The following is a 56516-nucleotide window of genomic DNA, read 5'->3' on the forward strand; positions in this document are numbered from 1 at the left end:
GCCAACACCTCGACGCACGCCGGCAAATGGGAAAAGAACCGCTTCATGGGCGTCGAGATCACCAGCAAGACGCTCGGCCTGATCGGCTGCGGCAACATCGGCTCGATCGTCGCCACCCGGGCCGTCGGCCTGAAGATGCATGTCGTCGCGTTCGATCCGTTCCTGTCCGAACAGCGTGCCGAGGAACTTGGTGTCGAGAAAGTCGAGCTGGAGGAGCTGTTTGCCCGCGCTGACTTCATCACCCTGCACACACCGCTGACCGACAAGACGCGCAACATCATCAACGCCGAGGCCATCGCCAAGATGAAGAATGGTGTGCGCATCATCAACTGCGCGCGCGGCGGACTGATCGTCGAGCAGGACCTGATCGCGGGCTTGAAGAGCGGCAAGGTTGCCGGTGCCGGCATCGACGTCTTCGAAGTCGAGCCGGCCGAGCAAAACGAGCTCTTCAACATGGACAATGTCGTCTGTACGCCGCATCTCGGCGCCTCCACTTCGGAAGCGCAGGAGAATGTCGCACTCCAGGTGGCCGAGCAGATGGCCGACTATCTGGTCAAGGGTGCCGTCACCAACGCCATCAACATGCCTTCGATCACGGCGGAGGAAGCCCCGCGGCTGAAGCCTTTCGTCAAGCTGGCCGAAGTGCTCGGCGCCTTCGTCGGCCAGGTCACCGAGGATCCGATCAAGGAGGTCGAGATCCTGTTCGACGGCTCGACCGCGCAGATGAACACCAAGGCGCTGATCAGCGCAGCCCTCGCCGGCCTGATCCGGCCTCAGGTGGCCGACGTCAACATGGTGTCGGCTCCCATCATGGTGAAGGAGCGCGGCATCATCGTCGCCGAGGTCAAACGCGACAAATCAGGCGTGTTCGACGGGTATATCAAGTTGACCGTCAAGACGGAGCACATGACGCGCTCGATCGCAGGCACTTGTTTCTCGGATGGCAAACCGCGCTTCATTCAGATCAAGGGCATCAACCTCGACGCCGAAGTCGGCCAGCATATGCTGTATACCACCAATGCCGATGCGCCCGGCATCATCGGCCTGCTCGGCACGGTCTGCGGCGAAAGCGGCGTCAACATCGCGAACTTCCAGCTCGGCCGTAACCGCCCTGGCGGTGACGCTATCGCGTTGCTCTACCTCGATGCTCCTTTCCCCGAGGCGGTGCTGGCCAAGCTGCGTGCGCACGAGTCGATCGATTCAGCCAAGCGTCTGCAGTTCGATGTCGGGCCGGCCTGATCAGCGATCGCCTGGTGAATCGGAAAGGCGCGGCTCGGCCGCGCCTTTTTTTCGGAGCCAGGTCAGACTTCCTGTCCGGCTATGGTTCGACGGCTGCCATGCTCAGCCAGCCAGATACCGCCGAAGACCGATGCCAACGCGATCGCGTGGTAGAGGTGGAATTCCTCGCCCAGGATCAGAATGGACAGCAGGGTGCCGAAAATCGGCACAAGGTTGATGAACAATCCGGCGCGGTTGGCACCGATCAATTCGATGCCGCGAATATAGGTGACCTGTGAGATGACCGAGGCGCCGAGTGCCGTATAGAGCGTAATTGCCCACCCTTCCCGATCGGGGAGGATGGCCGAGCCGCTGGCGACTTCCCAGACGAAGAACGGCACCGAGACCAGGAGTGCGGCGATCGACAGGGCTAGCATGAGGCTCTGCCACTGCAGGACAGGTTTGAGCCGCAGCCCAACCGAATAGCCGCTGTAGAGCACGACGGCGATCAGCATGATCGCGTCGCCGAAATTCAGGTTGAGCTTCAGGAGTTGGGCCGGATCGCCATGGCTGGCGGTGAGAATGACGCCGACAATGGTGAGCATGACACCGAGCGCCTGTGGCCAGCCTATCCTGAGACGGAAGAACAGGAAGTTCGCGACGATGATCAGGATCGGCATGCTGGCCTGCTCGATCGAAACATTGATCGCCGTCGTATAGTTCAGCGCCGCATAGAAAATCACGTTGAAGAGCGAGAAGCCGCAAGCGCCGAGAACGACAAGCAGGAACAGGTGCCGCCGGATAGTCGGCCAGTCTTCCGTGAAGGCGCGACCGCCAATCGGCAGCAGGATGACGACGGCCATTACCCAACGGAAGAACACCAGCGTCATCGGCGAGACATGGCCGACCGCAAGTTTTCCAGCCACGGCGTTTCCACCCCACAGCAGCGTGGTGAGAAGAAGCAGAGCGTAGGCTTTGCGATGCATACGGCAGACTCCGCCGGACCGTCTGGGGGGACACGATGACACCGGCCTATGGTGCTGCGGCAGCCAAGTAAATGATGCAGAAGGCCAAAAATCCTGTGCCGATCACATGCCCCCGAGAGTTGGAGACTTTTCGGGGTCAAGATCACACGCCAAAACAAAGAGATGGCTTTCACGGCAAAGAAAGGGTCGCGCAACGAAGGGCTTGAGGCTATATGGGCCTGTCGTGGCGGGCTTTGAGGCCCGCTTTTGGTGTTGAGCAAGGGATAGTGATATGGCCAACGTGGTGGTCGTCGGCTCGCAATGGGGCGACGAAGGCAAAGGCAAGATCGTGGACTGGCTGGCCGACCGTGCCGATGTGGTCGTGCGCTTCCATGGCGGCCATAATGCTGGCCACACACTGGTCATCGATGGTGTCAGCTACAAACTTGCCCTGCTGCCCTCAGGCCTCGTACAGGGCAAACTCTCGGTCATCGGCAACGGCGTCGTGGTCGACCCGCACCACTTCACCGCGGAACTGGAAAAACTGCGCGACCAGGGCGTGACGATCACCCCGGAAATCCTGCGTATCGCCGACAACGCCCCGCTGATCCTGTCGCTGCACCGTGAACTCGATGCTATCCGCGAAGATGCGAATTCCGGTCTCAAGATCGGCACCACCCGCCGCGGCATTGGACCGGCCTATGAGGACAAGGTGGGGCGCCGTTCAATCCGACTGGTCGATCTGGCGGACCCTGAAACGCTGATGCCCAAGATCGAGCGGCTTCTGACCCATCACAACGCGCTCCGGCGCGGCATGGGGTTGAACGAGATCGCGCCTGAGACGATCCATGCCGAACTGACCTCTGTCGCGGACCAGATCCTGCCCTTCATGGATCAGGTCTGGCGTGTGCTCGATGAAAAGCGCCGGACCGGCGCCCGTATCCTGTTCGAGGGCGCGCAGGGCGCGCTGCTGGACAACGACCACGGCACCTATCCCTTCGTTACCTCGTCCAACACCGTAGCTGGGCAGGCCGCAGCCGGTTCGGGCCTCGGTCCAACCGCGATCGGCTATGTCCTGGGCATCACCAAGGCCTATACGACGCGCGTTGGCGAAGGCCCCTTCCCTTGCGAACTGGACGACGAGATCGGTCGTCATCTGGCCAAGGTCGGCCGCGAGGTCGGCGTCAACACCGGTCGCCCCCGCCGCTGCGGCTGGTTCGACGCCGTGCTGGTGCGCCAGACGGTCAAGACTTCCGGCATCACCGGCATCGCGTTGACCAAGCTCGACGTTCTGGATGGACTGAAGGAAATCAAGATCTGCGTCGGCTATGAGCTCGACGGCCAGCAGATCGACTATCTGCCTGCCTCAATGCGGGCACAAGCTGCGGTTAAGCCGATTTACGAAACACTCGAAGGCTGGTCGCAGACGACCGCCGGGGCAAGAAGCTGGGCCGAATTGCCGGCTCAGGCGGTCAAATATGTGCGTTACATTGAGGAACTGATCGGTGCCCCCGTGGCGCTTCTTTCCACAAGTCCGGAACGGGACGACACCATACTTGTGACTGATCCGTTTCAAGATTAATTGTCAAAGGCCTGGCGGGCCTGCTGATTTGCTGAGCCCGCCCTGGAAGCGAACGACAGGTTCGATTGAAGCATGGCAGATTTCGTTGCGGTTCTGAAGAAGACGCTCGACGGGCTCGGCGAGACGACGCCGGACGTGCGCGCCAAAGTCTATGACAAGGCACGCGCCACCATCGAGAGCAAACTGGCAGCCATCAATCCGCCGCCGCCCGCGGCGGTCGCCGAGCGTCAGCGCAAAGCGCTGGAAGATGCCATCGCCTCCGTCGAAAAGGACTACACCAAGAGCGCACAGCCCCCGCTCGACCCGCTGGCGGAACTCGAGAACATCTTCTCCTCGATCGACCGCAACCGCACGCAGCAGACCCATGTGCGGCCAGCGACGAAGACCGAGCCCGCGGCACCTGCACCACAAGCGCAGACTCCTCCCTCTTCCCGCGTCGAAGAGCGCCCCGCCCAGGCACAACCCTCCTGGCAAAAGCCACAGCCGGAAGCGCGCCGGCCGGAACCCCAGCCTGCACCAGCCGCCAAGCCGACCTCCGTGCTGTCCGGTTCGAAACCCACGCTTGAGTCGGGATGGTCAAAGCCGAAAACCGAGACCAAGCCCGCTTTCGATTCCGACAAGGCCACGACGTCTTCTTCCGATCGGCCGCTGGCGCAAGCCTTCGAGGCCGACAAACGGCTACCCGATGTCCACGACACGATTTTCTCGAAGCAGCAGCCTGTCGATGACGATGTCGCCGACGAGCATTTCGACGACATCGACGAGCCGGAGAACAAACGCGGTCTCGGCCGCGTCATCGCCGCCGTTGTCACCCTCGCAGTCCTGGCCGGTGGCGGCTACGGCGTGTGGCTGAACAGGGACGCGTTCAAGGACATGTTCGGCTCGAACAAGACCGAGACCGCTGACAATCAGCCCGCGCAGCCAGCGACACCGGAAAAGCCCGCTGAACCGACACCAGCCCAGCCGAACGCGGCGGCGAATTCCCCTGCTCCGGCGGCGGAAAATGGTGAACCGCAGAAACTCACACAGCGGCTGCTGCCCGACGGCAAAGAGACGGATCCCGGCCGCGCTGGTGGTGCATCAAGCGTCGGCGAAGGTACGTCCATCGTCGCCCTGACCACTCCGCCACCGACAACGCCCGCTGAAGGGCAACCAGCCACGCCTGGAGCCCCGGCACCGACGGACCCTGCTGCAGCGGGCCAGACGACACCGGCGACGCCAGGCGCTACCGCCACGCAGCCAGCCATCCCGGTCGGCCAGAAGGCGATCTACTACGAAGAGCGCACTTCCTCGGCTGAAGGATCGGCTCAGCCCGGCAACATCGTCTGGTCCGTGGTTCAGGAATCGCCAGGCGGCGATGCCCCGCCCGAGCCGGCGATCCGCGCCGAGGTGACGGTGCCGGCCAAGGATGTGCAGTTGCGCATGACCATCCGCCGCAATGCCGACCAGACCCTGCCGGCCAGCCATATCATCGAGATGATTTTCCTCACCCCGCAGGGCTTCGAAGGCGGCGGCATCGACAACGTGCTGCGCATCGCCATGAAAACGTCCGAGCAGGAAGCCGGCAGCCCGCTGATCGGCGTGCCCGCCAAGATCGCCGACGGCTATTTCCTTGTCGCGCTCAACGACACCAAGGCCGACCAGGACGCCAACCTGACCTTGTTGCGCAACCAGGAATGGATCGACATTCCCGTTGTCTACAAATCGGGACGGCGTGCGCTGATCACCATGGAAAAGGGCCTTCCCGGCGACAAGGTCTTTGACGAAGCGCTCAAGGCGTGGCAGGCGAAGACGTCCGGTTAACTGCCGCTGCTATACCAACCACGATGGTTTCAGTCAGGTTCCAGGCAATACACGGGCAGACCGATCGAGGGCTGCCCATTCAGCCTGCGGGACAAGAGCTCCGGTACGGGAAACAAAAGACAATACCCGTGTCGCGTTGGCATCAACCTCACATCGAAAGCTTACTCTGTACCAGGCCGTTCGGGTGCGAAAGGTGGCGTCAGGAGCATCCAGCACATTGCCTGCCTTGAGGAGACGGTATGGGAGCAATTCGGCGAAGTAACCTTCGTCCCGAAGCTGCCGCTGCAATGCGCTCGCGCAAAGTTTGCCAACCCGTTGATCGCGCGTCATTCCGTCCATCGAGGTCTCGGCCAGCGCGGCGCCGGTCGCACTTTGCGAATTGAGCCTACGGACACCCGGAAGATTGGAATATCCCTGCGGCAAGGCAGCAGCCACATCCGTGGAACTTGATCTTCTGGCGCCGGCGCTTGCCGGCTTCGGGGTCTTTGCGGGCCTGGGTCGCGGCGCTGCGGCCGCCATGGGAAGCTCGATTTCGGCGGCGTCACCCGCCACGGGTTCCTGCGTATCGGCACCGGTTGGCTTGGCCTCTTGCTCGTCAGGCTTCGGTGAGCTCGCATTCTTCGCCGGATCCTGTGGAGCTTCGCGGTCGCCTGCCGCGTCTTCCTGTTTCGGGAGATTTGGCGTGGCTTCGGGTTTAGGCTCGCTTTCTTTCATAGCGCCAGGCTGCTTCGGATTGTCATTCTTAGCCGGCGACGCAGAGCTTTCTTGCGCACTGTTTCCGTCTATGGATTTCTGTGGACCAGTATCCTTGGCGCCGTACTGGAAAACGGGTTTCAGCTCCTCGATAGGCGGACGCGTTCTTGGCGAAAGCGGCTTCTCAACCGTCTGATCCAGCGGCTTTTCGATCTCGGCATCCTTTGGCGATGCTGCCGGAACTGGTTTCGGCTTCACCTGTTCGGGCGGCGGCACCATCACGACATTGACCGCCCCATCGTCCGGTTTCTGCTGAGGAAGCCTCGACGAGCCGAAGAGCAGAAGCGCAATGATGAGCGCATGAAAGATCAGCGATGGGGTCAAGCCCCACAGCAGACCGCCATCATGCACCCGTGCCTCACTGTTCATGCTCACCGATTTGGGACGAAATAGCGGCGACATCAAGTATGCGCGCCATCACATGTCGAACCGCGCATTCGCCGTATGACGACGCCGGCGGCGGAATGCCTTTACGTCTCGGGTGACGACAGGAGCGAGGCTGCGGTTCGTAGCCAAGCGTTCATCAAAGATCCGGCAAGAAAGCTGGTCCGACGACGCGCACGGTCCGATCCGATGCAGGCTCTTCCATCAGCGCCATCGGCGCGGGCGCATCGACCTTTGTCGCATCAGCAGTCGATGATCCGACCAGGTCCTGCTCCGGCTTCTCAGTCGGAAGCGGGATCACGGCGTTTTTCATGTTGTGGGGTGTTACCGTCCGCGCGCGCATTTCGTTGACCCGGCTGTAGTAACGGCGCAGATCGCAGCTCCTGAAGGCCGGATCGTCGCGATAGCGAAACGCAGTCGACAATTCCTTGTATGGTTTGCGTTCGGCGACCGAGATCATCTCCTCCGTTTCCAGACTGGGATCGGTCAGGGCGAACACTTCCATGGCCGGATCGTCGCAAATAAAACGGCACTGGTCGGTGGTCTCTTTCAAATCCCCGTCCCTGGCGAATTGCGATTTCGGCGCTGGAAAGAAATAGCCGTCGGAGGGGCGCACGCAATAAAGCATCGAAGTGCTGCCAACCCACGTCGATGCCGAAGACGCGGCCCCTGAAGAAGAGGGGCGCACGGCCTGTCTCTCGCGCCGCTCCGGTGCACAGCCGAGTGCAACATAACGGGCCCGCAGAACCGACGTGTCGCGTCCGCCGCTGCTTGCCGCCATTTGCCTCATGACGTCCGCGCGCATGCGCTCCAGATCGCCACAAGGATCGAAGAAGCCGCCAGAACTCTTGCCCGAACATTGTCGCCGCCGCTCCAGTGCCTGGATGGCCACAAGTTGTCGTCGCAACTGCGCCTGTTGCGGGCTGACGCCACCGCCGCCGCCGCTGCGTATCTGGCGTGCCAGCGATGAGCACTCGTCCGCGAATGCCGCGGAAGTCGCCATTGTCCCGAAAGCGAATATGCCGATCAGCAATGCCGAGAGCGAGCGCACCGAAACGATGCGGCTGCAAAGAAGGAGAAAGCTATCTCCCCCCGTGAAGTAACCCAACCCAGTCCCAAGAATACGCATGCCGCAATGCCTTGATGCAAACTGGTCTTTATTAACGCGGGCGGACGCTACACCAACCATGTGTCATTATGAAAGTACTTCATAATATATCGAACAATGTGGTTACGTCCGGGGTCGGGCTCGGAACCGTCCGTTAAGCATAACCGATAGCCTGGCAGTGAGAGCAAGGCGTCGGAAGCACATGTTCGGCCGGGCTAGATGCCCGAACCGTACAGTTCCTCTTCGCTGCCTTCCCAAGGTGTCGGCATGTCGGCCAGGGCGCTCGCGTTCGCATTGGCGCTTGGCAGCGGCATCCAGCATTTCAATTCGGGGTCGGCATATTCGATCATATGGCCTGGGTAGGAATCGTTCGCACGCCATCCTTCCATGCCGAACTGGTCGGATCGCGCCCAATAGGCGACGTCGACTTCCGCAGGTCCCTGCTCGGATGACCTCACCGTGACCAGGACACGGCTGCCGTCCTTCGGCGCGCTCGACATGTGGCGCCATCCGGTAGGTTCTGCCATGAAAGTCCTCCTCCGTCGGCCAGAGCAATTCCAGCAAAAGTGCGTAGCGGTTTTGCGTCCGGAATTGCGTAAAAACAAAGAGCGGAGCGTTTCCGCGTTTCCGTAGAAAACGGAAACGCTCCAGTGATCACCGTACCAACGGTAGCACGATCCGCCCCGCCAAGATCAATGCCAGATTTGCCGATTGCCGGAATAAGAGTGCAGCAGCCGAAACAGCGCCTCAGCCCTCCAGTTCCTCTCGCAGCATTTCCAGTTCCAGCCACTCTTCCTCAAGAGTGGCAAGCGTCGCTCGTTCCTTGTCAAGCGCTGCAATCGTCTTCTGGAAACCAACCGCATCCCGCTCATAGAAGGCCGGATCGGCGATGTTGTTCTCCAGCCTGGCGATCGATGCCGTCACCGCCTCGATCTTCTTCGGCAGATTTTCCAAGGCGAATTTCTGCTTGAAGGAGAGCTTCCTGGCCGACTCTTTCGGCGCATCCGAACGTGGCTTTTCGGCTTTCGGCTCAGCGGACTGCCCGTTGCGGGCTTTGCGGTCGTCGAGCTTCGTGCCGCCGCGCTGCGCCAGCATGTCGGAGTAGCCTCCGGCATATTCCACCCAACGCCCACCTCCGTCAGGCGCGATCACACTGGTGACCGTGCGATCGAGGAAATCGCGATCGTGGCTGACCAGGATGACCGTGCCGGCAAAACCGGCCACCAGTTCCTGCAGCAGCTCCAGCGTCTCCATGTCGAGATCGTTTGTCGGCTCGTCCAGCACCAGAAGGTTTGCCGGCCGCGCCAGGACACGGGCAAGCAGCAACCGTGCCCGCTCGCCGCCGGAAAGCTCGCGCACCGGCGTGCGTGCCTGCTCCGGCTTGAACAGGAAATCCTTCATGTAGGACACGACATGACGCTGCTCGCCATTGATGACGAGGTTCTCGCCGCGCCCATCCGTCAGGTAGTGGGCCAGCGTTTCATCCGGGTCGGCCGCCTCGCGCTTCTGGTCGAGTGCCGCGATCTCGAGGTTGACGCCCAGCCGCACCGAACCCGCATCCGGCTTCATCTCCCCAGTCAGCATCTTCAGCAGCGTCGTCTTGCCGGCACCGTTGGGACCGACCAGACCGACGCGGTCGCCGCGCTGGATGCGGGTCGAAAAATCCTTCACCACGGTGAGATCGCCGAAGCTCTTCTCGATGTTCTTGGCTTCGATCACCAGCTTGCCGGATTCGGCGGCGTCGCTTGCCACCAGCGTCGCGGTGCCCTCGGCGCCGCGATGACTGCGGAAGCGCTGGCGCATCGTCTGCAATTCGCCAAGCCGGCGCATGTTGCGCTTGCGCCGCGCGGTCACGCCGTAGCGCAGCCAGTGCTCCTCGCGCACGATCTGCCGGCCGAGTTTGTGCTGGTCGCGTTCTTCTTCCTCCAGAACCTGGTCACGCCATTCCTCGAAATGGGCGAAGCCCTTGTCCAGCCGGCGAGTCTGGCCGCGATCGAGCCATACGGTGGCGCGCGAGATGCGCTGCAGGAAACGACGGTCGTGGGAAATGACGATCAAGGCCGAGGAGGTGCGCGCCAGCTCCTCTTCCAGCCATTCGATGACGGCGAGGTCGAGATGGTTCGTTGGCTCGTCGAGCAGCAGAATGTCGGGCTCCGGTGCCATGACGCGGGCCAATGCGGCACGGCGTGCCTCGCCCCCGGAAAGATCGGCGGGGCGCTCTTCGCCAGTAAGACCCAGATGCTTCATCAGATAGGTCGCGCGATACGGGTCGTCGGCCGGCCCCAATCCCGCCTCGACATAGGCCCGCACGCTCGCAAAACCGTCCATGTCAGGGATCTGCGGCAGGTAGCGTACGGTTGCCGTCGGCTGGCGAAACACCTCGCCATCCTGCGGCTCGATCATGCCGGCAGCGATCTTGAGCAATGTCGACTTGCCGGAACCATTGCGGCCGACCAACGCGATCTTGTCGCCGGGAGCCGCTACGAGTTCCGCGCCGTCCAGCAAGGGCGTGCCGCCGAAGGTCAGTTTGATATCGGTCAAATTGAGAAGTGGCGGCGCCATATCAGCTTTCAGGGAGTGGGTAAGGATGGGCGAGCAGAAGCGCACGGCCGCTGCCGAGCGTGATTTCAAGCTTGCCTCTCACGGCATTGGAGATGGTGAGCGACGAACCGAAGGGCATTTCCACTGCATCCAGCGGCCATTTGGCGCCCTTGATGGTGAGCCCGGTGAGTTTCGAGAAGCCAAGCACGGAAAACAGCGTCCCCTCGGCGTAGTCGAAGGCCTTGCTGTGGCCTGGCAATACCGGAATGCCTTCCTGCGCACCGCTGGTCAGAAGCACATCCGTACCCTGTTCGGCCAGGCTGAGTGCCAAAGCCAGGTGCAGGAAAGCATGATCGGCCCGGGCGCCACCGAAGGCACCGACCAGGTTCAGTTTCGTCGCGCCGTGTTTAAGCGCAATCGAAACCGCGAGTTCTCCGTCCGTGGAATCCTTCTCGGCGGGGAACCGTTCCTGTGGCACCTTCGCCAGATGCGGCGGCAGGTTGGCCGGCGCGGAATCGAAATCGCCCACCCACAGCTCCGGCAGAAGGCCCAGCATATCCGCATGCCGGATGCCGGAATCGGCGGCAATGACGCGCGTGCCGGCAACCTGGGCCTCGAGCCGCGGCGTGTGGATGACCTCACCGCCAAGCAGAAGAGTGAATATGCTCATGGGCGTGGCCCTTACCAGCCCCCATGCGGAAACGGAAGTGCGTGCGGATTGCCGCTTCGGTTCCACCTGACCCGGCAAACTAGGACTTGCACGCCACAACGGCCCGCTCTATGTCTCAAGCCGCTCTAACGGGGTGCCCGATCGCGGTTTTCGCGAACCGGCTGAGAGGCGAAAAGCCAACCCGCTGAACCTGATCCGGTTTGTACCGGCGGAGGGATTAGACGCTTAGCCAAAGCGCCAGTTCCCTTGTCACGAAGTGAAGGAGGCGCCGATGCGCAAAACTCTGTCTGTCCTGGTCTCGGCACTCGCTCTTGTTGCCGCCACGCTGCCGGCAACAGCGAAAGACAAGCTTACCGTCTATACCTACGAAAGCTTCACCGCCGAATGGGGACCCGGCCCACAGGTGAAGAAGGCGTTCGAAGAGGAATGCAATTGCGAGGTCGACTTCGTATCGGTCGCCGATGGCGTCGCGCTGCTCAACCGGGTCAAGCTTGAGGGTGCCGCCACGAAGGCCGATATCGTGCTTGGCCTCGATACCAACCTGACCGCGGATGCCAAGGCGACCGGTCTCTTCGTGCCGCACGGCACGACCGCAGCACTCGACGTGCCCGGCGGCTGGAACGACGACACTTTCGTGCCTTATGACTACGGTTATTTCGCTGTCGTCTATGACACCGAAAAATTGAAGACGCCGCCGGCCAGCCTCAAGGATCTCGTCGAGGGCGATGCCTCGCAGAAGATCGCCATACAAGACCCGCGCACGTCCACGCCGGGCCTCGGCCTGTTGCTTTGGGTGCGCTCGGTCTATGGCGACAAGGCGCCGGAAGCCTGGGCGAAGCTGAAGGACCGCGTGCTGACCGTCACGCCGGGCTGGAGCGAGGCCTATGGCCTGTTCACCAAGGGCGAAGCGCCGATGGTTCTGTCCTATACCACTTCGCCTGCTTATCATATGGTCGCCGAAAAGACAGATCGCTACCAGGCCGCTTCCTTCTCCGAAGGTCATTACCTCCAGGTCGAGGTGGCCGGTGTTACCACGACCGGCGCCAAGAATCCGCTGTCCGGGAAATTCATGGCCTTCATGACCAGTCCGAAATTCCAGGATGTCGTTCCGGAGACCAACTGGATGTTCCCCGCCGGGAAGATGGACAAGCCGCTTGATCCCGCCTTCGAGAAACTGGTGAAGCCGGCCAAGACCCTGACTTTCAGCCCGGAAGAGGTTGCGAAAAACCGCAAGGCCTGGGTGGATGAATGGCTGACCGTGATAAGCAAGTAGGAGCGGCAGCGATTCCCTTGCCTCATCAGGCGGCGCCTCCCGCTGCGTTGCGCGACAAGCGCGTTGCTGCGGGCATAGCCGCATTGGTCTTTGTTGCCGTTCTGATAGGCGGCGCTTTCCTTGGCCTTGTCATCGAAAGCGCCGGCGATTTTTCCGGCGCCTTGGCCGCCTTCGATTCCTATCTGTTCCGGGTCGTCCGCTTCACCTTGTGGCAAGCCCTGCTGTCGACATTCTTGTCGGTCCTGCCGGCATTGTTCGTCGCGCGGGCGTTGTCGCGTCACCCCGGTTTTTTCGGCCGCAGCTTCATTCTGCAACTTTTCGCGGTGCCTCTGGCGCTCCCTGCTATCGTGGCTGCGCTCGGCGTTCTCGCTCTCTACGGTCGCGCCGGCTATTTCGCGGAAATGCTGACGAAAATCGGCGGGCAAGATTGGCCTGGCATCTATGGCCTTTCCGGCATTCTTGTCGCCCACGTCTTCTTCAACCTGCCACTCTGTGTCCGCCTTTTCCTGGAAGCGCTGCAAACTGTTCCGGCTGATCAGTGGCGGCTGGCCAGCCAGCTCGGCATGAGCGCGCGCCCCGCTTTCCGCTTCATTGAATGGCCGGCGCTGAGGCAGGCGCTTCCCGGTGTCGCCGGCCTCGTTTTCATGTTGTGCATCACCTCTTTCACCATCGTACTGATCCTCGGCGGCGGACCGCGCGCAACGACGCTGGAAGTAGCCATCTATCAGGCACTGCGCTTCGACTTCGATCCTGCGCGCGCCGTAGCGCTGACGCTGCTGCAGATCCTGCTGACTTTCGCGGTTGTGGCCCTGCTGTCCCGCCTTGGCGCCAACACCACGGCCGAAGCCAGTCTTTCGGTGGCGCCACGCCGCTACCTTTCGATCGGCAACGGTGAAGTCGCGTTGAATGTCCTGCTCATCCTGCTGGCGCTGCTGTTCGTTGCTGGGCCGATGGTCGCAACCATAGCCGCCGGGCTACAATCCGAACTTGCTCGCCTCGCCGGTGAACGCGCCGTGCATCTGGCTACCACGACCAGTGCGGCACTCGCCTTCCTGTCGGCTTTGCTCGCGACCGCTCTTTCCTTGTCACTGACGATGGCGCGGCGTGGCCTGGCCACCCAGCGCGGCAGGAATGGGGGGCGATCCTTGCTGGAATATGCCACCGATACGGGTGCAGGCTTCGTGCTGGTCGTGCCGCCGATCGTCATCGGCGCCGGCTGGTTTTTGTTGTTGCGTCACATCGGCAGCGCCTTCGCGATTGCTCCCGTCATGGTCGTTGCAGTGAATGCCATCATGGCGATGCCGTTCGCGTTGCGCGCCGTCCGCCCGGCCTATGATGCGGCCAGCGAACGGCATGAGCGGCTCTGTGCTCAACTTGGTATCACCGGCTGGGCCCGGCTGAAGCTGATCGACTGGCCGGTGCTGCGACGTCCGCTGGCCACAGCCTTTGCCTTTGCCATGGCCCTGTCGCTCGGCGATCTCGGCGTGATCGCTCTTTTTGGTTCGGATTCGCTGCAGACGTTGCCCTACCTTCTACTTGCCCGCATGGGCAGTTATCGTACCGCCGACGCTGCGGGGCTTGCCCTGTTTCTGGGTCTGGTGTGCTTTGCGCTGATCCTGCTTGCCGACCGGCTCGGAAAGGAACGCTCTTCATGACTGCCGATATGCCGGCTCGACAGGGTGCGTCGCTGCGTCTCGACAAGACGACTTTCAGTTATGGCCAAACCAGGCTCGCCTTCGATGCCGAATTTCCCGCCGGCGAAATCACCGCCGTGATGGGTCCGAGCGGGTCGGGCAAATCGACCTTGCTCAACCTCGTGGCGGGGTTCGAAATTCCTCTTTCCGGGCATGTCCTGATCAATGGCCTGGATTTCAGCGCCGCGTCGCCATCCGAACGGCCGGTTTCCATGGTCTTTCAGGAAAACAACCTGTTTGCCCATCTCGACGTTTTCCGCAATGTCGGCCTCGGCATATCGCCTTCGCTTGCGCTCACGGCCGCGGACCGCATGGCAATAGCCGACGCGCTCGCGCGCACCGGCCTGACAGGAAAGGAGAAACGCCTGCCGCGGGAGCTTTCCGGCGGCGAACGCCAGCGCGTTGCGCTTGCTCGCGCCCTGGTTCGTGACCGGCCGGTTCTTCTGCTTGATGAACCCTTTGCCTCGCTCGGGCCTGCCTTGCGGGAGGATATGCTGGATCTCGTTGCCGCCGTCCAGGCGGAGCGGAAGATGACCACGCTTTTCGTCACGCATCAGCCGGAAGACGCGCGCCGCGTCGCTGCTCACGTCGTTTTCCTGGAAAACGGCACTGTCGCTGCAACCGGCAGGGCCCACGATTTCTTTTCCGCGAACGGCCCCGCAGCTTTCCGGCGTTATGCCGGAGCCATGAACGGAGAATAGTCGAACGCCAAGAAAAAGCGCTGCCACCGGTATATTTCAACTGGTCTTGACCGGTGGAAATCTGGAACGGATTTCGCGACTCAGGCATTTGTCTTGCCTGGAAGCCGACATAATTTGCGGTCAAACCGGTTTGGGGGCATCATCGTCCTTGCTTGCCAATCTGCTTCGCGTGTGGCTAGGTCCGCACCAGATGGTCTGGCACAATCGCCGATTGCCCCGTCGAGACGAAAGGAAGCCGACCTGTCGACCGGCCTGGACATGAGCTGCAAGAAAGCCCCAGCGCGCGTGCTCGCGCTGGCAGGGGTCGTTCTCGCGCTCGCATCCTGCCAATCCGTGATGCCGAATTCGGTCGAAGAATCCGGCTTCCAGCCGTCAAACAGACCCGTCACCGTCGACAATGCACAGGCCAACAGCCGCCTTGCCGATCTCGCCAAGGCGCAACACCCGCGCATCCTCGCGACCTATGGCGGCGAATATTCCGATCCGAAGCTGGAGCGCATGGTCGCCAAGATCGTCGGCCGGCTGACCGTGGTGTCGGCCAATCCGACGCAGACCTATCGCATCACCATCCTCAACTCGCCCAACGTCAACGCCTTCGCGCTTCCGGGCGGTTATCTCTACATCACCCGCGGCCTCTTGGCGCTCGCCAACGATTCATCCGAAATCGCCGCCGTGATCGCGCATGAAATGGGGCACGTTACCGCCAATCACGGTCTTCAGCGCCAGCAATTGGAGGCCGAGGAAGGCCTTGCCACCAAGGTCGTCTCGGATGTGCTGGGTGACAACCCGAGCGCCAAGGCCGCGCTCATCCGCGGCAAGCTGAGGCTCGCGCAGTTTTCACGCAACCAGGAACTCGAGGCCGACGCCATCGGCATCAAGTCGGTCGGCGAGGCCGGTTACGATCCCTACGCGGCGGGACGCTTCCTGCAGTCGATGGCCTCCTACGCCGGCTTCCGCTCGGTCAGCGGCGCGACCGACGCCAGCCTCGACTTCCTCGCCACCCATCCCAACACGCCGCAGCGCATCGACCTGGCGCAGCGCCATGCGCGCATGTTCGGCCAGCCGGGCTTTGGCACGCGCGACCGCGATTCCTATCTCGCCGGCATTGACGGCCTTCTTTACGGCGACACGCCCGAGGAAGGCTATGTGCGCGGCAACACGTTCCTGCATCCCAAGCTGGGCGTCTCCTTCGCGGTGCCGGACGGCTTCGTCATCGACAATTCGGCAGCTGCCGTAACCGCCACCGGCCCCGGTGACATGGCGGTGCGTTTCGACGGCGTGACGATCGACAAGGATGTGTCGCTGCCGGACTACGTCCGCAGCGGCTGGGTTGCCGGCCTGGACGACGCCAGCGTCCGCCAGGAGACCATCAACGGCAACGAAGCCGCTGTCGCCAAGGCCCGCGCCGACGGCTGGCAGTTCGATATCGTGGTCATCCGCGCCGGCGGCCAGGTCTATCGGCTGCTCACCGCCGCCCCTGCTGCCGGGACGTCGCTCGAGCCTGTCGCGCGTTCGGTGAGCAGCACCTTCCGTGTTCTGAGCCCTGCCGAGAAGGCAGCACTGAAGCCGCTGCGTATCCGCGTTGCCACCGTGCGGCCAGGCGAGACGATCGGCACCTTGTCGGCACAGATGGTCGGCGTCGACCGGAAGCTCGACCTGTTCCGCGTGCTCAATGCGATGGGTCCGGGCGCGACGGTTTCGGCCGGCGACAAGGTCAAGATCGTTACCGACAGATAGTGCCTGGATCCACACGGCCTACAGCCCGGCTTCGGCACCTTCCCTGGTTTCCGTATTTTCTCCGCTGACATTCGCACGCAGGCGCGCGAACATGGATCGAGCCAGATCAAGTTCGTCCTGACCTATGCCAGCCCGCAATTGCCGGTCGAAGGCGATTGCCGTTTCGCGCAGACGCAGGAACAGCGTCTCGCCGCTTGGCGTCAATTCGACCAGATGCTTGCGACGATTGGCGGGATCGCGGCGGCGGGTCAGCAGGCCGTCCGCCTCCATCGCATTGAGATGATGGGTCAGCGTCGCACCCTGGATGCCGACGGATTCCGCAAGCTGGCGCTGATGGCCGAATTGCTGCGACTTCACCGAAATCAGCACGGACCACACCGGGAAGGATCCACCGCCGGCAATCATCGCATCGTCCAGAGCACGCCGGATGATTTTCGCGGTTTGGGCAAGGTCAAGCCCGATCGGTTTGGCGGAAGGTTCGAACATGGCCGGACACTAGCATGGAAATGGTTGGCGTCTAATAGATTGACATCTAACAGTTAGATATCTACTGTTTCTTTGCCCTGGCTTCATGGAGGTCCGCGAAATGCAAATCGTCTTCATGCTCGCACTGGCTCTGCATGTCATGTCAGGCGTGTTCTGGGCCGGCTCGACTTTCGTGCTGGCGCGCACAGGCGACGGCCGATTGGCGATGTCGCTATTCGGACCGCAGATGGGGGCCGCCACCGTGGCCGTCCTGTCGGGTGCCGTCCTCTGGTATCTCTTCCATGGCACCGGCTATTTCGGCACGCAGGAGCAAGCTCTGGCTGTGGGGGCAATAGCGGCGATCGTCGCCGCTGGCGTTCAAGGCATATCGGTTGGGCGGTCACGCCGCGCCACGGCGCAAGAGGCCGTGGCCAGCACCTTGCGACAGGCTGTCCGCGGCGAACGTCTGGCCGCAGGCCTGCTTGCCATTACGGTCGTTGCCATGGCCATCGCACGGGTGGTTTGAACCAATAGGAAAAACCCGGTCGATCAGGCGGCAAGAAACTCCGGGTTCTGCTTCACCAGCGCCAATTTCAGCTTTTCCAGTGCACGCACCTCGATCTGCCGGACACGCTCCTTGGAGATACCGAGCGTCTCGCCGAGCTCTTCCAGGGTAGCGCTCTCGTCGCCCAGGCGGCGTTCCTCGATGATCCGCAATTCGCGTTCGTTCAAAGCCGCCAACGCCTGTTTCAGCCAACCCGAGCGGCGCTCGATATCGATCGTATCGCCGGCGATCTCGTCTGGCAGCGGCCCATCCGAAACCAGGAAATCCCCACGCTCGGCCCCCGCCCCATCCTCGGTCAGCGGTGCGTTGAGCGAACTGTCGGGTGCCGACAGTCTTGCATCCATGATGGCAACGTCGGTTTCGGAAACACCAAGCGCTGTCGAAACCTCGCGGTAGAGTGCCTGATTGGACAAAGCCTCCGTGCCCGTACCGAGACGGGCGCGCAGGCGCCTCAGATTGAAGAAGAGTGCTTTCTGCGCAGAACTGGTGCCGCCGCGCACGATCGACCAGTTGCGCAGGATATAGTCCTGCATGGAGGCTCGTACCCACCAGCTTGCATAGGTGGAGAAGCGGACTTCACGCTCTGGATCGAAGCGGGCGGCGGCTTCGAGAAGGCCGATATGTCCTTCCTGGATCAGGTCGGAAACCGGCAGACCGAAATACCGGAACTTCGCGGCCATCGCGATGACCAGCCGCATGTGGGCAATGACAATCTGGTTCAGGGCATGCTGATCATGGCCATCCTTCCAGCGTTGCGCCAAATCATGTTCCTGGTCACGTTCCAGATAGGGGGCGGCCATCGCCGCACGGACCATGATACGCCCTGCACTATCTTGAATCATCGCGACTTTCCCGTCTGCCCGTTGAGCCCGGATGGACCGACCGGCAGGTCTGCGTCCTAAGGCGTCCACCAACGTGCCATGCAGGCAATGGTTCCCGGCCTTCCTCACGGGAGTGAAACAGTGCGATCCATCCGCCCGGAAGCAACAGCCTTAAAATAGAACAAAATTCCTCGGTTTGAACTATTTTGAAATTCGATTCCTTATTAGCAAGACAAGCTTCTGTCACATTCCAGCACCTCTCCAAAGGTCGACATTTGCTGTCCGCCGACATTACGGGATCACAAAAAGATGAAATGGCTGAAATCGCTGCTCCTGGCCGGAACCCTGCAGGTTCTGGCCGTTACCGCTGGTCATGCCGGTGCTGACTTCGATCAGATCAAGCAGGCTGGCGTCTTCAAGATCGGCACTGAAGGCACCTATGCTCCGTTCACCTATCACGACACATCCGGTGCGCTGGTCGGCTTCGATGTCGAGATCGGCCGCGAGATCGCGAAGCGGCTTGGCGTCAAGGCCGAGTTCCTCGAAGGCAAATGGGACGGTCTGATCGCCGGCATCGATGCAAAGCGTTACGATGCCGTCATCAATCAGGTCGGCATCACCGAGGCGCGCAAGGCAAAGTACGACTTCTCCGACCCTTATATCGCTTCGAAGGCCGTCCTCATCGTTCGTGACGACAATACCGACATCAAGGACTTCGCCGATCTCAAGGGCAAGAAGTCAGCGCAGTCGCTCACGTCAAACTTCGGCAAGATCGCCGAAAAGAACGGCGCTGAACTGGTCGGCACCGACGGTTTCGACCAGTCGATCCAGCTCGTGCTCAACGGCCGCGTCGATGGCACCATCAACGACAGCCTTTCCTTCTACGATTTCAAGAAGCACAAACCCGATGCCAAGGTGAAGATCGTGGCGCAGGAAGCCAATGCCGACTATTCCGGCGTCATCGTGCGCAAGGGCGATCCCGAGCTGGTCGCGGCGATCAACAAGGCGCTGGCCGAGATCAAGGCCGACGGCACCTACAAGAAGATATCCGAGACCTATTTCGGCCAGGACGTTTCCCAATAGGCCTGCTGCGGGCCGGGAATTTTACCCGGCTCACTCAAACAAGGCGGCGTGCCGTTGGCGGCGCGCCGCTTTTGTGTTTTCTGCGACCGACTATGATGACGCTATGGAACAAGTCCGGAGGGAGAACAGTTCGTGCCACCTTGGCTGCAATTGATGCTGGATTCGCTCGGTCCCCTTTTGTGGGCCGGATTGATTTTCACCATACCACTCACCCTTCTGTCGTTCGCCTTTGGGCTGGCCGTAGGGCTCGGCGCGGCGCTGCTGCGTCTGTTCGGGCCCTGGCCGCTGGCAGCGATCGTTCGCTTCTATGTGTGGATCATCCGTGGCACGCCGCTTCTGGTTCAGCTGTTCCTGATCTTCTACGGATTGCCCAGCATCGGCATCGTGCTCGACGCTTTCCCCGCCGCGCTGATCGGCTTCACACTCAACATCGGCGCCTATTCGTCGGAGATCATTCGTGCGGTCATCGGCTCCGTCCCGAAAGGGCAGTGGGAAGCGGCCTATTCGATCGGCATGACCTGGAGCCAGACGATGCGCCGCACCATTCTGCCGCAAGCCGGCAGGGTCGCGGTGCCGCCGCTGTCCAACACCTTCATTTCGCTGGTCAAGGACACCTCACTTGCAGCCGCGATCACCTTGCCGGAACTTTTCCAGTCGGCGCAGCGTATCGTCGCCGTGACTTATGAACCGCTGATCCTCTATGTCGAAGCCGCACTGATCTATCTGGCGATGAGCTCGATCCTGTCGGCATTGCAGGTACGGCTCGAAGCCCGGCTCAGCCGCTATGGCGGTTTCCTGGAGGCACGCTCGTGATCGAACTCTCCAACCTGGAAAAGCGCTTCGGCGACAATGTCGTTCTGAAGGACATCAACGTCGCCATGAAAGAAGGCAGCGTCACCGCGCTGGTCGGCCCGTCGGGCGGCGGCAAGTCGACGTTGCTGCGTTGTATCAATCTTCTGGAAATTCCGACCGTCGGCACCGTGAGGATCGGCGAGGAAACATTGACCTTCCAGCCCGGCGGCAAGGTCTCGTCCAGCGATGTGCTGAGACTGCGGCGGCAGACCGGCATGGTGTTCCAGAACTTCCAGCTGTTTCCGCATCGCACCGCCATCGAGAACGTCATGGAAGGGCTGGTGACAGTCTTGAAATGGCCAGCGGACAAGGCGCGCGAGCGTGCGCTCTCGCTGCTTGAAAAGGTCGGCATGGCACACAAGGCGGATGCTTGGCCGGCGACCCTGTCCGGTGGGCAGCAACAGCGCGTCGCCATCGCCCGCGCGCTTGCGCCGTCACCCCGCGTGCTTTTGTGCGATGAACCGACCTCTGCGCTCGATCCCGAACTCGCTCAGGAAGTCGTTGATGTGCTTGGCCAGCTCGCCGTGGAAGGCACCACCATGGTGATGGCCACGCATGATCTGCGGCTCGCCTCCAAGGTGGCACGTGAGGTGGTTTTTCTGGAAGCAGGCATCGTTGTCGAGAAAGGTCCGGTCGAAACGGTGTTCGGCAACCCGCAGCACCAACGCACCAAACGCTTCATCGCCACGTTGAGACATGAACAGGAAGAATCGGGCAGCAAGAGCTGACCCAACAATCCCGTGCTGGAACGGCTGGGCAGGCGTGTAACGAATGCCTATGTTTGAGCGAACATCCCCTGCAACGAACAACAAGCCGCAAAGGCAAGGAGATCATTCATGGACACCCATACCTTCCCCGTCACCCGCACCGACGCTGAATGGCGCGCGTTGCTGACACCGGAGCAATATCAGGTGATGCGCCATCACGGCACGGAGCGGCCGGGAAGCTGCGCCCTTCTTTATGAAAAGCGTGCCGGCACCTTCAAATGTGTGGGCTGCGACAGCCCGCTTTTCGAAGCCAAGCTGAAGTTCGAGAGTGGCACTGGCTGGCCGAGCTTCAATGATCCGGTCGAAGGCTCGGTCGAGACCACCGTGGACCGCAGCTACGGCATGGTGCGCACCGAGGTGCATTGCGCCACCTGCGGCAGCCATCTCGGCCATGTCTTCGAGGACGGCCCGCCGCCGACCGGCCTGCGTTACTGCATCAACGGCGTGGCACTGAACTTCGAACCGGCCTGAAGTAGACTGTATATCGCTGCCCTTTCGTATCGCCTCCGGTTGACCTATGTCCCTCTTGGGGAAGGAAAGCCGGAGGAGAAGAATGGCCTGTTTCATGTGCCTGCAGTGCGGCGTGCAGTTCGCCGAGAGCGAACTGCCGCCCGAGCATTGCCCGATCTGCGAGGACGAGCGCCAATATGTGCGCTGGCAGGGTCAGGCCTGGACGACCTTTGAGGATCTCACCGAAACCCACAGGCTGGTGGTGAAAGACGACGCTGAGGTTCTCGCCTTTGGCATCGAGCCACGCTTTGCCATCGGCCAACGTGCGCTGCTCGCCGAAACACCCGATGGCAACGTGCTGTGGGACTGCATCAGCCTGGTCAGCGATGATGCCGTGGCCGAGATCAAACGCCGAGGCGGCCTGCAGGCGATCGCCATTTCGCATTGCCACTATTATTCTTCGATGGTCGAGTGGAGCGAAGCCTTTGGCGGCGTGCCGATCCACATCCATGCCGACGACCGCCAATGGGTGATGCGACCGCATCCGTCCGTTGCCTTCTGGGAAGGCGAAACACTGGCCCTCAACCCGTCGCTTACCCTGATCCGCTGCGGTGGCCATTTCGCCGGCGGGCAGGTGCTGCACTGGAGACGCAGCGGCGGCAACGCCATCCTCTCCGGCGATATCCTGCAGGTGGTGCCGACGCGACGGCACCTCTCCTTCATGTACAGCTATCCGAACCAGATTCCGCTCAACGCACGAACCGTCAGGCGCATTGCGTCAGCGGTCGAACCGTTCGACTATGACCACATCTACGGTGCCTGGTGGGGGAGCAACGTGCTTGGTGGCGCCAAGGAAGCGATGCGCTTTTCCGTGGAGCGTTATCTGACAGCCATCGCCTAGCTTGCCCTGCGTGCCTGTCTTCGACCCGGGGCATAAGTGAATTCCGCCACTTCCCTGCCCCTGACATGGCGAATCCCAACACCGAGGACATCCCGCAGCAAATTTTTGAGATGTGACCATGAACCGTGCCGCGAAGCGAAATCACAATGCCCTGGAGCGAAAAGGACAATGAGTAACACCCGTCTAGAAATCGCTCAGCCGAACCGATCCCACGGAACGGTGATCGAACTCAAGGACATCCAGATCTCATTCAAGCTTGCCAACGGCGGTCGATTTGACGCTGTCGCGGAAAGCAATCTCAAAATCGCCGAGAACGAATTCGTTGCCATCGTCGGCCCGACGGGTTGCGGAAAATCGACCTTGCTCAATGCCGTGGCCGGTCTTCTCGTTCCCGCCAGCGGCACCGTGGAAATTGGTGGCCAGCGCTTGCAGGGTCTCAACCGCAAGGCAGGTTACCTCTTTCAGCAAGATGCTCTCATGCCGTGGAAAACGGTGATCGAGAATGTCGCGATCGGCCTGGAGATCGCCGGAGTGCCCAAGAGGCAGGCTCGCGAGCAGGCACGAGGATGGTTGGAGAAAGTCGGATTGGGAAATTTCGGCGATCGTTATCCGCATATGCTTTCCGGCGGTCAGCGCAAGCGCGTCGGCCTCGCGCAGGTGCTGATCCGCAATCCGAAATACCTCTTGATGGATGAGCCGTTCGGTCCGCTCGATGCGCAGACGCGAGTCATCATGGGCGATCTCCTTCTCGATCTATGGTCCCAAGACAAGAAGGCGGTCATATTCGTTACGCACGACCTGGAGGAAGCCATCGCGCTTGCCGACCGGGTCGTGATCATGTCCGCCGGCCCGCGTGCGCGCATCATGGCCGAATACCGTATTCCGCTCAGCCGGCCGCGCGAAATCTCGGAGATACGCCTCGATACCCAGTTCCATCATATTCACCGCGAAATATGGGGTGCACTGAAGGAAGAGGTTCTCAAGGGCTACAGACAGACGAGCGGAGATCGCCAATGAAGAAGCCGGTACTCTTTCTGGCACAGCTCGGCGTCGCTGCCTTTGTCATCATTGCCTGGCATCTCTTCACAGCCACGGACCTGTTCGGCAATCCCTCCAAAGCCAAATTCTTTTTCGCAACGCCCGGCGATGTGGCATTGCGAACCTATAAATGGTTTGCCGAAGGGACCATCTGGTATCATCTCGGCATTACGCTGGTGGAGGCCATTCTGGCTTTCGCCATCGGCGCGGTCGGCGGCGTGCTGATCGGTTTCTGGTTCGCCCGCAAACCAGTGCTCGCTGCCATCTTCGATCCTTATGTCAAGGCCGCCAATTCGCTGCCACGCGTGGTCCTGGCGCCTATTTTCGCTTTGTGGCTTGGCCTTGGCATCTGGTCGAAAGTGGCACTTGGCGTATCGCTGGTTTTTTTCATCGTTTTCTTCAACGTCTATCAGGGCGTGAAGGAGGTCAATCAGAACGTGCTCGCCAATGCCCGGATGCTCGGCATGAATGAACGCCAGTTGCTGCGCAACGTCTATCTGCCCTCCGCACTGTCGTGGATGTTCTCAAGCCTGCACACGGCAGTAGGCTTCGCGGTCGTCGGCGCGGTGGTTGGCGAATATCTCGGTTCATCGGCAGGCCTCGGTTATCTCATCCACCAGGCCGAGGGTGTGTTTGATGTGACAGGTGTTTTTGCAGGCATGCTGGTGCTTACCGCTTTCGTGCTGCTGATCGACTGGGGGGTGACAATCATCGAGGAACGCTTGCTCGTCTGGCGGCCGAAGGCGACCGGGCAGAACACCATCTGACCGCCGAAATTATCAAGGAGGAAGACCATGAGGATCACCCGCAGAAATCTGTTGGAAGGAGCGGCTGCTTTTGGCCTTGCCAGTGTTGTGTCCCGCCTGCCGGCCCATGCACAGGACCCGTCAGCTGCGCCTGAGAAAACCGAACTCATGTTCGGCGTCGGTGGGAAACCGCTTTTCTATTATCTGCCGCTGACGATCGCAGAGCGTAAAGGATTCTTCGAAGAAGAGGGCATCAAGGCGACGATCAATGATTTCGGCGGCGGCGCAAAGTCATTGCAGGCCTTGGTCGGCGGGTCAGTGGACATCGTGACCGGCGCCTACGAACACACGATCCGAATGCAGAACAAGGGACAGGACATCAAGGCTGTCTGCGAACTCGGCCGCTTTCCTGGCATCTGCATCGGCGTACGCAAGGACTTGGCAAACGAGATCAAGACGATTGCCGACTTGAAGGGTCAAAATGTCGGTGTCACGGCACCCGGTTCCTCCACCGCACTGCTGCTTCAATATGCGTTGATCAAGAACGGCCAATCGGCCGATGCCGCTTCGATCATCGGGGTCGGCGGTGGTGCGAGCGCTGTTGCCGCTGTCAAGAAAGGTGAGATCGCCGCTCTTGTCCACCTCGACCCGGTCATCACCCGATTGGAGGTCGACGGCGACATCACGCTGTTGTTGGACACGCGGACCGAGGAGGGCACGCGTCAGCTTTTCGGTGGCACGAATCCAGCCGCAACTGTCTATCTCCAGCAAAGCTTCATCGACGCCAATCCGATCACCACCCAGCGTGTCGTCAATGCTTTCACCAAATCGCTCGCATGGATTCACAAGGCATCTGCCGACGACGTTGCCGATGCCGTACCGGAGGAATTCCTGCTGGGCGACCGCGACCTGTACAAGACCGCTTTTGAAAAATCGCGTGCCATGTACTCCGAAAAGGGCCTGATCGCCGAGGAAGGATTCAAAAGTCTCCTGGAAATGCTCAAGACGCTCGATCCGGAGCTTGCCAACGCGAATATCGCCTTCGCCCAGACCTTCGACCCGCGTTTCGTGAAAGCCGAATAGCCGGGAGAGGGCAGAGAGCTCCCGTCGTGCGGTGGTTGCGGACGAGCCGACCGGCTGCCGCCACCACCGTCCTCGGCTGTCACTCCTGGGCGCCGCACCAATCCATGATGCACAACGCCATCACCTTGATCGCGGTCATGTAGTCGTCGATCGAGACATATTCGTCGTTTGCGTGCATCACCGCGGTCGAGCCGGGGCCGAAGATCACGGTGGGCGTCGCTCCATACTCGTTGAGGAAGCGGGTATCGGCTGCGCCCTGGCGTCCACTGATGACGGGATCCTTGCCAGCTACCGATCGGTAGGTTTCCGACAGCAGCTCGACGATCGGATGGTCGCGCGGGATTTCCGATGCCTGCGCGTCATAGCCAACGAAACGCACCACCGGAGGGTGGTCGCGCATCCATTCGTCCTGCGCCGCGACCTCGGCGATCTTGTCGACGAGGCTCTGCTTGACGCCCTCATGGTCCTCGCCGGGAACCGTGCCGATGCTGCCTTTCAATACGGCACTGGCCGGGAAGGCGCTCGGGTAGTTACCGGCCTGGAAGCTGCCGATGATGCAAGGCAGGGAGTCCAGCGCATTCGGGTAAAACGGATGGCGGACGGTGGCGACGCGGTGGTCTTCCAGTTCCTGGACGGCCTTGACGATCTTGTTGCCGAGATCGATGGCGCTGATGCCGAGATAGCGTTGCTGGATCCCTGCAGGTTTGCCCTGCACGTCGATCTGGAACCAGATTCGCCCGATACAGGCCGGCTGGACCGCCAGATCGCTGGTTTCACCGGAGATGCCCGCGTCGGCCTTGTAACCGCGGATCACCGTGTCCAGCGTGCCGTGGCCGCTCACCTCTTCGTCGATGACGACGTTTATATAGACGTCGCCTTTCAGCTCGACGCCGGCTTCCTTGAGGAACTCCACGGCAAGGATATGGCTGGCGACGCCGCTCTTCATGTCGCAGGATCCGCGGCCATAGATACGGCCATCCTTGATCGCGGCCGACCAGGGATTGTCGCTCCACCCCTCGCCATTGCCGACGGGGATCACGTCGGTATGTCCGTTGAGCAGCAGCGACCGGCCTCCGCCCGCACCCTTGCGCGTGCCCACGATGTTGGGACGCCCTTCATAGCCCCGATCCACCGGTCGGTATCCGGGATGCTTCTTCAGCTCTTCCCAGTCCGTCTCCCACATGTCGACGTCGAGGCCGATCTTGTTCATGTAGTCCGACACGAAGGCCTGGATCGCGGCCTCGTCGCCGGTCACGCTCGGAATCGACACCATCTTCTGCAGGAACTGGATGGCCTTGTCCCGGTTCCTGTCGATGGTATCGAGGACGGCTTGGCGTTTGCTGGTCATTTTGAACTCCAATGTTCTTGGGTGCTGGTACGAAGCGCCGTCAATTCATCTTGCTTGGCAGCCAAAGGACCAAGTCGGGCATCGCGATCATGATTGCCATGAGAAGGATGTTGATCAGGATGAATGGGATGGCCGCGCGGTAGATGTCGCCCATCGTCGTGTTGCGCGGGGCGATGCCCTTCATGACAAACAGCGAGAGACCGAAGGGCGGCGTGATCGTCGCCATCTCCAGGTTCACCATCATGATGATGCCGAACCAGATCGGATCCCAGCCCATCTGATGAACAATCGGCAGGAAGATCGGGATCGTTACCAGCACGATCGAGGTCTGCTCGATGAACATGCCCAGGAACATGACGATCAGCTGCATCATAATGAGCACCAGCAGCGGCGGCACCGGCAGGTCGTTGGCCAGACTGGTGATCGCGCTGGTTGCCCCGGAAAAGGACAGCAACTGGCTGAACGCGGCGGATCCCGTGAGGATTATCAGGATCATCACGGACAGCATGGTTGCAGAGCCCACGCCCTTGACCAGAACCTCCCAGTTCAATTTCCGATAGAGCAGTGCCAGGACGAAGGTGAGGAAGGTGCCGATCGCAGCAGCCTCGGTCGGCGTTGCCGTGCCGAAGAATATCAGGCCGATGATCATTACCACGATGCAGACCGGCGGCACGAGATAGAGCGTGGCGTCATGCAGACGTTGGCCAATCGGCACGCGAGGCGCCTCGTAGGCTGGCGCCTCATCGGGGCGAAGCGTCGCCCGGATGATGATGTAACCGATGCAGAGGATCGCCAGCAGGATACCGGGCACGATGATGCCGATGAGGATCTTCGCGACCGAGAACCCGCCCAGGCTCGCCAGCACGATCGCCAGCGTCGACGGCGGTATCAGAATGGCGAGGCCGCCGCTGGCCAGGATGGGGCCGATCGACATCGCCTTTGCATAACCGCGCTTTTCCATTTCGGGTGTCAGCGTAGAGCCCAGCATGGCGACGGACCCCATGGCCATGCCCGTAAGCGTGCCCAGCACGGCACCCGCCCCGATCGCCAGGACGGAAAGGCGGCCGGCGACGAAGCCCAACCATTGATCGAGCACCTCGATCATTCGTTGCGCGATGCCGGAGTGGAACATGATCGAGCCCATCAGAATGAACATGGGCACGGGCACGAGGACGAATGTAGAGATCGAACTGTCGATGCTGAGGACGAGCTGGTTGAAGCCAGAGACTCCCCCCCACAGGTAGTAGACGCCCGCCAGATTGACGAGCAGAAAGGCGATCGCGACCGGAACGCCAATGACCATGAACAGTCCGAGGCCAAGGAAAAACGCCAGGAGAAATTGCCACCATTCCATAGTCTTCAAGCCTCCTGGCGAGGTGTTTCGGAGAGCAGGGCTTCGCCGCGATAGGAGCGCACCGCCCGTCGCAGGAACTCGATGCCAAGCAGGAAACAGCCAATGGGGATCACGACGAGATTGACAGCCCGTGGGATCTCGATCTCCGCCGCAATGAGGATTCCACGATGCAATGAGAGCAGCACCGCTTTGGTCGCAAACCATGTCAGCACAAGGCATACGGCGGCACCGACAAGCGATCCGAAGAACATCGCAACGCGTTGGGTTTGAGGGCGCAGGTTGGCGACTACGATATCGACCGTCACGTGACCGTCGCGGCGGAGCACCCATGCGGCTGCAAGGAACGTGATGTAGACCATCATCGTTCCGGTGATCTGGTCGATGCCCAGTATACCGTGGTGAAACAGCGCCCGAAGCACCACCTTCATTACGGTCAAAAGCATCATGGCGATCAGCAGCAATGCCGAGATGACGGCAAAGAAGTTAAGTATGAAATCGAACGCGCGCTCGAGCTTGCTCACGAGGGTGTCCTGACTGTTTGTGTTTGAGACGATTTGGCTTCATGAGGTCGGCGGCTCTCGCATGACCTCGATTGACCGCGCCCGACCAGGTGGCGGGCGCGATCGACGCCGTCGGCCGCGCTGTTATTTGGCGGCAAACAAGGCTTTGACTTCAGCCACCCGTTCCGCGCCGAGGATCGACTCGTAGTAGGCCCAGAGGGAGTCGTTGGCGACCTTCGTCCAGCGCTGAGATTCTTCGGGCGAGATATCCAGGACCTTCATGCCATCCTTGATCATGATGGCCTGCTGCTCCTTCTGGTTCTTGTCGAACCAGTCGAGCGCGAATTTCTGCGTTTCAGCGATCGCCTTGAGCAGGATGTCCTGCACTTCCGGTGACAGGCTGTCCCACTTGTCGAGGTTCATGGCAACGCTGCCACCGCTGCGATACATGGGCTGATTGATCATGTATTTGGTGACGGTCTGCCAGTTGTAACGTGTGAAGGCATCGGCCACCGGCCAGCTGAAGCCATCGACGGTGCCGCGGTCCATCGCCAGGAAGATTTCCCCCGGCGGCAATGTGATGGACTCAGCGCCAACCGCTTGCACGAAGTGGCGGGTCAACGGAGCCACGCGCAGCTTCTTGCCCTTGAGATCGTCTACCGACTTGGCGGGGAAATTCGTGGAAACGTAATGAGCGCCCTCGCCTGGATCGCCGGCGGCATGGCCGATGTAACGCACGCCCTTCGCCGCGTAGAGCTTGACCATGTAGTCGTAGAGCGCTGAACCAGGGCCGCCATCGGGGATCGTCAACGGCGACAGTTCTGTAATATCACCGCCCGGCACCACGCCGGCCCAGTAATTGGGGGCGCCGTACCAAACGTCGAATACCCCGTTGACCAGGGCCTCGGGCTGATCGAATGGCGGCAAGACGTCGTCTGAACCGATATAGGTTATCGTGACTTTGCCTTCGCCAAGGCGATTCACGTTCTCCATGAAGTTCTTGCCTACCTCGGCGGTGGGCGAGAAGCCGGGCGACCAGGCACCCACCATCTTCAGGGTAACGGCGTCCTGGGCATGCGCGATGCCGCCCACGAACATCATGAGGCCCAAAGCCAAGCCGCAACTTCGTGCAAAAGCTCGCATTCCAATCTCCTCCCGTGGCGGCCGTGTTCCATCGGCCACGCAAATTCTTCAATCCTCCGCCCGCGATTGTTCGCTGACATCCCGAAGCCTAATGCGAGCGTCGTCTCTTTGTCTACAATTTTTTTTCTATTGCATACAACGTGAGTGGCAACTAGCTTGCGTGAGAGGTTTGGAGGTGCCAGTTGGAGAGATCTGAACCTGTACTCCTTCAGGATTCTCGGTGGTTGTTAAGGGGGAGCCCATGAGGCCAGCGTCATTTGAGTACCATCGCGCGACGTCGCTCGAGCACGCGCTCGAACTGCTGAGCCAGTTTGGCGACGACGGGCGGCCGATCGCCGGCGGCCAGAGCCTGGTGCCGATGATGAACTTCCGACTGGCAAGGCCGGGTCATCTCGTCGACATCAACAAATTGCCGATCGCCGGGATTGAAGTCCTCGGCAAGACACTGCGCATCGGCGCGCTCACCCGCCATGAGGCCTATTTCGGCAATCCGCTGATCGCCAGGCACTTCCCCGCCTTTCTGGATGCCGTCCACTACATCGGTCACCCCACCATTCGCCGCAACGGTTCGATCGGCGGCAGCATCTCGCATGCCGACCCGACAGCAGAACTGCCTGCCGTGGCGGTTCTCCACGACGCCGATATCGTCGTCCGCTCGACCGCGGGCGAGCGCCGCATCCCGGCAACGGAATTCTTCCTGAGTGCTTATGTGACAGCGCTGGAACCGGGTGAGATGGTGGTGGCCGTCGAGCTGCCGCTACCACCGGAGACCTCGACCGGCAGCTTCATCGAACTCGGCGAGCGCAGCGGCGACTTCGCAACGGCTTCAGTGGGAATCACGCTGGAGCACGACGGTTCTGCCGTCACGAAAGCCGCAATGGTTTGCAGCGGCGCCGACCTCTTTCCGATACGGGCACCCGAAATCGAAGATTTCCTGGCCGGCCAACCACTCATCGATCCGAAGGCCAAGGAAGCAGGCCAGCTCTTTGCCGAATCCATTGACCCGGTGGACGACCACATCGCTTCCGCCGATTACCGCCGCGGCCTGATCGCGCAACTCACGCAGCGCGCCATAACGACCGCCTGCACCAGAGCGCTGGGAAAGAAATGACCGAGATTACGCTGGAAGTGAATGGCGTCACCAAGACGCTCGATGTCGAACCTCGCCGTCTGCTGGCGGATGTGCTGCGGCAGGAATTCGACCTGTCGGGCGTGCATATCGGTTGCGCTCACGGTGCCTGCGGCTGCTGCACGGTGCACCTGGACGAAACACCCAGGCTGTCCTGCCTGACCTTCGCCGTGCAGTGCGACGGCTCTTCCATCAAGACCGTGGAGGCCATGGGCGGTCCGTCAGCCGACCATCTGTTGCAACAGGCCTTCAAGAGCGAACACGGGCTGCAATGCGGCTACTGCACGCCGGGTTTCATCATGACGCTGGCGCCCTTCGTCGACGAGGCAATTGCCAGCAGGCGGATGCCCGAGAATGACGAGATCCGCGAAGCGATGAGCGGGAACATCTGCCGCTGCACCGGCTATCACGGCATCGTGGCCGCAGTGCGCAAAGCGATCGGAAGCGGCCTTGGGGAGAACGCCTGACATGAAAGCCGAACAGCCCAGACACGTCGGGGCACGCATCCAGCGTTTCGAGGACATCAGGCTGCTGTCGGGCCTGGCGCGCTATATCGACGACATCCGCCTGCCCAACATGCTGCATCTCAATTTCGTGCGCGCCGATATCGCGCATGCGCGCATCGTCGGGATCGATTCCTCGGCCCTTGCCGACATCGGCTATCCGACCTGGGTCTTCACCGGCGAGCATACCGCCGGTCTGTCGATGAAAGCGCATCAGGACTACCCCGAGATGCAGTATTCCGAGCAGCCACTGCTCGCCGAAGGCAAGGTGCGCTTCGTCGGCGAGCCTGTTGCCGTCGTATTGGCCGAAGACGCCTACAAGGCCGAGGACGCGGCCGAGCATGTGATGGTCGAATACGACTCCCTGCCCGTTGTCGGCACGATGAAACAGGCGCGCGATGCATCGCTGCCGCCGCTGTTCGACGGATGGACGAGCAACGTCATCGTGCAGCGTCAAATGAAGGGCGGAGATCTCGAGGCGGCCAGGACAGCCGCAGCGCATGTCATCAAGCGTACCTATCGTACGCAGCGGCAGGCTGGTGTGCCGATGGAGTGCCGCGGCGTCGTAGCCCACTACAATCCCGCCGATCGCCTTTTGACGGTATGGTCGTCGACGCAGATGCCGCATCTGGTGCGCACCTACATCGCTGAAGAGCTGAACCTGCCGGAATCGCGCATCCGCGTCGTCGCACCGGATGTCGGTGGCGGCTTCGGCATCAAGGGCCAGGTTTTCGGCGATGAAGTTCTGGTGGCTTGGCTCGCCATGAAGACCGGACGCCCCGTGAAATGGATCGAGGACCGCCGCGAGCACCTGGTCGCCTCGCTTCATGCCCGCGATCACGAACACACGCTGGAGGCCTATGTGTCGGCGGACGGCCGTCTGCTCGGCCTCAAGGCGGACATCACCGTCGACAACGGTGCCTATTCGACCTTTCCGTTCACCGCGGCCGGCGAGCCGGGCATGGTCGGCAAGGTGCTCCCCGGCCCTTACGACTTGAAGGCTTATGAGGCGACGTTCCGCGCCGTGGCGACCAACAAATGCCCGATCGGCACCTATCGCGGTGTCGCCCGCCCTTCCGCCGTGTTCTCGCAGGAACGGCTGATGGACGACATCGCCCTCGAACTCGGCATGGATCCGTTCGAGCTCCGATTGAAGAACATCGTCCGGGAGTTCCCCTACAAGAACGTCCTCGGCTTCACCTATGACGAAGGCTCCTACGCGCAATCGCTGGAGCAGATGCGCGGGTTGCTCGCAAAAGACATCGTGGACGCTACGGCCTCGCGCGCCTCCGAAACGACGCGCATCGGCGTCGGCTTCGCCTGTTTCATCGAGCAGACCGCCCATGGCACGCCGGACTTCACCCGCCGCCGTGTACCCATCGAAACCGGCTATATCGCAGCCCGTGTGGAGATGTCGCCGGATGGCGAAGCGACCATCGACCTTGGCCTGCAGAACCACGGCCAGGGCCTGGAGACCACGATGGCGCAGGTGGCGGCCGATGCGCTCGGCATCCTGCCGGAAAACATCTATGTCCGCCACGGCGACACCCTGACGACGCCCTATTCGGTCGGCACCTGGGGCAGCCGAGGCGGTCCGCTCGGCGGAGGTGCGGTGCACATCGCCGCAACCAAACTTGCTGACAAGTTGCGCGCCATCGCCGCGCACCTGCTGCAGGTCAAAGCCGACCAGATCGAATTGGCAAACGGCAAGGCGTCGGTACGCGGCAATCCCGGAAACCACATCGAGATCCGCAAGCTCGCGCGTGCAGCCTTGCGCAATGTCGACCAGCTTCCCGAGGGCATGACGCCCGGCCTGGAAGCGCATGCGAGTCTCGACGGTCCGCGCGACGGCAGCTATTCAAATGCCGTGCATGCAGCGGTGGTCGAGATCGACGTCACCACCGGCAAGATGAAGCTGCGCCGCTTCGTCGTGGTCGAGGATTGCGGCACCATCCTCAATCCTTTGGTGGTCGACGGCCAGGTAAGAGGCGGCGTGGTGCAGGGTATCGGCTCGGCCATGTTTGAGCACTTCATCTATGACGCCGAATGCCAGCCGCTGACCACCAATTTCGCCGACTATCTGATGCCGCTAGCGCCGGAGATACCGGACATCGAAGTCCATCACATCGAAACCCCGACCCCGCTGACGCCACTCGGTGCCAAGGGACTGGGCGAAGGCGGTGCCATCGGTCCGGCAGCCGCCATCGCCAATGCCGTCGCCAACGCGCTGGGCGTCGGCGTGATCAGCACGCCCCTGAACACCAATGCCCTGTGGAAGCTTTCGCAGCATATCCGCGAAGCTGTCTGAGCCTCGTCTGATCGAAACATCGAAAAGGCCGGCGAAGCTTCGCCGGCCTTTCATCTTTCACCTTGTCGTCAAAGGCTAGTTGCGGGCAGATTGCACCGCGGCGTTGAATTCCTCGATCAACCCATCCCACACCGGCACCATCGCCATCAGGCCATCCCAGAACAACTGGTCGCGGCGGCGCGCGAAATCCTCGAGCGAAACGCCCTGCTGCTCGACCCAGGTGTAGTAACCCAGATTGAAGATACGCTCGCGTTCGGTGCGTGTGAGTTCAAGAAGCGCGTCGGTGCGCGCGCCGGCAAGATGCTCGCCAAACACTTCGGCTGCCGAGAGTTGATCGAACACGCCGTCGAAGGACGCGTTCAACACCTTGTCCAGTTGGGATTCATACATGGCGGCGCCATCGGTCGCGACGGTCAAGATGACGTCGTCTTCACCGAGGTCGAGATATTTCGCCAGCTTGATCGCCGCGACGATATTGGCGATCGACGACAGGCCGAGATGGCCAAAGCTTTCCAATTCTGTATCCGACAACCCCTTGCGCCCACGCAGGTAATCCCGACCGGCCGGAAGATTGAACAGGAGATTCAGACTGTCGGGAGATCGCTCCGAGACGCCGACGACATAATCGGTGTTGAAGACATTGTGGATCAGCGGCACGTGCTTGTCGCCGATGCCCTGGATGTTGTGCTCGCCATAACCGTTGTTGAGCAATGTCGGGCACTCGGTTGCCTCCACCACTGCGATCTGGCAGCCGAGGCTTTGCTTCAGATGATCGCCGGCGGCCAACGTTCCCGACGAACCGGAGGCAGCCACGAAGGCACGGGCCTTGAGCCTGTTTCCGCTGGCCTTGTTGACGGTGGCAAAGACGTGCTCCAGTGCGGGGCCGGTCACGGCCCTGTGGGCAACGTAGTTACCGTATTCGCTGAACTGGTTGAGGATGACATTGCGCTTGTCCTTCGCCAGTTCGTGGCACGCGTCGTAGATCTCCTTCAGATTGCTTTCGCTGCCTGGCGTGCGCACAATATCGGCCGGATCGGCCATCCACTTTTCGAGCCAGTTGAAGCGCTCCGGGCTCATGCCTTCCGGCAACACGGCGACACTGCGTGCGCCGAGGATCGTCGATATCGCCACGCCGCCGCGGCAGTAGTTTCCGGTGGACGGCCAGACAGCGCGCTGGTTGTCGAGGTCGAATTGTCCCGTCACCAGTCGGGGAACCAGGCAGCCATAGGCCGCCAGGACCTTGTGCGCGGCGATCATCGGGAAACGGTCTCCCGTTGCAACGACGATCTTGGCGGGTACCCCCGTCAACGCTGAGGACAAAACCAGATGTTGCGGCGTCTCGACCGCTTGCCGGCGGTCGGGACCATTGTACCAATGAACGCGGAACAGGTTGAACGGGTCGGCTGTGTCCGGGTCTATGTCGGGCAAGACCTCGCGGGTTGCCGCGTCGATCATGGATGGCGATGCCAGTTCGGCAAGCTTCGGCAGCCTTATCCCCGTTTTGGCGAACGCTTTCACGGCTCTGGCGTGCACCGCGCCATCCACCACCTGCCTGGCAAAAAGGTCACTCATCGCTTCCTCCTCGACGGTTCACCGTCATCCGGTCTTTGGTCAAAAGCTCCCCACCCCGCGGCGGCCGGGCGCCGCGGGCAAACTCGCCTTCAGGTCGAGTGGTTCTATTCGATGCCTTCGGCTTCCAGCGCGAGCAGGACGTCCGCGGCGGCACCCGCCAGCAGGTCGACATGCTCGCGCATCAGATCATGCGCCTGCGCTGCATCGCCTGCCGTGACGGCTTCGACGATGCGGCCATGCTCGTAAGCCGACTTCGTCATGCTGCGCGGCGTGGTGATGTGGCGGCGGTAGACGTTCAGGCGATTGCGCAGCTTGCGGCTTTCCATCTGCAGGAAGACGTTGCGCGAGCCGCGGAAGATCGAGTCGTGGAAGATGTTGTTGGTTTCATAGAAACCGCCGTAATCCTCCCTTTCGGCCATGGCAGCGCATTCCTCATGAAGCTTGCGCATCTCCACGACGTCCTCCTTCGTCATACGGCGAGCCGACAGCCGCGCCGACAGGCCCTCATATTCGGCCATGACCTGGAACATCTCGATGAGCTCGCCCGTCGTCAGTCGCTTGACGGTCGCACCCTGATTCTTCTTGATATCCACCAGGCCGCTGGAGGCCAGATGGCGCAGTGCCTCGCGGATCGGCGTGCGGGATACTTCGAAGCGGCGCGCCAGCGACTGCTCGTCGAGACGTTCCCCCGGCCGCAGCACGGCGTTGAGGATATCGTCTTCCAGTATACGAACCAGGCTGTCCGCGGACGGTCTGGCTTCCTTGGCCCCATCGATGACTTCGCTCAACGTTTGCTCCCAGATTCTCGCCCTTCCTAGATGCATTCTCGCCAGACACTATGCAAGCACCTCGGAAGCGATTGTATACAACCGCTACTGCTGCACCGTGATCACCAGATAGGAAGCTTCCTGATCGGCCTCGTTGATCGTGTAATGCGGATCACCCGGTTCGAAGAGAACGGACTCACCCTCTTTCAAGGTGAAACGCTCCTTGCCCGTGTCGAACGTCAGCTCGCCGCGAACCAGGTAGAAAAGCTGCGACCAGTCGTCATGATGGTGCATTTCGCCACCGCCGCCCTTCGGCGCCCTCGAGACCTGCACAGAAAAGTTGCTACCCTTGAAGGGCACGACGTCCAGCACGGTCAGCCCGCCAAAGTGGTTCGGTGGCGTCACGCCGGCAGCAGCACCATTTTTCCAGATGTTCATGTCGGTACCTTTTGGTTTCCTGGCTTCTACGAAATGTAAGCCATGTAGGGGCTGATGACGCTGCGAACCGGCACCTGGATGATGGCCGGTTTGCCGCTGGCAATGGCGTCCGCCACGGCCTCCGAGAGGGCCTTGACGTCGCGCGCGAAATACCCGCGTCCACCGAGACCTTCCGCGACCTTGCTCCAGTCACGGCGCGGCAGGCCCATCTCATAGGTCTCGCCGAAACTCTGCTCCTGCGGCAACGCGATGGCGCCCCAGCATTCGTCATCCAGCACCACGATGATGAAGGCGCGGCCGTAACGCTCCGCCGTATCGAGCTCGGCGACGTGGAAACCGACGCCACCGTCGCCGACAAAGACCACGACCGGCGCATCCGGATCGGCGAAGCTGGCACCGGCACCATAAGGAACCTCGGCGCCCAGCGCGCCCGACTGGCCGGCGCGCAGGTAGCGGCCGGGTGCCGGGATGCGCAGCCGCGCATCGGCCCAGAAGTCGACGTTGCCGTGGGACGTCACATAGATCGTGTTCTCCGGCGCGGTTGTACTCACCGCATCGACGGCGGCGAGCGGATGCATGCCCGCGGCATCGCCCTCGCCAAGCTGAGCGGCATGTTCCTCGCGCCATGCCGCGACCAGGCCATCGCTCCATGCCTTGTCGGAACCGAGCTCCGGCATATCGGCGAGCAGGTCGATGAAATCGGCGGGCGATGCCGCGATGGCGAGATCGGCGCGGCGATTGCGATGCAGCAGTTCCTGGTCGGAGCAGACCTGGATGATCCGCGCCTGCGGGCCGACAGCATCGCCGAATTCGAGATCGAACTCGAAATGATGGCCAAGGAGCACGATGCAATCCGCATCCTTCATCGCTGTGCGCAGCGTCGCGTTGCAAGGTGCGTAGGCAGGCCCCATCCAGCGCGGATGGCGCTCATCGACGATGCCGCGCGCCAGGCGCAGGGTCGAAAAGGCGAGACCATGCTTTTCCACCGCCTCGGCAATTCGGGAGGACCGGCTCCAGAACAGTTCGTCGCCGAGAATCAACAGCGGCTTCTTGGCGCCGGAAAGCAAGGCACGCGCGGCATCGGCGTCGCCGGCAGCGATCCCCGGCAGGCCGGGCATCAGCGGATGCCGGGTAGCGGGCGCCTCGCGGAGCGGCGACGACAGGATGTCGGTCGGCACCTCCAGGAACACGGGACCGGGCCGGCCGGCCCACATCTTGCGCCAGGCGATGTCCAGATATTCCTGCAGCCGATTGGGATCGGTGCAGCGCGCCGCCCATTTGGTGACGCCTTTCATGATCGGCAGCACATCATAGGCCATACCCGCGCCGCGCTCTGCCGATTTCGTCGACGCCTGGGCGCCGACGATGATCATCGGCGTGCCGGCAAGCATGGCGACCATGCCCGGCGTGACGGCATTGGTGACACCGGGGCCGAGCGTGACGACCGCAGCCCCGGCCTTGCCGGTCACGCGCGATTGCGCCTCGGCCATGAAACAGGCCGCCGCCTCGTGGCGCGTGTGGATCAGCGGCAGGCCTTGGTGCGCGCAGGCGCGATAGATGGAGTTGATCGGGCCGCCCGAGACCGAGAAGATGTTCTTCACGCCGGCCGACTTCAGCCAGGCGACGATGGCCGCACCGCCATCCATGGTCTGCGCCTTGTCAGACTGGGTTTTAGTAAGCACGGGACTTTCCTCCATCAAGTGCGATCGCGGTGCCGGTGATGAAGCCGCCGCGCTCGGACGCGAGCGTGGCGACGATGGCGCCGAAATCATTGGGATCGCCGAACTTGCCGACCGGGACTTCCTGCAGCCACAGCGCCTCGGCGTCCGCACGGCTCAACCCGTCGCGATCCATGCTCGACTGGACCAGATATTCCATGCGGTCGGTGGCGAAGGGACCGGGACACAGGCAGTTGACCATGATGCCCTCATGGGCGAACTCGATCGACAGCGACTTGGCGAGGCCGACCACTGCCAGCCGCACGGAGTCCGACAGAACCATGTTCGGCTGCACGATCTTCACGCCGACGGTGGTGACGAAGATGATGCGGCCCCATCTGTTCGCCTGCATGTGCGGCAGGACCGCATGGCACAGGTCGACCATCGGCAGCAGGCTTTCGTTGAGCGCGTGCTCCCAGCCCTCGCGTGAGACGCTGAGGAACGGGCCAGCAGCGGGGCCGCCGGTGTTGCCCACGAAAATGTCCAGCCCGCCGAATTCGGCGACCACTTCCTCCACTGCGGGCTTCAACGTCGCGCGGTCGGTCAGGTCCATCTGAACAGCAATCGCCGAAGCCGCACCGGCGTCCTTGAGCTCGCGCACGAGCTCGGCCATCGCAGCCCGGTCGCGGCCGCCAACCGCCACACTGGCGCCTTCCGCAGCCAGGGCAAGCGCGGAAGCGCGGCCTAATCCCCGGGAAGCGGCCGTCACCAGCGCTCGTTTCCGCTCCAGACCAAGCTGCATATGCCCTCGCTCGTTATGTTCTTTCGAATGCATTTTGGCTACCAGCGTGTAAACATTCTGTCAATTCATGTAGACAATCTTTTTTAGTTTGCATACAACTCGACCAGCGACACCCAAATGCACCCGCTGGAGATCCCATGACCGCAACCCCTCACATTCCGATCGTTGTCGGCAGCAAAGTGTTGGACGAAGGCTCCGATGGCATTGGGGAAACCCGCGACCCCGCCACGGGCACCCTCGTCGCCACCTTCGCGCGAGCAGGTGCCGCGGAAGTCGATCTGGCAGTCGCGGCAGCACGCAATGCATTCGATAACGGGCCCTGGCGGCGCATGCGGCCATTCGAGCGCGGCCGTATCCTGCACCGCATCGGCGAACTCATGCTCCAGCGCCGGGAGGAGATCGCGCGAAAGGAAAGCCAGGACAGCGGCAAGCCGCTACGCGATTCCTATTGGGAGGTGGATTGCTCGGCCCGCTTCTTCGAGTTCTATGGCGGCGCCGCCGACAAGCTGCATGGCGCCTCGATCCCGCTCGGTCCCGACTGGTCGGACTGGACGGTCAAGGAGCCGATCGGTGTCAGCCTTCACATCATACCGTGGAACTATCCGTTCCAGCTCATCGCCCGCGGCGTCGCGCCGGCACTGGCGGCAGGCTGTGCGGTCATCATCAAGCCGGCCGCCGACACACCGGTTACCGCCTATGAATTCGTCAAGATCTGCCGTGAGGCGGGACTGCCCGAAGGATTGGTCAATCTCGTCAACGGACGCGGCTCATTGGCGGGCGATCTGCTCGCCCGGCACAGCGGCGTCGATCAGATCACCTTTACCGGTTCGGTTCCGACGGGTGAACGCGTTCTGGTGGCGGCGGCTTCGCATGCCGTGCCGTGCAACATGGAGCTCGGCGGGAAATCTCCACAGATCCTGCTTGCCGACGCCGATCTCGATCGCGCGCTGCCGATCATTGCCGGAGGCTTCCTCACCCATTGCGGCCAGGTCTGCAACGCCGGCACGCGCCTGTTCGTGGAAAGGTCGATCCACGACACCGTGGTCGAGCGGCTGCACCAGCGCATCAGCGGCATGAAGCTCGGCGCCGGTATCGACGATCCCGACATGGGGCCGCTGATCAGCCCCGCGCACCGCGGCGATGTGGAGCGCTACTACGAGGTGGCGAAGGCCGAAGGTGAGCTTCTGCTTGGTGCCGACCTTCCCTCCAGCCCGGAACTCGCCAAAGGCGCCTTCGTGCGCCCCGGCCTCGTCGTCGGCGCGACCAACGCGGCGAGGATCGCGCGCGAGGAAATCTTCGGGCCGATCCTCACCGTCATTCCCTTCGACAGCGTGCATGAGGCCGTGGATGGCGCCAACGATTCTCCGTTCGGCCTGGTCGCCGGCATCCACACCAGCAACATCGACAAGGCGCTCGGCATGGGAGCCAAGCTCCGCGTCGGCCAGGTCTGGATCAACTCCTTCGGGGTGGGCCTGGATGTCGAATTCCCCTTCGGGGGCTACAAGCTCTCCGGCTACGGCCGCGAAAAGGGATTGGAAGCACTGGCTGCCTATCAGCAGACCAAGAACATCTGCATCCATCACCCCCTGTAGGACCAATCCAAACGGCGAAGCGCCGGCGACAGGATCGCCTGCGCCCGCTCTCATTTCATCTGCGGAGGAATTCTTATGTCTCTAGTCATCGAGGGCGAGGAGCGGATCGCCGCGCCGATTGCCAAAGTATGGGAGAACCTCAACGATCCCGATATCCTTCGAGCATCGATCCCCGGCTGCGAGGCTCTGGAGAAGACGCCGGACGGTCGCATGAAAGCAACCGTGGTTCTCAAGATCGGACCGATCAAGGCCAGCTTTGCCGGTGAAGTGACGCTGTCCAACATCAATCCCCCCACTTCCTACACCATAGCCGGCGAAGGAAAGGGGGGCATCGCCGGTTTCGCCAAGGGCGGCGCCGACATCCATCTCGCCGAAGAGGGGCCCGACACGACGATCCTCACCTACAAGGCAAGCGCCGATGTAGGCGGCAAGATCGCGCAACTCGGCAGCCGGTTGATCGTTTCGACCTCGAAGAAGCTCGCGGGGCAATTCTTCTCGACTTTCAACGAACTGTCATCGGGCAAGGCACTGCCCGCGCAATAGCCTCGACCAGACCGCAGGCAGACCCAACACGAGACGTGCATCATGCTTATCCTGAATACGCATCCCGATCACAACAAGGCGCTTGATAGCGCGGACGCTGAGTTGCTTGGCACACAGGCGGCGGAGTTGACCGAGCGCTTCCTTACCTATCGTCCGAACCACAAGGCAACGCCGCTGCGTTCGCTACCAGGACTGGCGAAACGCTTCGGCGTGGCTTCAGTGCACGTGAAGGACGAGAGCCAACGCCTCGGTCTCGGTAGTTTCAAGGCGCTCGGGGGATCCTATGCTGTCGTGCGGCTGGTTCTCGAGGAAGCGTCCCGCAAACTGCAGCGGGAACTCGATGTCGTCGATCTCGAGAACGCTGCCGTGCGTGAAATCTCCAAGACGCTGACGTTCGGCTGCGCCACCGACGGCAATCACGGAAAATCGGTTGCAGCCGGCGCCAAGATGGTCGGAGCGCGTTCGGTCATCTTCGTGCATTCGGGGGTCAGCGACGAACGCGTTGCCGCGATTGCGCAGTTCGGGGCCGATATCATCCGCGTCGAAGGCACCTATGACGACTCGGTCAAGGAAGCCGAACGCGTCTGCACGGAGAATGGCTGGACCGTTTTGTCGGACACGTCATGGCCCGGCTATGAGCGCATCCCAGGCCTTGTCATGCAGGGCTATACAGCCATGCTGAAGGAAGTGCTGCGGGAGCTGCCGCAGCCGCCGACCCATGTTTTCGTGCAGGCCGGCGTAGGCGGGCTGGCAGCTGCGGTCGCGGGTCACTTCGACATTGTTTATGGAGCGCAACGGCCAAAGCTGGTCGTGGTGGAACCGACGCGAGCGGCTTGCATCTTCGAGAGCATGCAGGCCGGAGCGCTCAGGAAGGTCGAGCATGGCGAGCCGACCATCATGGCGATGCTGGAATGCTATGAGCCATCGCTCAAAGCCTGGTCGATCCTGTCGCGCAAGGCCGATGCGGTCATCACGATCGATGAAGTCGATGCCGTGAACGCCATGCAGCGGCTTGCGCAGCCCGTCGACAGCGATCCGGCGATCGTTGCCGGTGAAAGCGGTGGCGCCGGTCTTGCCGCATTCCTGCACACGGCAAGGAGCGCGGAGGAGATGGAAACGCTCGGCATCACATCCCAATCGCGCCTGCTGTTTTTCAACACCGAAGGGGCAACCGATCGTGCGAGCTATTTCGCGCTCGTGGGCAAAACGCCGGAGGCCGTTCTGGCTTAACCGGCATAGGCGAGCGGCGCGCACTGCTGGTGCCGCCGCGACTGGCCGCTTCTTGGCTGGAGCAATGCTCCTCGCAAGGAAGCGGCTATTTTTTTGCCCATGTGGAAGTTTCAGAACGGCTTCCAGGAACCAGGGCTCCCTGTCGTTACAAAACCTGCTGGAGGAAGGCCTTGAGGCGCGCGGTGGACGGTGCGCTGAAGAAGCGATCGCTCGTCCCCTCCTCGACGATCTCGCCTTTCTCCATGAAAACGCAGCGGTCAGCGACACGGCGGGCAAAGCCCATCTCATGCGTCACGCACACCATGGTGATGCCGGTGGCCGCGAGATCTTCCATGATCCGCAGGACCGAGCCGACCGATTCCGGATCGAGCGCCGAGGTCGGTTCGTCAAAGAGCATGATCGAAGGCTTTAGGCACAATGCGCGAGCGATCGCCACACGCTGCTGCTGGCCACCTGACAGCTCGGAAGGGTATTTGGCGGCCTGGTCCTGCACGTTCACTCTCGCGAGATATTCGCGCGCGATGTCATTCGCTTCAGCCGCCGGCAAGCGCAGGGCGAGACGCAGCGCGAAAGTGCAATTGGCCAGCACAGTCATGTGCGGGAACAGGTTGAAGCCCTGGAAGACCATTCCGAGCTGTCGTCGGACCTGGGCAACGTCGCTTGCCTTGTGCGTCAGTTCCGTGCCGTTGACACGAATGGTGCCGGAGTTGTGCTGCTCCAGGTGATTGATGCAACGGATCAAACTGGATTTGCCCGATCCGGATGGGCCACACAAAATGACGATCTCCCCTTGCCCGACCTCGAGGTCGATATCGCGCAGGGCCTGAAAGCCGCCATAGAATTTGTTGAGCTTCCGGATGGAGATCGCGACTGCCGCCGGCGTTTCCCGGCGGACCGGCGAGGGCACTGCGATCTGCGTAACCGCATTCATGGGATCAATCCTTTTCCGGGCCATGCCGCAGGGGCTCAGCCTCTTGCGAGATGACGGTTCAGCTTGCGGTCGGCCATGGTGAAGCCGATGCGCATGATATTGACGATGCACCAGTAGATCGCTGCGGCCGTCACCAGAGGCGTGAACGGGTCGTAGGTATAGTCGAACACCGTATTGGCTGCGGCCGTGAGGTCGACCAGGGTGATGGCGCTCACCGCGGAGGTACTCTTGACCATGATCAGCAGTTCATTCTGGTAGGCCTTCAGCACATAGCGGGCAGCCATGGGCAGACGAAGCCTGAACAGGGCCTGCCTCGGGCTCAGGCCAAGTGCCGTCGCCGCCTCGACGACGCCTGGAGGCACGGCGGCAAGGCCGCCACGAATGATCTCGGCCATATAGCCCGAATGGGTAAGCGTCAGCCCTACCCAGGCGCAGAAATAGGCGTTGGAAAACACGGTCCACAGGAACGTGTCACGCACGACCGAGAGTTGGGGCAGCCCGCTATAGACCAGATAAAGCAGGACGAGGCTGGGTACGCCGCGAAAGAAGGCGATGTAGCTGGCGGCAAACACCGCCTTGCCCCCTCTCTCCAGACGCATCAATGCGACAGGCAAGGCGAGCAGCAGTCCCAGGACGAGCACAGGCAGCAGCACCGCGAAGGTCGTCGCCGTACCCGCAAGCAGCGTCGGCATGCTTTCCCAGGCAAGGACCGGATCATAATGCATGGGCCGGCTCCTGCTTCACGACTGGCTTGTAACCACGCTCGGACCAGCTCTCGATGCGGCGTGATACGAAATAGGTCAGCCAGGTCATGCCGAGGAAGAAGACGGAGGCCAGCACATAGTAGATGAATGGCTCCTTGGTGACGCCGGAGGCCAGCTTGGCGTAGGCCATGATCTCCTTCAGCCCGATCAGCGAGATCAGCGCCGTATCCTTCATCACGACGATCCACATGTTGGTCATGCCGGGAAGTGCCAGCCTCAGCACCTGCGGGAGTATCACCAGCAGCCATGTGGCCGGTTGCGGTACGAGAAGGACCTTTGCCGCCTCGAATTGCCCCGGCGGTACGTTCTGGATCGCGGAGCGGATCAGGTCGGCCAGATAGGCGCCATAGACCATTCCGAGCGCGGCCACGGCCGCGGCAAATGGCGAAATGTCGACCGTAACCGTAAGGCCGACCAGCGAGGCCAGGCTGGCGACGATGCCGGAGCCTGCATAGAAGAACAGGAATGCCACAAGCAGCGACGGCACCCCGGTAAAGATCGATGCGTAGACCTGCCAGATGAAGCCGACCACCAGGCGGCGCCTGAGCGTGACGAGAGCGAACGCGGTCCCGATGGCGAGCGCCAGCAGATAGGAGAGGACCGCGACCTTGATGGTCATGAGGGCGCCAATGCCCAATTGCTGCACAAAACCCATCTCAGGCATGGTCGCCATCCTCCCCGATTGGACTGATGGGCGCCCAGCCTGAAACGGCTTTGCGCCCACACGCCATGCGTCACATGCAGGCTTTTTCCTCTGGAAGCAGCACCACCTCCATGAACTGCTTGCGCAGCTTCGTGAACGTGCAGTCGGCCACGATGGAATCGACGGTCTTGTTCATGCGGTCCAGGAGTTCCTGGCTGTCCTTGCGGGCAATCCAGCTCGACCCCTGCTCTCCGCCGCCGGTCCACAAATCGCCACCGGCGAATTTCCACCCCTTGCCCGCCGGCTTGTTCAGGAATTCGAGTGTCCAGCTGATCTTCGGACCGAGGCTCATGTCGAGGCGACCGCTGGCGAGGTCGAGGCGGATCTGGTCGGGATTGTCGTAGAATACGGTCTCCACGGCATCGCCGAAATGTTCGGCGATATATTTGGCCTGCGCCGACCCACGCTGCAGACCGATCTTCACACCCTTCAGGCCTTCCTTCGTGAAGGTATAGTTGGTGTCTTCCTTGACCACATAGCTGTCCGGATTGAACAGGATCGGCCGACCGAAGAGAACCTTGGCCTTGCGCTCAGGCAGAGGCTTGGTCTGGGTCGCGACCGCATCCAGCTTGTTCTGAAGCAGCGCCGGAATGAGCCCCTTGAAGTCCAGGACGACGAGCTCGCATTCGGTCTCCATGCGCTTGCACATCTCGCGCGCCAGCTCGGGTTCGAAGCCGGTCAGCTTGCCGCTGGCGTCGACCATGCTGAAAGGAGGATAGCTGCCCTCGTTGCCGAGGATCAATTTTTCCGCAGAAGAGGCATAGCCGCCGGCAGCCAGAAGCATAGCGGCCGCGAGCCCGAAGGCATGAACTGAACTGATCATTGTCTTTCTTCCTTGTTTTTGTTCCCTCATCCGGGACAATGTCCATCACGCTTTGCCATGTCTGGACGCGAGGGCCCTTCCTGCCCTCGCTCCGCCTTCTCCCGGGAAGGCGGAAATTCGATGCTGAGCCATCGCCGGTCTTCGCCGGCTCTATGGCACCAGTCTAATAACCGCGCCGCGGATCGACCCGATGCAGCGGCTCGCCACCGGCACTCACGCGCCGTATGCTTTCAGCGACGTCGCGGGCTGCCGCTTCCGGCACCGTGATGCTGGCGAGATGCGGCGTTATGAGCACATTCTCCATGCTCCAGAACGGATGATTCTCAGGCAGCGGCTCGACATGGAAGACATCGAGCGTGGCGCCGCCGATCTGCCCGGAACGCAGTGCTTCGATCAGAGCCGGTTCGTCGACGACGTGACCGCGCGACGCGTTCACGAACTTGGCCCCCTGCGGCAGCGCATTGAACAGATCCGCATTGATCATGCCGGCGGTCGCCGGCGTCAGCGGCATCATGTTGACCAGGATCTCCAGCTCGCCCAGGAAATCCTGCTTCTGATCGAGCCCGAAGCAACGCACATCCGTTATCGATTTGGGCGCGACGTCCCAGCCGCTGACGTCGAATCCGACATCGGCGAGGCCACGGGCCACGGCGGAGCCGAGATGTCCCAATCCCAGGATCCCCACCTTGATGGTATCGAGCGGACGCGGATGGATGTAATGCCATTCATGCCGGCGCTGCGCCTGTTCGAAGGCAGGAATATCGCGCGCATAGCGGATGACCGAAAAAAGCACGTAGCTTCTCATCAGCGCGATCATGCCAGGATCCGAGAGCCGCGAGATCGGCACGTCAGGCAGATCGGTGCGGCCGACAAGGGCGTCGATACCGGCACCCAGGTTGACGACCTGGGCGATGTTGCGAAACGGCTCGAAGAATCCGGGGAACGCTTTCCAGGCAAGCACGTGACGGATGTCGTCAGGATTGCCGACATCCGGATAGACACGGAAATCCAGTCCCGGGAGATTTGATTTCAGCGCATCTCCCCATGCCTTGGGATCGTCGAATTCGCTGTAGAACAGGACGGCGCCATAGTCGCCGGTCTCGGGCATGGACTGTGCGAGGGATTGCTGGGTCATGGATGCGCCCGCTCGGCAACCACGTCGTGCAGCAGGCGGCCATAGCCGGGCTTTGCGCCCCTCACGTCGGCGATCTTCAGGCAATGCCAGAAGGACGCCTGTATCGCAGAAATGACGGGTTTGCCCAAGGCGGCTTCCAATGCCTCGATGGCGCCGACGCTGCGGAAATTCGTGCAGCTGATGAAGATCGCCGTGGCGTCGGGATGATCGACCGAACAGACCAGATCGTAAAGCTCTTCCAGCCGCACTTCGGCAAGCTCGGTGTCCTTGTCGATCCCGAGATTGCGATGACGCACCACCTTGTGGCCGTTCTCTTCCAGGAAGCGGATGGCGCGCTGGTGTACTCCGTCCACATAGGGCGTGGCGAGCGCGACAGGCCCCGCCTCCACGGCGGCAAGTGCTGCGAGCGTGGCTGTCGAGGCGGTGTTGATCTTCTTGCCCGGCGCCCAATTCCTGAGCTTCTCGGTGAGGGCGACATCGTAGGCCGTACCGTGCAGGAACGAAGCGCTGGTGCCGCCAAAACACAACACGTCGATCGGCGCCGAACCGAGAAGCCCTGCCGCTTCCTCGAGTTGGGGAGCATTCATCATCTGCTCGATACCTTCGACGGTGACTTTCGGCAGTTTGATGCGTGTGGTGTGGATGGAAACGCCTTCGGCCGCCATCGCCCACATCTCGGATTCCATGACGACGCTGGAGGCCATGTAGATGAGGCCTATCCGCGCCAGGGTGCCATCGCCGTCGAACCGAAACGAAGGCTTTTGACCCAGAATCCCAGGCTGTTGTCTTTGAAAGGTCATCGCCATTCGTCTCCCCGGCGTTTGGCGTTTTGGCGGCTGCTCGACAGGCGAACCGCTCTGTTGACTTGATAGTGGGCCAAGACAGGATATCAATAAAGTAATATTATTTGGCAAATTAGATAGGAAATCCCTATGCACCTATCGATGCGAGCCCTCGCCTATATCGTCGCCACGGCAGACACAGGCAGCGTCAGCGGCAGCGCCAAGCTACTGAACGTGTCGCAACCGTCCATTTCGGCTGCCATTGCGCAGATCGAGGCCACGCTAGGCCTGCAGCTTTTCGTCCGCCATCACGCCCGCGGCATGACGACGACAGTCGCCGGACAGCGTTTCGTCAATGACGCCCGCCATCTTTTGAATCACGCCCGCGACTTTTCGCGGAACGCAGAAGCTCTGTCGTCGAATGTATCGGGCCAGATCACGGTGGGCAGCTTCGTGACTTTGGCGATCCGCTTCATGCCCGGCTTGCTGGCGGAGTTCGCGCGGCGCGTTCCCGGCATCACGGTCAATCACGAGGAAGGCAATCAGCAGGACATCATCGAGGGAATCACCAGCGGCAGGCTGGAACTGGCGATAACCTATGCCTATGCGGTTCCGGAGGAAGTGGTTGCCGAACGATTGGCGGAGTTGCCGCCCTATATACTGGTTGCCTCGGACCACCCGCTTGCCGGACGGGACAGGATCAGCCTCAAGGAGATCGGACATGAGCCGTTCATCCTGCTCGACCTGCCCTTTTCCCGTGACTATTTCTTCAACCTGTTCATGGCTTGCGGTGTTGCGCCCCACATCGCGCACCGTTCGCGATCGCCGGAACTGATCCGCGGTCTTGTCGGCCATGGCTGCGGCTATACCATCCATAACGCATTGCCGAGCACGGATGTGAGCTATGACGGACGCAGGATCGTGGCGATACCGATCGCCGAGCGTCTGGCGCCGGTCCACATGGTGACGTTGCGGCTGCGGCGACAGACGATGCGACCCGCCGTGCGTACCTTCGCTGATTTCTTGCAACAGTCCTTTCAGCCGACGGGGCTTTTTAACCTGGGACCGGCTGGATAGAAAACATCCCAAAAGTCGCCATGAGGAGATGGGCTATCTCAAGACGGCTCGATCTTTCCCTCCGAGCCCAGCACTTCACTCACCGCTTGCTCGAAACGACCGGCCTCGGTGACCAGCCAGTCTGCCATGGCGGGCCAATTGTCATCGGCGAAACAGTTGACCCGCCAGATCGCATTGACGCCGAACTCCGGCTCGCTCTGTCCCGGCCTCAGTTTCAGCCTGCTTTCGATCGCAGCCCTGAACGGCTGCAGCCGGCCCTTTGTATCGACCGCGCCCAGCCGCGCGTTGCGGCCGAAGAAGACGCCGACGACGCTCTGCTCGGGCGCCACATACATGGTGATGACGAGATTGAATGCCGGCAGGCCGCGCTGCCAGAACCAGGGCCCGTGCCTGACCCTGCGGGAACGCTCCGCAGGATGCCGCTCCTCGAACAGCGCCCAGAAGTTCCGATGCCGGAACTCCCTGGCGCTGCGGGCACCGAAATCGAATTCACTCATAGAATTGGCTCACTAAGCCGATCTGGTCTTTGATTCCCGGATGGGGAGCATAATCCAGGAAACGTCCTTACAGCCTTTCCGCTACTCTGTCGGCTTCATATCGTATGTGACCCAGCGCGTTTTGACCGCCAGTTCGTCGTAAAGCCGCCTGGCGGATGCGTTGTCGTCCGCCGTGATCCACCGCACGAACGGCCATCCTTGCGTCTTGGCGATTTTCGCGACGCCATGGATCAGGCTGCGGCCGACACCTTTGCCGCGCTGCGCCGGCAGCACGAACAGGTCATCCAGAAAACCGGCGTCACGACCGAGAAGCGTTTCGGGAAATGCGCGGTAATGGGCAAGGCCGACCATCGTGTTGTCGGGTGCGATCGCCAGGATCGCGTTCAAGGAATGGCCCGTATCGAGCAGCCAGTTCCAGATGCGATCCAGAACATCGTCATCGACGGGTGTTTGATAGAATTCGCCGTATTGGCGATAGAGCTCGCGCCATGCGGGCGCATCGACAGGCTCCGCTGGGCGAATGACGAGGGTGGGGTGAATGACGGGCATGGTCTTTTCCTTGGCGGGCAACATTGCTGGTCACGCATCCGGTCGTGACTGACCATCGGGCGCAGCGACGGGCGACGGCGCATGAAACGCTCTGCGCCAATGCAGGAGCGGCAGGGAGTGATTGGTTTCCCCGGATGCAACCGAGGCCGTGATCAGCCTGTGGTCGCCTAACGGGATGCGTTGTTGGACGCGCGCCGGTATCCAGGCCATGGTGTCGTCGATGCGCGGCAAAGCATATTCCTCGCACCATCGGATGCCGTCGAAACGGTCGATTGCCGCGGTTGCGAACTGCCGGGCAATGTCGGTTTGGCCGGCGGCAAGAAGATTGATGCCAATCGCTGCGCCGGTGTGCAGCCGTGGCAACAGACGCGATGCAGCGTTGACCGCAAACATCACCAATGGTGGCTCGAGCGACAGGGTGTTCAACGTGCCCACCGTCAGCCCATAGGCCCCTGCGCGGCCACCGACCGTGACCACCGCGACCGACGTCGGTATGTGGGCGAAAAGGTCCTTGAGTGCGTCGACCGAGGGGCTAGTCCTCGCGGCGCGGTTCACCATTGGGTCGACAGCGGCTGCGGCCCCTCCAGCGACGGGAACAACGGCAGGATCTCTTCCGCGAGTTCCTGTATGATCTCTCCAGCCGGTCGCCTTGAGAACTGCATGCCGAGCGCGGCGTGGTTGACACCGGCGGCATGCCATTCGTTCAGCAGATCGATCAGCCCCTTGCGACCGGTCTGCAGCACGAAACCGCCCCTGAGCGGCGTGCGCGGAAAATCCGGATCCTCCACCAGATCGAGCCATTCATTGGTCATATGCGGCCTGAAGCCGCCGCCCGGTATCTTCGCGCGCCAGTCGCGAATGATATTGGCCAGTCGCTGTGGCCCTTCCGGCGTGTGGGCGGCCTGGGGATAGGTCAGCCAGCCGTCGGCATTTTCCGCCACCCAGGAGCGCTCCTGGCGGCTGGCGCCGGTGACGATCAGGGGAATTCGCCCGAAAACCGGCTTCGGATAGAAATCGACACCACGCATCGTGCCCAGGCTCGAAGCGATTTCGGGCCGACCGGCCGCGACAAGCTGCCGGAAATACGCGACCGTCTCGGCAAACCGCTCGCCGCGGCTTTCCATGTCGATGCCATAAGCAGGGAATTCGACCGGCCGGTCGCCCGAGGCGATGCCGAGGACCAGACGTCCGCCCGAAAGATGATCGATGGTCGTGGCTGCCTTCGCCAGGTCGATCGGATGGCGCAGCGTGAAGATCGCACTGCCGGTAGCCAGGGCAACCTTCTGCGTTCGGGCAGCAAGGTAGGACAGGTAGGTGAAAGGATCGAACAATTGGCCGGCGTCGCCGAATGCGGGATCGAACAGCGGCACATCGCGAATCCAGATCGCTGAAAAACCCAGGCGGTCGATTTCCGTGACAAGCTCTGCCTGCCCCTGCAGCACCGTCATGTCTCCCTGGAAGAAGCGCAGCGGCAGGAAGATGCCAACGGTCAAACGATCCGGCGCGAACATGCGCCGATAGCCCGGATGATCCGCGAAGGCCTCGAACGAGGCGCCGGTTAGCGCGGTTGCGCGATCTATTTTTGAAGTGGCGATGTTCACAGGCAAACTCCTCTGCGCAAGTTATGCCGCACCGGCAGACCGCTGAGGCAGCATGCTGCCGAAGCCTGTCCAGCCGAATTTACGGTTGTCTTTCGCAGCAATATCTAATGGGTCGACACGGCCAGGAGAAACGATGGTTTCTCATCAATTGTTTAGTCTGTCTAAATACAAATTCATTCGTATGCCCTTCTGAATCAACTTATTATGCCTTGACTCAGCCGGATTAATTTTTAGGCTAATTGAATTCTAAGAGTGGACGATCAATGGGCCGCGTACTTCCCCTTCTTGCCTTGCGGGCATTCGCAGAAGCCGGACGGTACGGCAGCGTAAAACGCGCGGCCGAAGCCATGGGAGTGACTTCCGGCGCGGTCAGCCAGCAATTGCGTCTCCTGGAAGAGCGCGTCGGCACTTCGCTGTTCTCGCGCACACGCTACGGAGTCGAATTGACCGAGGCTGGAGCAAAAGTGCATCCGGTCATGCTGCGGGCTTTTGACCAGATCGAAAGCGGGCTGGATAAACTGGAAGCGGATAAGACTGTCCAATCCATGACGATTTGCACCGTCCCTTCCTTTGCCGCCTCCTGGCTTGTGCCGCGGCTTGGCCGCTTCACCAGTCTTCATCCGGAGGTCGAGGTCCGGGTGGAGGCTTCATCGACGCTGGTCGATCTGCACAAACGGCGAGTGGACGTTGCCATACGCCATGGGCTCGGAGATTATCCCGGCCTTGAGGTCATCCCCCTGATGGCGCCGGAGTTGATCCCGGTTGCCAGCCCGCGCTTGCTCGCCGAGGGCCCTAGCATCAACAGGCCTGTCGACTGCCTCGCCTATCCCCTGCTCCAGGATTCCGACCGCTCGGATTGGCGTCTCTGGCTGAAGGCCTTTGGGATTGAGGACGACCCCAGGATTGAACGCGGGCAGGCCTTCGACGAAGATTTCCTGCTCGTGCGGGCCGCCGAGGCGGGACAAGGAATTGCCCTGGTTCGTGACATCTACTCCCGCGAGGAAGTTGCTGCCGGGCGACTGGCGGTTGCACTCGACTGTCCCTGGCCGACGGAGTTCGCCTATTATGCGGTCACCCTGCCCCAGGCAACCGAGAGACCTGCCGTTGCCGCGTTCGTTTCGTGGCTGATCCGCGAGGCCAGGACCTGATCCCCCGCCGACGACATCATTTGATGGAACCAAACCACTGTTGATGGCTATATCGCCAAGTATCCACCATCTACCGAAATCGTTGATCCGGTTACATAGGTGGAAAGATCCGACGCTAGGAAAATCACTGCCCCGACCAATTCATCGGGCCGGCCGAAACGTGCCATCGGAATACGTGCCAGCAGCCGCTCGCGGCGCAGCGGATCCTCGCGCGAAGAGCGCGTCATTTCCGTCTCGATAACGCCGGGCGCGATCACATTGACGCGGATGCCGTCGGCGGCGAGTTCATAAGCCAGCACTTTGCTCAGCATCTGCGCCGCCGCTTTCGAAGTGGAATATGCCATCGAATGCGGCGAGGCATTGAAGGCTGCGATCGACGTGATGTTGATGACCGAGCCTTTCGTCATTTTCAGCGACTCCAGCCAGGTCAGCGTGGTCAGCCTGACGCCATCGAGATTGACGTCCATCGCCTTGCGCCACAGCTTGTCGCGCTCCCCGCTGTCAAAGGCATGACGGGGCCGGATGCCGGCATTGTTGACGAGGATGTCGATGCTCCCGATCCTGTCCTGCACCAATCTCTGGACGGCGCCATTCTGGTGCGCATCGGTGACGTCGAGAACAAAGGCATGGCAATCGAAACCTTTCGCGACGAGTTCGTCACGCCGTGCCTCAACACCCTTGCCGTCGATATCGGTGAGCACCACGCGCGCGCCTTGCGCGGCAAGCCCAGCCGCGATCGCGGCTCCATTGCCCGTCGCGGCACCTGTTACCAAAGCGATCTTGTCGTGCAGAAGCATCATTCGGGATCCGTGTTCGATCATGCACTGACGAAGCCCTGGGCAGCGACGTTGATGAGCCGTCGGCGGCGGCGCTGCATGTAGCGCATCAGCATGAAGAGGAAAGTCGAGAAGACCATCATGATGGTTGCCACGGCTGTCAGTTCCGGGGTGATGGTCTCGCGCAGACTGGAAAACATTTCGCGTGGCAGCGTGCGTTGATCGGGTCCGGCAATGAACAAGGCGATCACCACATCGTCGAACGAGGCGGCAAAGGCGAAGAGGGCGCCCGAGGCGACAGCCGGCAGGATCGAGGGCAGTGTGACGCGAAAAAATGCCGTGAGCGGGCGTGCGCCGCAGGCCGCTGCGGCGCGTGCCAGGTTCGGATCGAGCTGCTCGACAGCTGCCAGCACGGGGATGACCACGAACGGTATGGCGATGACCGTGTGTGCGATGACCATGCCGGCAAAGGAATTGGTCAGTTGCAGCGGCGCCAGGAAGAAATAGAGGGCAACCGCGATCATCACGATCGGCACGATCATCGGCGTCAGGGCAAGCAGCTTGATGGCGCCGACGACGAAGCCGCGCCGCCGCGCCAGCCCGAAGGAAGCCATCGTGCCCAGCAGCAACGCCAGCGCCGTCGCACTGAGGCCGATCTTGAGCGAGTTGATGAAGGCATCCAACCACCTGCCCGAAGTCAGAACGGTTTCGTACCAACGCAACGACAAGCCGGGCAGCGGATAGGACAGGAAGCCCGAACTCGAAAACGAAAGCGGGATAACGGCCAGGATCGGCAGCAGCAGGAATACCAGCACTGCGCCGCAAGCGATCCGGTAGACGATTTTCCACGGTTGCATCGCGGACCTCAGCTCAACGAGATGGCGCGGCCGCCGGAAAGCCGGTGGGCGACCAGATAGAGCAGGAAGGTCGAAGCCAGCAGCAGCAGGCCGAGGGCAGAGGCCAGGCCCCAATTGCCGGTTCCGGTGGTGTAGGTGGCAACGAAATAGGACAGCATCTGGTCCGAGGCGCCACCGACAAGCGACGGCGTGATATAATAGCCAAGCGACAGGATGAAGACCATCAGCGAGCCGGCGGCGATGCCCGGCGCCGCCAGCGGCAGGTAGATCCGGATGAAAGCCGTCAGCGGCCTTGCGCCGAGGCTGGCGGCGGCGCGCATGTAGCCCGGCGGGATGGCCCGAACCGCACCGTAGAGCGGCAGGATCATGAAGGGCAGCAGCACATGCGTCATGGCGATGATCACGCCGGTGCGATTGTAGATCATCGCCAGGGGTTCGCTGATCACGCCGATCTTCATCAGAAGGCTGTTGATCAATCCCTCGCGCTGCAGCAGCACGACCCAGGCGGTGGTGCGCACCAGAAGCGACGTCCAGAATGGCAGCAGCACGAGGATCATCAACCAGTCGGCGGCTTTTTCGGAAACTGTCGTCAACAGCACCGCCACTGGAAAACCCATCAGCAGGCAGCACAGCGTCACCGTCGCGGCGATCTTGATCGTCCGCGCCAGAACATCGAGGTAGAGCCGATTTTCAGCAGGCGCCTGAGCGATGGCGCCGTCGGTCGTGCGTTGCAGATCGAGAGATGAAAGAATGTAGTAGTCGGAAATGCCGCCGCCGGCGCGTTTCACGACCGACAGGAAGGCATCGCTCGTCAGCAAGGGATCGATGCTGGTGAAATAGGCTGCGTCGAATGTTGTTTCCGCCGGCGCCCTGGCGACAGTGCGGCCGGCGCGCAACAGCAGGCTGCGCACCCCGGGCACTTCGTAGTTGATCCTGTGGGCGGCTTCTGCCAGCGTGCCCGAGCTCCGTGCTGTTTTCAGGTCGCTGGCCAGCGCGTCAAAAACGACTGTGGGCGGCGTTTGCCCCGGCTTCCAGTCCCGCAGCGCAGCGACCGTCTGCGGCAAGGCACGAGGCACTTCGACCTCGCGCACCGCCAAGCTTGCGAACCAGATCATCGGCACGAAGAAAAATATCAGCAGGAACCCCACGACCGGGACAACCAGCAATGTCGTGCGCGACAGGTTCATGGCTCGCAATCCTTGATCCGCCTGTCTCAGTTGGTGCCGGCCCAGCGGTTCCAGCGATCGTTGAGATCGTCGAAATTATCGATCCAGAACGATGGATCCTCAGGCACGGCAACCTTGAAGTTGTCCGGATTCGACGGCAGGTCGTGGAGATATTTCGCATCGATCAGGCCCGGTGCGTCCTTGTTGCTCGGACCGGAGCGATTGAATTCCGGCAGTGCTGCCTGTGGCGCCGCGCGGGTCGCGAACTCCAGGAACTTGTAGGACTCGTCGAGCTTCGGCGTGCCTTTCATGATCACCCAGCTGTCCTGGGTGTAGATGGAGTCCCGCCAGACGATGCCGAAGTTGGAGCCGTTCTGCTCGTTCGAGGCGGTGATGCGCGAATTGAACGCCGTCGTCATCACCACGTCGCCCGACGCCAGCATCTGCACTGGCTGCGCGCCGGTCTTCCAGAAAATCAGGCTGTCCTTGATCTTGTCGTACATGGCAAATGCACGATCCACCCCCTCGGGGGTCGACAGCACCTTGTAGACCTGATCCGCCGGCACACCGTCGGCCAGCAGTGCGATCTCCAGATTCCACTTGGGTCCATTGCGAACCGCCCGCTTGCCTGGGAACGCCTTGGTGTCGAAGAATGCCGCCCAGTTTTCAGGCTTTGTGCTCTGCTTGGCGTTGTCATAGGCAAGCACCAGATTGTAGATCACCGCTGCAACGCCGCAGTCGTTCACCATGCCGGGCAGAAAGCGATCCGGACCGCCGCTGCGGCCGACATCGAAATGTTCGAAAAGGCCCTCGTCGCAACCGATGCCGAGTTCCTCGGATTCGACCTGGACGACATCCCAGTCATTGTTGCCGCCACGCACCTTGGTGCGTAACGCGCCGACGCCGCCTTCCCAATAGGTGTCGGTCAGCTTGATGCCGCTCTCTTCGATAAACGGACCGAACATGAATTTGCGCTGGGCGTCCTGGTAAGGACCACCCCATGAGACGACGGTCAGATCCCGGGCTAGCGCGGCGGTGGCCAAACCGCTGAGCGGCAATGACAGGACAGCCCCGACAAGCAGGTTCAGTGGCAGATGCATTGCTTTTATTGTCATAACATTCCCCTTTTTTTGTTTTTCGACCTGCTAGATGACCCAGCTGTCTCGGCTGTTGAATCCGATCTGGATGGGTTGACCGATGGAAAGGCCGGCAGGCAGCCGATTCGGACTGACCTTCGCCATCCACTGCAGGGCCTCACCTTCCCCGCTTGTTTCCAGCGCCGCGATCAACCGCCAGTGATCGCCCTGATGAATGAGGTCGACCAGACGGGCGCCGATCTTGTTATCTGTTTCAAGCGAGCCCTTGGCAGCGGCGACGTCGATGCGCTCGGGCCGGATGCAGAGCGTCGAGCTTTGCGGATAGGTTCCTGTCGTCCTCAGCCGGCCACGGCAAGTGGTGCCGTTCAGGGTGGTGAGGCGCGCGTACTCGTCCGACGCATCGACCCTGTCGACATCGCCGACAAGCATGTTGTTGTCGCCGATGAAGCCGGCGACGAAGACGTTGGCCGGCCGATCGTAGAGTTGTTGCGGCGTATCAAGCTGTTCGACGCGCCCGTGGTTG

56 protein-coding genes and 1 riboswitch (2 of these 57 running past the window's edge) are annotated in these 56516 nt (G+C 61.6%); of the genes, 24 read left to right on the forward strand and 32 right to left on the reverse strand.

The genetic code is table 11. The features are described 5' to 3' along the window. A protein-coding gene (serA, locus tag AO692_RS31100; protein ID WP_054313878.1) for a phosphoglycerate dehydrogenase crosses the window boundary here: on the forward strand, positions 1 to 1239 show its 3' portion. The gene continues 363 nt to the left of window position 1, outside the view; only the last 1239 of its 1602 coding nucleotides appear in the window; the start codon falls outside the window, past its left edge; the stop codon is at positions 1237 to 1239. Between the two features lie 62 nt (positions 1240 to 1301). Here serA and AO692_RS31105 read toward each other — a convergent pair whose 3' ends face one another. Next, positions 1302 to 2204, reverse strand: a complete 903-nt coding sequence (locus AO692_RS31105; protein WP_054313879.1) for a DMT family transporter — start codon at positions 2202 to 2204, stop codon at positions 1302 to 1304. Between the two features lie 271 nt (positions 2205 to 2475). On the opposite strand from AO692_RS31105, the gene AO692_RS31110 reads away from it, so the two are divergent. Further along, entirely contained in the window at positions 2476 to 3765 is a 1290-nt protein-coding gene (locus AO692_RS31110; protein WP_054313880.1) for an adenylosuccinate synthase, read from the forward strand. A gap of 72 nt (positions 3766 to 3837) precedes the next feature. Beyond that, positions 3838 to 5568: a hypothetical protein gene (locus AO692_RS31115; protein WP_054313881.1), complete on the forward strand. Its 1731-nt coding sequence runs from the start codon at positions 3838 to 3840 to the stop codon at positions 5566 to 5568. Positions 5569 to 5601: 33 nt separating this feature from the next. Here the strand turns inward: AO692_RS31115 and AO692_RS31120 are convergent, their stop codons facing one another. The 5 genes from AO692_RS31120 to AO692_RS31140 all read right to left on the reverse strand — a co-directional run bounded on the left by AO692_RS31120 (position 5602) and on the right by AO692_RS31140 (position 11024). Continuing rightward, entirely contained in the window at positions 5602 to 6540 is a 939-nt protein-coding gene (locus AO692_RS31120; protein ID WP_244483560.1) for a DUF930 domain-containing protein, read from the reverse strand. 304 nt (positions 6541 to 6844) lie between these two features. After that, positions 6845 to 7894 (reverse strand): DUF2865 domain-containing protein, encoded by a 1050-nt coding sequence (locus tag AO692_RS31125; protein ID WP_244483561.1) that lies wholly within the window; start codon positions 7892 to 7894, stop codon positions 6845 to 6847. A 134-nt stretch (positions 7895 to 8028) separates the two neighbouring features. Next, complete coding sequence (locus tag AO692_RS31130; protein ID WP_054313883.1) at positions 8029 to 8340, reverse strand: hypothetical protein; 312 nt, start codon at positions 8338 to 8340, stop codon at positions 8029 to 8031. 220 nt (positions 8341 to 8560) lie between these two features. Further along, entirely contained in the window at positions 8561 to 10375 is a 1815-nt protein-coding gene (locus tag AO692_RS31135) for an ABC-F family ATP-binding cassette domain-containing protein (protein ID WP_054313884.1), read from the reverse strand. A gap of 1 nt (position 10376) precedes the next feature. Next, positions 10377 to 11024, reverse strand: a complete 648-nt coding sequence (locus AO692_RS31140; RefSeq protein ID WP_054313885.1) for a thiamine diphosphokinase — start codon at positions 11022 to 11024, stop codon at positions 10377 to 10379. A gap of 119 nt (positions 11025 to 11143) precedes the next feature. Further along, positions 11144 to 11258, forward strand: a riboswitch (TPP riboswitch). 37 nt (positions 11259 to 11295) lie between these two features. Here AO692_RS31140 and thiB point away from each other — a divergent pair. The 4 genes from thiB to AO692_RS31160 all read left to right on the forward strand — a co-directional run bounded on the left by thiB (position 11296) and on the right by AO692_RS31160 (position 16429). Then, on the forward strand, positions 11296 to 12297 hold the full coding sequence (thiB, locus tag AO692_RS31145; RefSeq protein ID WP_054313886.1) for a thiamine ABC transporter substrate binding subunit: 1002 nt from the start codon (positions 11296 to 11298) through the stop codon (positions 12295 to 12297). Next, entirely contained in the window at positions 12273 to 13952 is a 1680-nt protein-coding gene (gene thiP / locus AO692_RS31150; protein WP_082407684.1) for a thiamine/thiamine pyrophosphate ABC transporter permease, read from the forward strand. Before thiB ends, thiP begins: the two co-directional genes overlap by 25 nt. Continuing rightward, the gene (gene thiQ, locus AO692_RS31155; protein WP_054313888.1) at positions 13949 to 14692 is read left to right on the forward strand and encodes a thiamine ABC transporter ATP-binding protein; all 744 of its coding nucleotides are present in this window, start codon (positions 13949 to 13951) and stop codon (positions 14690 to 14692) included. The genes thiP and thiQ overlap by 4 nt, the downstream gene beginning before the upstream one ends. A 258-nt stretch (positions 14693 to 14950) precedes the next feature. Continuing rightward, positions 14951 to 16429, forward strand: coding sequence for a M48 family metalloprotease (locus tag AO692_RS31160; protein WP_054313889.1), 1479 nt, complete (start codon positions 14951 to 14953; stop codon positions 16427 to 16429). 18 nt (positions 16430 to 16447) lie between these two features. Here the strand turns inward: AO692_RS31160 and AO692_RS31165 are convergent, their stop codons facing one another. Beyond that, positions 16448 to 16915 (reverse strand): MarR family winged helix-turn-helix transcriptional regulator, encoded by a 468-nt coding sequence (locus AO692_RS31165; RefSeq protein WP_054313890.1) that lies wholly within the window; start codon positions 16913 to 16915, stop codon positions 16448 to 16450. 100 nt (positions 16916 to 17015) lie between these two features. Here AO692_RS31165 and AO692_RS31170 point away from each other — a divergent pair, with 100 nt between their 5' ends. After that, entirely contained in the window at positions 17016 to 17420 is a 405-nt protein-coding gene (locus AO692_RS31170) for a hypothetical protein (protein ID WP_054313891.1), read from the forward strand. Positions 17421 to 17443: 23 nt separating this feature from the next. On the opposite strand, the gene AO692_RS31175 is transcribed toward AO692_RS31170, so the two are convergent. Next, positions 17444 to 18301, reverse strand: coding sequence for an RNA polymerase factor sigma-32 (locus AO692_RS31175; protein WP_054313892.1), 858 nt, complete (start codon positions 18299 to 18301; stop codon positions 17444 to 17446). 288 nt (positions 18302 to 18589) lie between these two features. Here AO692_RS31175 and AO692_RS31180 point away from each other — a divergent pair, with 288 nt between their 5' ends. From AO692_RS31180 to AO692_RS31215, 8 genes are all read left to right on the forward strand, one after another. Next, positions 18590 to 19363, forward strand: coding sequence for an amino acid ABC transporter substrate-binding protein (locus tag AO692_RS31180; protein ID WP_054313893.1), 774 nt, complete (start codon positions 18590 to 18592; stop codon positions 19361 to 19363). 132 nt (positions 19364 to 19495) lie between these two features. Further along, positions 19496 to 20176: an ABC transporter permease subunit gene (locus AO692_RS31185; RefSeq protein ID WP_054313894.1), complete on the forward strand. Its 681-nt coding sequence runs from the start codon at positions 19496 to 19498 to the stop codon at positions 20174 to 20176. Continuing rightward, entirely contained in the window at positions 20173 to 20943 is a 771-nt protein-coding gene (locus AO692_RS31190; protein WP_054313895.1) for an amino acid ABC transporter ATP-binding protein, read from the forward strand. Before AO692_RS31185 ends, AO692_RS31190 begins: the two co-directional genes overlap by 4 nt. 108 nt (positions 20944 to 21051) lie before the next feature. Beyond that, on the forward strand, positions 21052 to 21453 hold the full coding sequence (msrB, locus tag AO692_RS31195; protein ID WP_054313896.1) for a peptide-methionine (R)-S-oxide reductase MsrB: 402 nt from the start codon (positions 21052 to 21054) through the stop codon (positions 21451 to 21453). 82 nt (positions 21454 to 21535) lie between these two features. Next, complete coding sequence (locus tag AO692_RS31200) at positions 21536 to 22333, forward strand: MBL fold metallo-hydrolase (RefSeq protein WP_054313897.1); 798 nt, start codon at positions 21536 to 21538, stop codon at positions 22331 to 22333. A 168-nt stretch (positions 22334 to 22501) separates the two neighbouring features. After that, positions 22502 to 23350, forward strand: coding sequence for an ABC transporter ATP-binding protein (locus AO692_RS31205; protein WP_054313898.1), 849 nt, complete (start codon positions 22502 to 22504; stop codon positions 23348 to 23350). Next, positions 23347 to 24138 (forward strand): ABC transporter permease, encoded by a 792-nt coding sequence (locus tag AO692_RS31210; RefSeq protein WP_054313899.1) that lies wholly within the window; start codon positions 23347 to 23349, stop codon positions 24136 to 24138. The genes AO692_RS31205 and AO692_RS31210 overlap by 4 nt, the downstream gene beginning before the upstream one ends. 27 nt (positions 24139 to 24165) lie before the next feature. After that, positions 24166 to 25200 carry an ABC transporter substrate-binding protein gene (locus AO692_RS31215; protein ID WP_054313900.1) on the forward strand — a complete coding sequence of 345 codons (1035 nt, stop codon included), beginning with the start codon at positions 24166 to 24168 and terminating at the stop codon, positions 25198 to 25200. Between the two features lie 79 nt (positions 25201 to 25279). Here the strand turns inward: AO692_RS31215 and AO692_RS31220 are convergent, their stop codons facing one another. The 4 genes from AO692_RS31220 to dctP all read right to left on the reverse strand — a co-directional run bounded on the left by AO692_RS31220 (position 25280) and on the right by dctP (position 29503). Continuing rightward, a complete protein-coding gene (locus tag AO692_RS31220; RefSeq protein WP_054313901.1) occupies positions 25280 to 26548 on the reverse strand; it encodes an ArgE/DapE family deacylase in 1269 nt (422 codons plus the stop codon). Between the two features lie 40 nt (positions 26549 to 26588). Continuing rightward, a complete protein-coding gene (locus AO692_RS31225) occupies positions 26589 to 27902 on the reverse strand; it encodes a TRAP transporter large permease subunit (protein WP_054313902.1) in 1314 nt (437 codons plus the stop codon). Positions 27903 to 27907: 5 nt separating this feature from the next. Next, positions 27908 to 28423, reverse strand: coding sequence for a TRAP transporter small permease (locus AO692_RS31230; RefSeq protein ID WP_054313903.1), 516 nt, complete (start codon positions 28421 to 28423; stop codon positions 27908 to 27910). Positions 28424 to 28546: 123 nt separating this feature from the next. Further along, positions 28547 to 29503, reverse strand: a complete 957-nt coding sequence (gene dctP / locus AO692_RS31235) for a TRAP transporter substrate-binding protein DctP (protein ID WP_210168310.1) — start codon at positions 29501 to 29503, stop codon at positions 28547 to 28549. Positions 29504 to 29786: 283 nt separating this feature from the next. Between dctP and AO692_RS31240 the strand changes: the two genes are divergently transcribed. Genes AO692_RS31240 through AO692_RS31250 form a run of 3 tightly spaced genes read left to right on the forward strand, consistent with a single transcriptional unit; the run spans position 29787 to position 33485 of the window. Continuing rightward, positions 29787 to 30656 (forward strand): xanthine dehydrogenase family protein subunit M, encoded by an 870-nt coding sequence (locus AO692_RS31240; protein ID WP_054313905.1) that lies wholly within the window; start codon positions 29787 to 29789, stop codon positions 30654 to 30656. Further along, a complete protein-coding gene (locus tag AO692_RS31245) occupies positions 30653 to 31141 on the forward strand; it encodes a (2Fe-2S)-binding protein (RefSeq protein ID WP_054313906.1) in 489 nt (162 codons plus the stop codon). The genes AO692_RS31240 and AO692_RS31245 overlap by 4 nt, the downstream gene beginning before the upstream one ends. Position 31142: 1 nt before the next feature. Continuing rightward, positions 31143 to 33485 carry a xanthine dehydrogenase family protein molybdopterin-binding subunit gene (locus AO692_RS31250; protein ID WP_054313907.1) on the forward strand — a complete coding sequence of 781 codons (2343 nt, stop codon included), beginning with the start codon at positions 31143 to 31145 and terminating at the stop codon, positions 33483 to 33485. A gap of 75 nt (positions 33486 to 33560) precedes the next feature. On the opposite strand, the gene AO692_RS31255 is transcribed toward AO692_RS31250, so the two are convergent. From AO692_RS31255 to AO692_RS31275, 5 genes are all read right to left on the reverse strand, one after another. After that, a complete protein-coding gene (locus tag AO692_RS31255; RefSeq protein ID WP_054313908.1) occupies positions 33561 to 35057 on the reverse strand; it encodes a pyridoxal-phosphate dependent enzyme in 1497 nt (498 codons plus the stop codon). Between the two features lie 104 nt (positions 35058 to 35161). Next, positions 35162 to 35845, reverse strand: coding sequence for a GntR family transcriptional regulator (locus tag AO692_RS31260; RefSeq protein WP_054313909.1), 684 nt, complete (start codon positions 35843 to 35845; stop codon positions 35162 to 35164). Positions 35846 to 35929: 84 nt separating this feature from the next. Further along, on the reverse strand, positions 35930 to 36262 hold the full coding sequence (locus tag AO692_RS31265) for a cupin domain-containing protein (RefSeq protein WP_054313910.1): 333 nt from the start codon (positions 36260 to 36262) through the stop codon (positions 35930 to 35932). Positions 36263 to 36288: 26 nt separating this feature from the next. Then, positions 36289 to 37944: a thiamine pyrophosphate-binding protein gene (locus tag AO692_RS31270; RefSeq protein WP_161808156.1), complete on the reverse strand. Its 1656-nt coding sequence runs from the start codon at positions 37942 to 37944 to the stop codon at positions 36289 to 36291. After that, a complete protein-coding gene (locus AO692_RS31275) occupies positions 37934 to 38722 on the reverse strand; it encodes an SDR family oxidoreductase (RefSeq protein WP_054313912.1) in 789 nt (262 codons plus the stop codon). Before AO692_RS31275 ends, AO692_RS31270 begins: the two co-directional genes overlap by 11 nt. A 137-nt stretch (positions 38723 to 38859) precedes the next feature. Between AO692_RS31275 and AO692_RS31280 the strand changes: the two genes are divergently transcribed. The 3 genes from AO692_RS31280 (at position 38860) to AO692_RS31290 (ending at position 42087) form a co-directional block, all read left to right on the forward strand. Continuing rightward, positions 38860 to 40314 (forward strand): aldehyde dehydrogenase family protein, encoded by a 1455-nt coding sequence (locus AO692_RS31280; protein WP_054313913.1) that lies wholly within the window; start codon positions 38860 to 38862, stop codon positions 40312 to 40314. A gap of 75 nt (positions 40315 to 40389) precedes the next feature. After that, positions 40390 to 40857, forward strand: coding sequence for a carbon monoxide dehydrogenase subunit G (locus AO692_RS31285; protein ID WP_054313914.1), 468 nt, complete (start codon positions 40390 to 40392; stop codon positions 40855 to 40857). Positions 40858 to 40899: 42 nt separating this feature from the next. After that, on the forward strand, positions 40900 to 42087 hold the full coding sequence (locus AO692_RS31290; protein WP_054313915.1) for a diaminopropionate ammonia-lyase: 1188 nt from the start codon (positions 40900 to 40902) through the stop codon (positions 42085 to 42087). 145 nt (positions 42088 to 42232) lie between these two features. On the opposite strand, the gene AO692_RS31295 is transcribed toward AO692_RS31290, so the two are convergent. The 6 genes from AO692_RS31295 to AO692_RS31320 form a co-directional block, all read right to left on the reverse strand. Further along, entirely contained in the window at positions 42233 to 43018 is a 786-nt protein-coding gene (locus AO692_RS31295) for an amino acid ABC transporter ATP-binding protein (protein WP_082407694.1), read from the reverse strand. A gap of 35 nt (positions 43019 to 43053) precedes the next feature. Continuing rightward, positions 43054 to 43743, reverse strand: coding sequence for an ABC transporter permease subunit (locus AO692_RS31300; RefSeq protein ID WP_054313916.1), 690 nt, complete (start codon positions 43741 to 43743; stop codon positions 43054 to 43056). Continuing rightward, positions 43733 to 44446 carry an ABC transporter permease subunit gene (locus tag AO692_RS31305; RefSeq protein WP_054313977.1) on the reverse strand — a complete coding sequence of 238 codons (714 nt, stop codon included), beginning with the start codon at positions 44444 to 44446 and terminating at the stop codon, positions 43733 to 43735. Before AO692_RS31305 ends, AO692_RS31300 begins: the two co-directional genes overlap by 11 nt. Positions 44447 to 44516: 70 nt before the next feature. Beyond that, positions 44517 to 45308, reverse strand: coding sequence for a transporter substrate-binding domain-containing protein (locus AO692_RS31310; protein ID WP_054313917.1), 792 nt, complete (start codon positions 45306 to 45308; stop codon positions 44517 to 44519). Positions 45309 to 45471: 163 nt separating this feature from the next. Next, positions 45472 to 46443 carry a glyoxylate/hydroxypyruvate reductase A gene (locus AO692_RS31315; RefSeq protein WP_244483562.1) on the reverse strand — a complete coding sequence of 324 codons (972 nt, stop codon included), beginning with the start codon at positions 46441 to 46443 and terminating at the stop codon, positions 45472 to 45474. Next, positions 46440 to 47249, reverse strand: a complete 810-nt coding sequence (locus AO692_RS31320; protein WP_244483563.1) for an Asp/Glu racemase — start codon at positions 47247 to 47249, stop codon at positions 46440 to 46442. The genes AO692_RS31315 and AO692_RS31320 overlap by 4 nt, the downstream gene beginning before the upstream one ends. Before the next feature lie 126 nt (positions 47250 to 47375). Here AO692_RS31320 and AO692_RS31325 point away from each other — a divergent pair, with 126 nt between their 5' ends. Further along, positions 47376 to 48302, forward strand: a complete 927-nt coding sequence (locus AO692_RS31325; RefSeq protein WP_054313918.1) for a LysR substrate-binding domain-containing protein — start codon at positions 47376 to 47378, stop codon at positions 48300 to 48302. A gap of 38 nt (positions 48303 to 48340) precedes the next feature. Here the strand turns inward: AO692_RS31325 and AO692_RS31330 are convergent, their stop codons facing one another. The 4 genes from AO692_RS31330 to AO692_RS31345 all read right to left on the reverse strand — a co-directional run bounded on the left by AO692_RS31330 (position 48341) and on the right by AO692_RS31345 (position 50949). Further along, positions 48341 to 48799: a hypothetical protein gene (locus tag AO692_RS31330; protein WP_054313919.1), complete on the reverse strand. Its 459-nt coding sequence runs from the start codon at positions 48797 to 48799 to the stop codon at positions 48341 to 48343. Positions 48800 to 48880: 81 nt separating this feature from the next. Beyond that, positions 48881 to 49348: a GNAT family N-acetyltransferase gene (locus AO692_RS31335; protein WP_054313980.1), complete on the reverse strand. Its 468-nt coding sequence runs from the start codon at positions 49346 to 49348 to the stop codon at positions 48881 to 48883. A 30-nt stretch (positions 49349 to 49378) separates the two neighbouring features. Next, the gene (locus AO692_RS31340; protein WP_161808157.1) at positions 49379 to 49903 is read right to left on the reverse strand and encodes a flavin reductase family protein; all 525 of its coding nucleotides are present in this window, start codon (positions 49901 to 49903) and stop codon (positions 49379 to 49381) included. Continuing rightward, a complete protein-coding gene (locus tag AO692_RS31345) occupies positions 49900 to 50949 on the reverse strand; it encodes an LLM class oxidoreductase (protein WP_244483564.1) in 1050 nt (349 codons plus the stop codon). Before AO692_RS31345 ends, AO692_RS31340 begins: the two co-directional genes overlap by 4 nt. 263 nt (positions 50950 to 51212) lie before the next feature. On the opposite strand from AO692_RS31345, the gene AO692_RS31350 reads away from it, so the two are divergent. After that, positions 51213 to 52097 (forward strand): LysR substrate-binding domain-containing protein, encoded by an 885-nt coding sequence (locus AO692_RS31350; RefSeq protein ID WP_054313921.1) that lies wholly within the window; start codon positions 51213 to 51215, stop codon positions 52095 to 52097. Between the two features lie 47 nt (positions 52098 to 52144). Here the strand turns inward: AO692_RS31350 and AO692_RS31355 are convergent, their stop codons facing one another. The 5 genes in view from AO692_RS31355 to AO692_RS31375 are tightly spaced (at most 45 nt apart) and all read right to left on the reverse strand, a layout consistent with a single transcriptional unit that may run on beyond the window. Next, entirely contained in the window at positions 52145 to 52897 is a 753-nt protein-coding gene (locus AO692_RS31355) for a glucose 1-dehydrogenase (RefSeq protein ID WP_244483565.1), read from the reverse strand. A 17-nt stretch (positions 52898 to 52914) separates the two neighbouring features. Beyond that, positions 52915 to 53730, reverse strand: a complete 816-nt coding sequence (locus AO692_RS31360; RefSeq protein WP_152980038.1) for an ABC transporter permease — start codon at positions 53728 to 53730, stop codon at positions 52915 to 52917. Positions 53731 to 53738: 8 nt separating this feature from the next. Continuing rightward, positions 53739 to 54917, reverse strand: coding sequence for an ABC transporter permease (locus AO692_RS31365; protein WP_082407696.1), 1179 nt, complete (start codon positions 54915 to 54917; stop codon positions 53739 to 53741). Between the two features lie 26 nt (positions 54918 to 54943). Continuing rightward, the gene (locus AO692_RS31370) at positions 54944 to 55996 is read right to left on the reverse strand and encodes an ABC transporter substrate-binding protein (RefSeq protein ID WP_054313923.1); all 1053 of its coding nucleotides are present in this window, start codon (positions 55994 to 55996) and stop codon (positions 54944 to 54946) included. 45 nt (positions 55997 to 56041) lie between these two features. Further along, on the reverse strand, positions 56042 to 56516 hold the 3' end of the coding sequence (locus AO692_RS31375; protein WP_054313924.1) for an ABC transporter ATP-binding protein. The gene runs 626 nt beyond the window's last position; only the last 475 of its 1101 coding nucleotides appear in the window; its start codon lies beyond the right edge, outside the window; the stop codon is at positions 56042 to 56044.

The organism is Mesorhizobium sp. 1M-11, from assembly GCF_001303895.1.
Classification (GTDB): domain Bacteria; phylum Pseudomonadota; class Alphaproteobacteria; order Rhizobiales; family Rhizobiaceae; genus Mesorhizobium.

Coding starts and splice junctions, on each gene's coding strand:
- AO692_RS31105 (WP_054313879.1), bottom strand. CDS start 2,204: ATGCATCGCAAAGCCTACGCTCTGCTTCTTCTCACCACGCTGCTGTGG.
- AO692_RS31110 (WP_054313880.1), top strand. CDS start 2,476: ATGGCCAACGTGGTGGTCGTCGGCTCGCAATGGGGCGACGAAGGCAAA.
- AO692_RS31115 (WP_054313881.1), top strand. CDS start 3,838: ATGGCAGATTTCGTTGCGGTTCTGAAGAAGACGCTCGACGGGCTCGGC.
- AO692_RS31120 (WP_244483560.1), bottom strand. CDS start 6,540: ATGGTGCCGCCGCCCGAACAGGTGAAGCCGAAACCAGTTCCGGCAGCA.
- AO692_RS31125 (WP_244483561.1), bottom strand. CDS start 7,894: ATGGTTGGTGTAGCGTCCGCCCGCGTTAATAAAGACCAGTTTGCATCA.
- AO692_RS31130 (WP_054313883.1), bottom strand. CDS start 8,340: ATGGCAGAACCTACCGGATGGCGCCACATGTCGAGCGCGCCGAAGGAC.
- AO692_RS31135 (WP_054313884.1), bottom strand. CDS start 10,375: ATGGCGCCGCCACTTCTCAATTTGACCGATATCAAACTGACCTTCGGC.
- AO692_RS31140 (WP_054313885.1), bottom strand. CDS start 11,024: ATGAGCATATTCACTCTTCTGCTTGGCGGTGAGGTCATCCACACGCCG.
- thiB (WP_054313886.1), top strand. CDS start 11,296: ATGCGCAAAACTCTGTCTGTCCTGGTCTCGGCACTCGCTCTTGTTGCC.
- thiP (WP_082407684.1), top strand. CDS start 12,273: ATGGCTGACCGTGATAAGCAAGTAGGAGCGGCAGCGATTCCCTTGCCT.
- thiQ (WP_054313888.1), top strand. CDS start 13,949: ATGACTGCCGATATGCCGGCTCGACAGGGTGCGTCGCTGCGTCTCGAC.
- AO692_RS31160 (WP_054313889.1), top strand. CDS start 14,951: ATGAGCTGCAAGAAAGCCCCAGCGCGCGTGCTCGCGCTGGCAGGGGTC.
- AO692_RS31165 (WP_054313890.1), bottom strand. CDS start 16,915: ATGTTCGAACCTTCCGCCAAACCGATCGGGCTTGACCTTGCCCAAACC.
- AO692_RS31170 (WP_054313891.1), top strand. CDS start 17,016: ATGCAAATCGTCTTCATGCTCGCACTGGCTCTGCATGTCATGTCAGGC.
- AO692_RS31175 (WP_054313892.1), bottom strand. CDS start 18,301: ATGATTCAAGATAGTGCAGGGCGTATCATGGTCCGTGCGGCGATGGCC.
- AO692_RS31180 (WP_054313893.1), top strand. CDS start 18,590: ATGAAATGGCTGAAATCGCTGCTCCTGGCCGGAACCCTGCAGGTTCTG.
- msrB (WP_054313896.1), top strand. CDS start 21,052: ATGGACACCCATACCTTCCCCGTCACCCGCACCGACGCTGAATGGCGC.
- AO692_RS31200 (WP_054313897.1), top strand. CDS start 21,536: ATGGCCTGTTTCATGTGCCTGCAGTGCGGCGTGCAGTTCGCCGAGAGC.
- AO692_RS31205 (WP_054313898.1), top strand. CDS start 22,502: ATGAGTAACACCCGTCTAGAAATCGCTCAGCCGAACCGATCCCACGGA.
- AO692_RS31210 (WP_054313899.1), top strand. CDS start 23,347: ATGAAGAAGCCGGTACTCTTTCTGGCACAGCTCGGCGTCGCTGCCTTT.
- AO692_RS31215 (WP_054313900.1), top strand. CDS start 24,166: ATGAGGATCACCCGCAGAAATCTGTTGGAAGGAGCGGCTGCTTTTGGC.
- AO692_RS31220 (WP_054313901.1), bottom strand. CDS start 26,548: ATGACCAGCAAACGCCAAGCCGTCCTCGATACCATCGACAGGAACCGG.
- AO692_RS31225 (WP_054313902.1), bottom strand. CDS start 27,902: ATGGAATGGTGGCAATTTCTCCTGGCGTTTTTCCTTGGCCTCGGACTG.
- dctP (WP_210168310.1), bottom strand. CDS start 29,503: ATGATGTTCGTGGGCGGCATCGCGCATGCCCAGGACGCCGTTACCCTG.
- AO692_RS31240 (WP_054313905.1), top strand. CDS start 29,787: ATGAGGCCAGCGTCATTTGAGTACCATCGCGCGACGTCGCTCGAGCAC.
- AO692_RS31245 (WP_054313906.1), top strand. CDS start 30,653: ATGACCGAGATTACGCTGGAAGTGAATGGCGTCACCAAGACGCTCGAT.
- AO692_RS31250 (WP_054313907.1), top strand. CDS start 31,143: ATGAAAGCCGAACAGCCCAGACACGTCGGGGCACGCATCCAGCGTTTC.
- AO692_RS31255 (WP_054313908.1), bottom strand. CDS start 35,057: ATGAGTGACCTTTTTGCCAGGCAGGTGGTGGATGGCGCGGTGCACGCC.
- AO692_RS31265 (WP_054313910.1), bottom strand. CDS start 36,262: ATGAACATCTGGAAAAATGGTGCTGCTGCCGGCGTGACGCCACCGAAC.
- AO692_RS31275 (WP_054313912.1), bottom strand. CDS start 38,722: ATGCAGCTTGGTCTGGAGCGGAAACGAGCGCTGGTGACGGCCGCTTCC.
- AO692_RS31280 (WP_054313913.1), top strand. CDS start 38,860: ATGACCGCAACCCCTCACATTCCGATCGTTGTCGGCAGCAAAGTGTTG.
- AO692_RS31285 (WP_054313914.1), top strand. CDS start 40,390: ATGTCTCTAGTCATCGAGGGCGAGGAGCGGATCGCCGCGCCGATTGCC.
- AO692_RS31290 (WP_054313915.1), top strand. CDS start 40,900: ATGCTTATCCTGAATACGCATCCCGATCACAACAAGGCGCTTGATAGC.
- AO692_RS31295 (WP_082407694.1), bottom strand. CDS start 43,018: ATGAATGCGGTTACGCAGATCGCAGTGCCCTCGCCGGTCCGCCGGGAA.
- AO692_RS31300 (WP_054313916.1), bottom strand. CDS start 43,743: ATGCATTATGATCCGGTCCTTGCCTGGGAAAGCATGCCGACGCTGCTT.
- AO692_RS31305 (WP_054313977.1), bottom strand. CDS start 44,446: ATGCCTGAGATGGGTTTTGTGCAGCAATTGGGCATTGGCGCCCTCATG.
- AO692_RS31310 (WP_054313917.1), bottom strand. CDS start 45,308: ATGATCAGTTCAGTTCATGCCTTCGGGCTCGCGGCCGCTATGCTTCTG.
- AO692_RS31315 (WP_244483562.1), bottom strand. CDS start 46,443: ATGACCCAGCAATCCCTCGCACAGTCCATGCCCGAGACCGGCGACTAT.
- AO692_RS31320 (WP_244483563.1), bottom strand. CDS start 47,249: ATGGCGATGACCTTTCAAAGACAACAGCCTGGGATTCTGGGTCAAAAG.
- AO692_RS31325 (WP_054313918.1), top strand. CDS start 47,376: ATGCACCTATCGATGCGAGCCCTCGCCTATATCGTCGCCACGGCAGAC.
- AO692_RS31330 (WP_054313919.1), bottom strand. CDS start 48,799: ATGAGTGAATTCGATTTCGGTGCCCGCAGCGCCAGGGAGTTCCGGCAT.
- AO692_RS31335 (WP_054313980.1), bottom strand. CDS start 49,348: ATGCCCGTCATTCACCCCACCCTCGTCATTCGCCCAGCGGAGCCTGTC.
- AO692_RS31350 (WP_054313921.1), top strand. CDS start 51,213: ATGGGCCGCGTACTTCCCCTTCTTGCCTTGCGGGCATTCGCAGAAGCC.
- AO692_RS31355 (WP_244483565.1), bottom strand. CDS start 52,897: ATGATGCTTCTGCACGACAAGATCGCTTTGGTAACAGGTGCCGCGACG.
- AO692_RS31360 (WP_152980038.1), bottom strand. CDS start 53,730: ATGCAACCGTGGAAAATCGTCTACCGGATCGCTTGCGGCGCAGTGCTG.
- AO692_RS31365 (WP_082407696.1), bottom strand. CDS start 54,917: ATGAACCTGTCGCGCACGACATTGCTGGTTGTCCCGGTCGTGGGGTTC.
- AO692_RS31370 (WP_054313923.1), bottom strand. CDS start 55,996: ATGCATCTGCCACTGAACCTGCTTGTCGGGGCTGTCCTGTCATTGCCG.